55 protein-coding genes (2 of these 55 running past the window's edge) are annotated in these 56205 nt (G+C 59.6%); 25 read left to right on the forward strand and 30 right to left on the reverse strand.

The window, feature by feature from the left end:
• The 3 genes in view from RAS12_RS30645 to RAS12_RS30655 are tightly spaced (at most 45 nt apart) and all read right to left on the reverse strand, a layout consistent with a single transcriptional unit that may run on beyond the window.
• On the reverse strand, positions 1–1187 hold the 5' portion of the coding sequence (locus RAS12_RS30645) for a hypothetical protein (protein ID WP_306951965.1). It extends 235 nt beyond the left edge of the window; only the first 1187 of its 1422 coding nucleotides appear in the window; the start codon lies at positions 1185–1187; its stop codon lies off the left edge, out of view.
• Positions 1187–1543: a hypothetical protein gene (locus RAS12_RS30650; protein ID WP_306951967.1), complete on the reverse strand. Its 357-nt coding sequence runs from the start codon at positions 1541–1543 to the stop codon at positions 1187–1189. The genes RAS12_RS30645 and RAS12_RS30650 overlap by 1 nt, the downstream gene beginning before the upstream one ends.
• 45 nt (positions 1544–1588) lie before the next feature.
• Positions 1589–2212 carry a hypothetical protein gene (locus tag RAS12_RS30655; RefSeq protein ID WP_306951969.1) on the reverse strand — a complete coding sequence of 208 codons (624 nt, stop codon included), beginning with the start codon at positions 2210–2212 and terminating at the stop codon, positions 1589–1591.
• Between the two features lie 726 nt (positions 2213–2938).
• Between RAS12_RS30655 and RAS12_RS30660 the strand changes: the two genes are divergently transcribed.
• From RAS12_RS30660 to RAS12_RS30685, 6 genes are all read left to right on the forward strand, one after another.
• The gene (locus RAS12_RS30660; protein WP_306951971.1) at positions 2939–4666 is read left to right on the forward strand and encodes a hypothetical protein; all 1728 of its coding nucleotides are present in this window, start codon (positions 2939–2941) and stop codon (positions 4664–4666) included.
• Positions 4667–5475: 809 nt separating this feature from the next.
• Positions 5476–6207 carry an AAA family ATPase gene (locus RAS12_RS30665; RefSeq protein ID WP_306951973.1) on the forward strand — a complete coding sequence of 244 codons (732 nt, stop codon included), beginning with the start codon at positions 5476–5478 and terminating at the stop codon, positions 6205–6207.
• Positions 6207–7346, forward strand: a complete 1140-nt coding sequence (locus tag RAS12_RS30670; RefSeq protein ID WP_306951975.1) for a ParB/RepB/Spo0J family partition protein — start codon at positions 6207–6209, stop codon at positions 7344–7346. The genes RAS12_RS30665 and RAS12_RS30670 overlap by 1 nt, the downstream gene beginning before the upstream one ends.
• Before the next feature lie 989 nt (positions 7347–8335).
• Positions 8336–9760, forward strand: a complete 1425-nt coding sequence (locus RAS12_RS30675; RefSeq protein ID WP_306951977.1) for a replication initiation protein — start codon at positions 8336–8338, stop codon at positions 9758–9760.
• A 136-nt stretch (positions 9761–9896) separates the two neighbouring features.
• Entirely contained in the window at positions 9897–11177 is a 1281-nt protein-coding gene (locus RAS12_RS30680) for a hypothetical protein (protein WP_306951979.1), read from the forward strand.
• A gap of 14 nt (positions 11178–11191) precedes the next feature.
• Positions 11192–11629: a hypothetical protein gene (locus RAS12_RS30685; protein ID WP_306951981.1), complete on the forward strand. Its 438-nt coding sequence runs from the start codon at positions 11192–11194 to the stop codon at positions 11627–11629.
• A gap of 953 nt (positions 11630–12582) precedes the next feature.
• On the opposite strand, the gene RAS12_RS30690 is transcribed toward RAS12_RS30685, so the two are convergent.
• The 3 genes from RAS12_RS30690 to RAS12_RS30695 all read right to left on the reverse strand — a co-directional run bounded on the left by RAS12_RS30690 (position 12583) and on the right by RAS12_RS30695 (position 13919).
• A complete protein-coding gene (locus RAS12_RS30690; RefSeq protein WP_306952088.1) occupies positions 12583–12876 on the reverse strand; it encodes a hypothetical protein in 294 nt (97 codons plus the stop codon).
• A 73-nt stretch (positions 12877–12949) separates the two neighbouring features.
• Positions 12950–13153 carry a CrpP-related protein gene (locus RAS12_RS31125; RefSeq protein ID WP_371321327.1) on the reverse strand — a complete coding sequence of 68 codons (204 nt, stop codon included), beginning with the start codon at positions 13151–13153 and terminating at the stop codon, positions 12950–12952.
• Positions 13154–13253: 100 nt separating this feature from the next.
• A complete protein-coding gene (locus tag RAS12_RS30695; RefSeq protein WP_306951982.1) occupies positions 13254–13919 on the reverse strand; it encodes an SOS response-associated peptidase in 666 nt (221 codons plus the stop codon).
• Positions 13920–14083: 164 nt separating this feature from the next.
• Between RAS12_RS30695 and RAS12_RS30700 the strand changes: the two genes are divergently transcribed.
• Positions 14084–14341 (forward strand): hypothetical protein, encoded by a 258-nt coding sequence (locus RAS12_RS30700; protein ID WP_306951983.1) that lies wholly within the window; start codon positions 14084–14086, stop codon positions 14339–14341.
• Positions 14342–15206: 865 nt separating this feature from the next.
• On the opposite strand, the gene RAS12_RS30705 is transcribed toward RAS12_RS30700, so the two are convergent.
• Positions 15207–16007: a hypothetical protein gene (locus tag RAS12_RS30705; RefSeq protein ID WP_306951984.1), complete on the reverse strand. Its 801-nt coding sequence runs from the start codon at positions 16005–16007 to the stop codon at positions 15207–15209.
• Positions 16008–16024: 17 nt separating this feature from the next.
• Complete coding sequence (locus RAS12_RS30710; protein WP_306951986.1) at positions 16025–16876, reverse strand: hypothetical protein; 852 nt, start codon at positions 16874–16876, stop codon at positions 16025–16027.
• 978 nt (positions 16877–17854) lie between these two features.
• On the opposite strand from RAS12_RS30710, the gene RAS12_RS30715 reads away from it, so the two are divergent.
• Positions 17855–18442 (forward strand): hypothetical protein, encoded by a 588-nt coding sequence (locus tag RAS12_RS30715; protein WP_306951987.1) that lies wholly within the window; start codon positions 17855–17857, stop codon positions 18440–18442.
• A gap of 128 nt (positions 18443–18570) precedes the next feature.
• On the opposite strand, the gene RAS12_RS30720 is transcribed toward RAS12_RS30715, so the two are convergent.
• Positions 18571–18759 carry a hypothetical protein gene (locus RAS12_RS30720; RefSeq protein ID WP_306951989.1) on the reverse strand — a complete coding sequence of 63 codons (189 nt, stop codon included), beginning with the start codon at positions 18757–18759 and terminating at the stop codon, positions 18571–18573.
• 265 nt (positions 18760–19024) lie between these two features.
• On the opposite strand from RAS12_RS30720, the gene RAS12_RS30725 reads away from it, so the two are divergent.
• The 14 genes from RAS12_RS30725 (at position 19025) to RAS12_RS30790 (ending at position 31226) form a co-directional block, all read left to right on the forward strand.
• On the forward strand, positions 19025–19246 hold the full coding sequence (locus RAS12_RS30725; RefSeq protein WP_306951991.1) for a hypothetical protein: 222 nt from the start codon (positions 19025–19027) through the stop codon (positions 19244–19246).
• Positions 19243–19722, forward strand: coding sequence for a hypothetical protein (locus RAS12_RS30730; protein WP_306951993.1), 480 nt, complete (start codon positions 19243–19245; stop codon positions 19720–19722). Before RAS12_RS30725 ends, RAS12_RS30730 begins: the two co-directional genes overlap by 4 nt.
• 40 nt (positions 19723–19762) lie before the next feature.
• Positions 19763–20050, forward strand: coding sequence for a hypothetical protein (locus RAS12_RS30735; RefSeq protein ID WP_306951994.1), 288 nt, complete (start codon positions 19763–19765; stop codon positions 20048–20050).
• Between the two features lie 33 nt (positions 20051–20083).
• A complete protein-coding gene (locus tag RAS12_RS30740; RefSeq protein WP_306951995.1) occupies positions 20084–20677 on the forward strand; it encodes a hypothetical protein in 594 nt (197 codons plus the stop codon).
• Positions 20678–20750: 73 nt separating this feature from the next.
• Complete coding sequence (locus tag RAS12_RS30745; protein ID WP_306951997.1) at positions 20751–21881, forward strand: hypothetical protein; 1131 nt, start codon at positions 20751–20753, stop codon at positions 21879–21881.
• 52 nt (positions 21882–21933) lie between these two features.
• Entirely contained in the window at positions 21934–22293 is a 360-nt protein-coding gene (locus RAS12_RS30750) for a hypothetical protein (protein ID WP_306951998.1), read from the forward strand.
• A gap of 25 nt (positions 22294–22318) precedes the next feature.
• Positions 22319–22873, forward strand: coding sequence for a hypothetical protein (locus RAS12_RS30755; protein ID WP_306952000.1), 555 nt, complete (start codon positions 22319–22321; stop codon positions 22871–22873).
• 11 nt (positions 22874–22884) lie between these two features.
• Positions 22885–23322: a hypothetical protein gene (locus RAS12_RS30760; protein ID WP_306952002.1), complete on the forward strand. Its 438-nt coding sequence runs from the start codon at positions 22885–22887 to the stop codon at positions 23320–23322.
• Entirely contained in the window at positions 23319–23786 is a 468-nt protein-coding gene (locus tag RAS12_RS30765; protein ID WP_306952003.1) for a hypothetical protein, read from the forward strand. The genes RAS12_RS30760 and RAS12_RS30765 overlap by 4 nt, the downstream gene beginning before the upstream one ends.
• A 450-nt stretch (positions 23787–24236) precedes the next feature.
• Positions 24237–24968, forward strand: coding sequence for a hypothetical protein (locus RAS12_RS30770; RefSeq protein ID WP_306952006.1), 732 nt, complete (start codon positions 24237–24239; stop codon positions 24966–24968).
• Entirely contained in the window at positions 24961–26145 is a 1185-nt protein-coding gene (locus RAS12_RS30775) for a tyrosine-type recombinase/integrase (protein ID WP_306952009.1), read from the forward strand. Before RAS12_RS30770 ends, RAS12_RS30775 begins: the two co-directional genes overlap by 8 nt.
• Positions 26146–26438: 293 nt before the next feature.
• Positions 26439–28802 carry a KAP family P-loop NTPase fold protein gene (locus RAS12_RS30780; RefSeq protein ID WP_306952010.1) on the forward strand — a complete coding sequence of 788 codons (2364 nt, stop codon included), beginning with the start codon at positions 26439–26441 and terminating at the stop codon, positions 28800–28802.
• 180 nt (positions 28803–28982) lie between these two features.
• Positions 28983–30236 carry a hypothetical protein gene (locus RAS12_RS30785; protein WP_306952012.1) on the forward strand — a complete coding sequence of 418 codons (1254 nt, stop codon included), beginning with the start codon at positions 28983–28985 and terminating at the stop codon, positions 30234–30236.
• A 207-nt stretch (positions 30237–30443) separates the two neighbouring features.
• Positions 30444–31226: an HNH endonuclease gene (locus RAS12_RS30790; protein WP_306952014.1), complete on the forward strand. Its 783-nt coding sequence runs from the start codon at positions 30444–30446 to the stop codon at positions 31224–31226.
• Positions 31227–31317: 91 nt separating this feature from the next.
• Here the strand turns inward: RAS12_RS30790 and RAS12_RS30795 are convergent, their stop codons facing one another.
• From RAS12_RS30795 to RAS12_RS30805, 3 genes are all read right to left on the reverse strand, one after another.
• The gene (locus RAS12_RS30795; RefSeq protein ID WP_306952016.1) at positions 31318–32292 is read right to left on the reverse strand and encodes a restriction endonuclease; all 975 of its coding nucleotides are present in this window, start codon (positions 32290–32292) and stop codon (positions 31318–31320) included.
• Positions 32293–32469: 177 nt separating this feature from the next.
• Entirely contained in the window at positions 32470–33150 is a 681-nt protein-coding gene (locus tag RAS12_RS30800) for a hypothetical protein (RefSeq protein WP_306952018.1), read from the reverse strand.
• A 76-nt stretch (positions 33151–33226) separates the two neighbouring features.
• A complete protein-coding gene (locus RAS12_RS30805; protein WP_306952020.1) occupies positions 33227–34120 on the reverse strand; it encodes a hypothetical protein in 894 nt (297 codons plus the stop codon).
• 965 nt (positions 34121–35085) lie between these two features.
• Here RAS12_RS30805 and RAS12_RS30810 point away from each other — a divergent pair.
• A complete protein-coding gene (locus RAS12_RS30810; RefSeq protein WP_306952021.1) occupies positions 35086–40434 on the forward strand; it encodes an Ig-like domain-containing protein in 5349 nt (1782 codons plus the stop codon).
• Positions 40435–40614: 180 nt separating this feature from the next.
• A complete protein-coding gene (locus tag RAS12_RS30815; protein WP_306952023.1) occupies positions 40615–41349 on the forward strand; it encodes a hypothetical protein in 735 nt (244 codons plus the stop codon).
• A 98-nt stretch (positions 41350–41447) separates the two neighbouring features.
• Here the strand turns inward: RAS12_RS30815 and RAS12_RS30820 are convergent, their stop codons facing one another.
• Genes RAS12_RS30820 through RAS12_RS30840 form a run of 5 tightly spaced genes read right to left on the reverse strand, consistent with a single transcriptional unit; the run spans position 41448 to position 46160 of the window.
• Entirely contained in the window at positions 41448–42194 is a 747-nt protein-coding gene (locus RAS12_RS30820) for an ABC transporter substrate-binding protein (RefSeq protein WP_306952090.1), read from the reverse strand.
• 52 nt (positions 42195–42246) lie between these two features.
• The gene (locus tag RAS12_RS30825) at positions 42247–43017 is read right to left on the reverse strand and encodes an MBL fold metallo-hydrolase (protein WP_306952026.1); all 771 of its coding nucleotides are present in this window, start codon (positions 43015–43017) and stop codon (positions 42247–42249) included.
• A 4-nt stretch (positions 43018–43021) separates the two neighbouring features.
• Positions 43022–44005, reverse strand: a complete 984-nt coding sequence (locus RAS12_RS30830) for a Bug family tripartite tricarboxylate transporter substrate binding protein (RefSeq protein WP_306952028.1) — start codon at positions 44003–44005, stop codon at positions 43022–43024.
• Positions 44006–44035: 30 nt separating this feature from the next.
• A complete protein-coding gene (locus RAS12_RS30835; RefSeq protein WP_306952030.1) occupies positions 44036–45115 on the reverse strand; it encodes an Ldh family oxidoreductase in 1080 nt (359 codons plus the stop codon).
• Positions 45116–45164: 49 nt separating this feature from the next.
• Positions 45165–46160 (reverse strand): Bug family tripartite tricarboxylate transporter substrate binding protein, encoded by a 996-nt coding sequence (locus RAS12_RS30840; RefSeq protein WP_306952032.1) that lies wholly within the window; start codon positions 46158–46160, stop codon positions 45165–45167.
• A gap of 110 nt (positions 46161–46270) precedes the next feature.
• Between RAS12_RS30840 and RAS12_RS30845 the strand changes: the two genes are divergently transcribed.
• Positions 46271–47170: a LysR family transcriptional regulator gene (locus tag RAS12_RS30845; RefSeq protein ID WP_306952034.1), complete on the forward strand. Its 900-nt coding sequence runs from the start codon at positions 46271–46273 to the stop codon at positions 47168–47170.
• Between the two features lie 129 nt (positions 47171–47299).
• On the opposite strand, the gene RAS12_RS30850 is transcribed toward RAS12_RS30845, so the two are convergent.
• The 13 genes from RAS12_RS30850 to RAS12_RS30910 form a co-directional block, all read right to left on the reverse strand.
• A complete protein-coding gene (locus RAS12_RS30850) occupies positions 47300–48508 on the reverse strand; it encodes a hypothetical protein (protein ID WP_306952036.1) in 1209 nt (402 codons plus the stop codon).
• Between the two features lie 163 nt (positions 48509–48671).
• The gene (locus RAS12_RS30855; protein ID WP_306952038.1) at positions 48672–48830 is read right to left on the reverse strand and encodes a hypothetical protein; all 159 of its coding nucleotides are present in this window, start codon (positions 48828–48830) and stop codon (positions 48672–48674) included.
• 22 nt (positions 48831–48852) lie between these two features.
• Complete coding sequence (locus RAS12_RS30860) at positions 48853–49416, reverse strand: hypothetical protein (protein WP_306952040.1); 564 nt, start codon at positions 49414–49416, stop codon at positions 48853–48855.
• Positions 49413–49805: a hypothetical protein gene (locus RAS12_RS30865; protein ID WP_306952042.1), complete on the reverse strand. Its 393-nt coding sequence runs from the start codon at positions 49803–49805 to the stop codon at positions 49413–49415. Before RAS12_RS30865 ends, RAS12_RS30860 begins: the two co-directional genes overlap by 4 nt.
• A 123-nt stretch (positions 49806–49928) precedes the next feature.
• Positions 49929–50468, reverse strand: coding sequence for a hypothetical protein (locus RAS12_RS30870; protein WP_306952043.1), 540 nt, complete (start codon positions 50466–50468; stop codon positions 49929–49931).
• A gap of 144 nt (positions 50469–50612) precedes the next feature.
• Positions 50613–51281 carry a hypothetical protein gene (locus tag RAS12_RS30875; RefSeq protein ID WP_306952044.1) on the reverse strand — a complete coding sequence of 223 codons (669 nt, stop codon included), beginning with the start codon at positions 51279–51281 and terminating at the stop codon, positions 50613–50615.
• Positions 51282–51354: 73 nt separating this feature from the next.
• Complete coding sequence (locus RAS12_RS30880; RefSeq protein ID WP_306952045.1) at positions 51355–52404, reverse strand: hypothetical protein; 1050 nt, start codon at positions 52402–52404, stop codon at positions 51355–51357.
• 96 nt (positions 52405–52500) lie between these two features.
• Complete coding sequence (locus RAS12_RS30885) at positions 52501–53079, reverse strand: hypothetical protein (protein ID WP_306952046.1); 579 nt, start codon at positions 53077–53079, stop codon at positions 52501–52503.
• A gap of 361 nt (positions 53080–53440) precedes the next feature.
• Positions 53441–53662 (reverse strand): hypothetical protein, encoded by a 222-nt coding sequence (locus tag RAS12_RS30890; protein WP_306952048.1) that lies wholly within the window; start codon positions 53660–53662, stop codon positions 53441–53443.
• Between the two features lie 84 nt (positions 53663–53746).
• Positions 53747–54355, reverse strand: a complete 609-nt coding sequence (locus RAS12_RS30895; RefSeq protein WP_306952051.1) for a hypothetical protein — start codon at positions 54353–54355, stop codon at positions 53747–53749.
• A 540-nt stretch (positions 54356–54895) separates the two neighbouring features.
• Positions 54896–55315, reverse strand: a complete 420-nt coding sequence (locus RAS12_RS30900; protein ID WP_306952053.1) for a hypothetical protein — start codon at positions 55313–55315, stop codon at positions 54896–54898.
• A 383-nt stretch (positions 55316–55698) separates the two neighbouring features.
• Positions 55699–56073, reverse strand: coding sequence for a hypothetical protein (locus RAS12_RS30905; RefSeq protein ID WP_306952055.1), 375 nt, complete (start codon positions 56071–56073; stop codon positions 55699–55701).
• A 5-nt stretch (positions 56074–56078) separates the two neighbouring features.
• Positions 56079–56205 carry the 3' portion of a hypothetical protein gene (locus RAS12_RS30910; RefSeq protein WP_306952057.1) on the reverse strand. Its footprint extends 314 nt past the window's final position, so the window shows 127 of its 441 coding nt (coding positions 315–441); the start codon falls outside the window, past its right edge — the gene reads right to left on this strand; the stop codon is at positions 56079–56081.

A 56205-nucleotide genomic window follows, 5' to 3' on the forward strand; every position in this document is an offset into this window, starting at 1 on the left:
TTCGGAAGGGGCTCGCCCGTAAGAGGAGAAAGACTCACATGGAATCCCATCCGTTTCGCGGCTTCGGACACCGCACCAATAGACTTGACGTCCATCGATAACGCGCTAGGAGCCCGACTGGACGCAACCGGCGCGCGAAGTGTCGGTTCCTGCTTCTTCGGCGTGCCTCGTGCCTTGGACGCGCCCTCTAGCAGCCTATCCGCGCTGCGCCCAAGCCTAGCGATTTCTGATATCGACCTCCCTGCCAAATCCACACGGCGCTGGGCGCCTTGCACCTCGGTCACTCTCTCCATACCTCGAGCAGCACTCGCACTCGAAGAGGCCAAGCCCGTCACACCTCGCACCACGGCCCGGGTCTGAGGACCACCGGCAGCTTCCGCCACGCCCTGTGCGACCGAGCCAATCGCGGAGACCCAACCGCGGTAGTCACCTCGGATTTTCACCTGAAGACCCTGGTCCGCGAGACTACCGGCCAGATTCGCGTTGGCTTGGTACTCCCACTGCGCCTGAATGACATTGCTGTACACCCGCGCGCGGTACTCCAACACTACATCGCGATAGACGCCCCTAGGTTCCGCGTCACGAGCCGCAGTTTCGTCCCAGGCGGCCAATTGGCTGCGCCAGTCTTGCCCCTGCTGGCAGAAGGCGGCGATGGCCAGCTCGACACTTCTTCCAGAATCCGCAGCCCAAATGGAGAGCTCTGCGTAGTTCTGAGCCAGTTGGCGCAGTTCCCCGGCCATCTCGGCCGAAGTCGAACTCTGCCAGCCCATTGTGTAGCGGTAAGCGTTCAGCAGCAGGGTCGGATCAAGGGCCGCCAGTCCCGGCGAGCAGCGCGCAAGTTCCTGTATTAATTCCTTGCTCTGGCTCTGCATATCGCCATCAATAATGGTCTCTGCTGGTTCCGGGTGAAGAAGGCGCGCAAGGAAGGGATCCAACTTCACTTGGTTCCCGTTAATACTCACCTTGGGTGGTGCCAGCTCCGGTGCAGCATCCTGCGCTTCGTGGCCAGCCACCGATGCAACGGCTGCCGCAAGTCCCAGCACTGCCAGTCTTCTGCCCAACGCGTAAGGGTCTCGAACAACTGCCCCATTTCCTTCAACGCGAATTTCGTGACCGCCCTCAACGGCGCGCTGCAAGAATGCCCGGGTGCGGGAACCCATTCCGCTCACAATTTCTTCGATGGCCATCAGTTACCTCCCGCGGATTGCTGGGTCAACACACCTTCGCCGACGGGCGCATTTGCTTCCGGATCCAAGTAGACGACTAGGAGGCCTGCCCCCAAGTGCACGGCAATGCTCTCTTCGACCTCGACCGTCTTCTCGACACGACCGTCTTCGGCGATCCAATGCAAACAATGCCCGTCGAAGCCACCAGTCAGACGCGGCCCTCGGCCAGGTCGGTAAGCTACGGCGATGGCAACTTCGTCGCCGGCCCTCCATATCTGCACATCCAGCGGGCCTTCGCCCAAGACACTTCGCGCCGCGCGAAGGTCCGCAATTGCGCGTTCGAATTCAGGGGGAAGTCGACGCAATGATGAATCCATTTTTCGCCTCAAATAGCTCGGTTTGTATGCGGAAGGCCTCAGGTTTCAACCGGAGTGCGCTTCACGCGGGGCATGGTCGTTTGATAGACGATCAACCGTATCAACACGGAAAAATTCATGTGTGGCCAGGCGGTCGTGGTAGGTGGGAACGCCTTGCTCCCGCAACCGCTGGAGGTGTGCGGGATAGAGTTCGTTGAAACGCTCTACGAAGAGCTCGTACGACTCCTTGGGTGTCCAGAACTCAAACGAGGGCTCACTTCCGAAAATGGCCCCCTCTTCCAAGCTCTGCAACGCTGTGTCAACCACCTTCACTTCAGGAGAGTGGTGATCAAGCGGTAGGTCGAACCGTGTACGGATAGCGCGCGTTATCACGGCAGCAAAGGCCACATATTGAGGCAGGAGGTTTTTGATAGGAGAGGCAAGATCTCGAACGTAGGCTTCTTCCGCGTCATGAAGAAGTCCCTCAAACTGCAACTCGACAGGCAGCATGCGACTTGCCATCACGCAGTGCTGCGCGACGCTCAGAAACTGGTCGGGAGGCAGTTGACCGTTCCATCGACATTCCTTGGATAGGGCGAGCCCAATATCCACGATGTCAATATGCCGAGGATCTGGGTCCGCGAAGTCCAACGGGAATCGGCTTGTCGTTCTTGCGATCGCCTTCACCATGGTTGGTCTATCCAATGTGGATTGCGTAACGAGGAGACCTATCCGCGCGGCCGCTCTTGCGCGGGACGGACTGGGGTCTCGGTTGCTACGTGATCATTAAGGGCATGCTCTTGCAGCTGCTGCGCCAGTCGAATCGCGTCGACAAGGTGCTGTCGACCTCGCATAAATGGGCTCTCTGCTCGGATGAGCTCTGTCAACGGCGGACAAGATTCCGGGGCCGGCAGGTTGTCCAATGCGCCGCTGAGCGCCAATTCCTGGAACATTCGCGTTGTCGAGAACGGGCTGTCGACCAGAGGGGCCAGTTCCAAGCGGTCATGCAGCATGACCAGCTGTTCGGCTTGCTCGCGGGAAAACAGTACAGGGCTGGCGCCGGTACGCATCTATGTCGGTCCTCGTCCAGCAAGCGTGAGTGCAGACTTCGTGCGCCACCTGCAGATCATCACCACTGTCGAGAACCTGACTCTGTTTTGGCTGAGTCCGTTCCCGCCTGATCGTGTCGGTGCGCTAGCCAAGTACGGCACTTCCCCTTGCGTCATGTTCGCCGTTCCCGCCCCACCCATACGGCTCACAGGGGAGAAAGAACGAGCCTTAACGTTAAATATCAGTATGAATTGCAATTATAGTTCATCCTGAAAGCATGTTTGTAGTGCCGAGGTCCATAAACGGCGAAGGAGCTTTGCAGAAGTTCGCCCCGGCCAAGCGTCAACCCCTCTGGAGCAACAGGGAATGTCAGCCCCCCACTATCGATACCTAAATGAGAACGTCGACCCGCGGTTAGCTAGTCTATTGGCCGAAAAGGTCCGCGAGCTGCAAGCGCGCGCCCCGGCGAGCCAGTGGATTAATACGATCCGCGGCCTCACCCAGAAAGGCGTCAAACAACGCGAGATCGAAGAAGCCGGTGTTGTGGAGTGGCTGGAGGCACAGGGCAACCATCCTGTCACGCGGGAGAGCATTCTGTCCCAACTGTCCTTGCGCCCGACCATCAAGGAAATCGACCTCGCGGCCCCTCGATACGCACGCTTTGTCGTTCCTGGTCACGACAAATACACCGAGACCCTCTATTGTTTGAATTCCCCGCGGAACAACGTGGAAGATCGGCTGGAAGAAATCCGCTTCGAACTAGAAGACCTGGATTTCAATCCAGGGCGTCTGCTTCAGGAGCCCCAGCTAGTGTTCCAACTGGACGAAGAACGTCGCAAGCTGATGGCGAGCCGCGATACCGTGCCGGACTTCGACCGTCATCACTACACCAACGTTATCGATCCAACGACCGGCTCTAAGGTCAAGAACCTTTTCGCGCATACCCGTACCTCTCGCCGCGGTGACCTCTTTTTCATCGACGAGATTCAATCCGACTGGGCGCAAACTCGCCGGCGACAATCGTCGGTTCCCGACGGGCCGTTCATCAATCACACTGAGACCTGGGCAGGCTTGATCCTACGTCGCCTCATGCAGCGCGCCGCAGAAGATCCCCGGATCACAGGTCTTGCCTGGATCAATGCCGGATTGCGAAATGGTGGCGTAACTGGGGCGCCGGAGGATGGACTCAACGAGTTCTACCTTCGAATGCTCCCATCGCTCGCCAACAAGGCTCTGAAAGGGACTGGCGTCACAGTAAAGCCCATGGAAGTCACCTTGAATGGTGACGTAACGCACGCCCTCCCCTATGTGCCCATGACTGATGATGTGCGCACCAAGCTCCTATCCGCGCAGCCCCTATACAGCATGGACCTGCTACCGCGGTCCGCGATCGCAGTAGGCCAAGACATGGCTCTCGTTGATATGGTTCGCGAGGCCAGGGAGATGCTGGGAAACACTGTATCGGTACGCCTGGTGAATAAGATCATCCGGACAGCAAACGGGGAGGAGGAGGAAGCAGCCGCACGGCAGCTGGCTCATCTCATCGAGGTGTCTGTACGCTCGCGAAGCGCCGCTAGGGCTCTCAACCACGAAGCATTTCACTACGCAGAAAATGCGCTGATGTCTGAGTATGAGGTACAGAGTCTACGCGCTGCCTTTGTAGACGGCAGCTCGTTGAACGACCGTCTCCGGCGCGCGATGGTGGCGGCCCAGATGTCGCCCGACGCAATCGCTCAATGTTCGAATCCGGACGAGGCTGCCGCGCATGCATTCTCCCTGTGGCGGGAGAAGCGCTTCCACTTTGATGAGCGTGCCGGAGAATCGGCCGGCAACACCGGCCTTGACCGCACAGTTGGGCGCATCTTCCGAAAGGTCGAAGGAGCATTCCAAGCCTTAGGCCGATGGGCTCGACGTATTGTGGGAGAACGGGCGAACGAACAGGACGCCCGAGTCAGTGAACGTCTGTTCGAGGCGCTGCGCGATGGCACGTTGCAGCGCCGACGAGACGTGCAGAATTTCCCCATGCAGTATGCAGTAGCGCATCCTCCCGCGCGCGCCCGTGTTGATGTGCCCATACGAGGGCATCAGGGATAGAACTAGGGACACAACAGCACCCGGCGCCGCATGCGGCGCTTTTTTTTATTCCAACTCGTCAATAAACACCTTTGAATGTCATTCATTGACGGCGCTAATACAGCATCGATGGTATCGAATGACATTCACAGTCAGCGACTGGATTTTGAGGGAGAGGAGGAGTCAGAGGGATCTTTCACCGGTGAAAGATCGAAGCCTCGATGCCAGATAACTTTCTGCAGCCAGCATCCTGTTGTGCAGTTCGATCGACAGCTCAGGCCCATCTTTCACCGGTGAAAGTTATTGCCAGGACCAAAAATCAGTTCCGCTGCGTTCCAACCATCTAGCCTCGGTCTTTCACCGGTGAAAGACCAAGGCGCCCGTTGTGGTTGAGTACCGCGAATCTTTCATCCGAAGTCCCTGCGAGTTAGATAACCGGTTGCTCGCTCGGATCTTTCACCGGTGAAAGATCATCGACGGCTCGTTAGGCGTCAAGGAATGGGGGCCAACTTTCACCGGTGAAAGTTGGCGGCCGCCATGTTTCGCGATTAATAAATGACACGTAACTCTCGAACTGCAGGCGATTCATCTTTCACCGGTGAAAGATGGACTAGGGTGAGCCGTGGTGCGAGACCAACGGTTAGATCTGATTCGTAACGAAATCAGCAGTGTTTCGTAAAATTTCATGAGATTTTCTTGAACCCGAGGCGAGGCCTCAATATCATCCGTATATACGATTTATCTCATGTGGCGAGAGTGGCAGTTTCCTTTGCTCCCAGCCACTCACCCGCCCATGTCCACTAGGGCATCTTTCACCGGTGAAAGTCCATATGGCTACGAAACAACAGACGCAAACCCCGCCATCTGAAACGCGAATTATCGCGATCTACAACCAGAAAGGAGGGTGTGGGAAGACGACGTCGGCCATGGAGTTGGGCGGCACGATAGCCCTCCGCGGTTACAAGACCCTGATTGCCGACCTCGATCCGCAACAGACCGCCACCACTTGGAATGGTCAAGCTAGTGACGAGCAACCGTTCCCAGCCCGCGTGACCAACTTGCACGCAATGGGTCCCCGATTTACGAATGAAATTCAGAAGAATGTCGGAGATTTCGACGTGATTATTCTGGATTGCCCGCCTGCAATTGCATCTCCCATTCCCTGGGCAGCACTGCAGATTGCAGATTTGGGGATCATTCCCATCATCCCTGTCCTAGACAATGTGTGGGCATCAAAAGAAGCTAAGGAAATCGGCCTCCGGGCGCAACGCGAGTTCAACCCATCTCTGCAGCTACGGTATCTGCCGTCATTGGTGAGCCGTGGCAGGTTGTTCGACCACTGCATGAAGGTCATTTCAGATGACCCTGATATTTCGAAATTTAAGACCTCAATCTCGCGACGGAACGCATTCCCGGAGTCGCAAGCCTATGGCGCCACTGTTCATGCTCTGGCCTCGAAATCATTGGCTATCACCGAGATTGAAAACCTGGCCACCGAAGTCCTTGAACTTCTTGGCTTGCCGCAGCGTGCTGGCCAGGCTGCTACACGGAGGAAAAAGTAATGAGCCGTCGTCGAGATTTGGGCGCAGTTGTTCTAAAGGCTGCTGAAGCAAAAACTCCCACGCCTGTGGTTCCGGAACCGGAAACTCGTCCGTCTGTGCACGATCGCTTTCGCCGGGCAGAGGAGACGCTAAACCATGTGCCAACGGGGTATTCACCCGAAGCGGTCACCGCCTCGAGTTCCAGCGTTGCTGGCGAAGGCGTGTCCGCTGTTCCGCCATCTTCCAATTCGGATAGTTCGTCTGAAACCATCGCGTTAATGCTGACGAACAAGTATGGCTCGCCGCGACTCGTTCGTGTACCAACGTCGGAACTTGTCAGCAACCCGTATGGCGCGCGGAAGCTCTACACGCCGCAGGCGGTGGAGGAAATGTCCAGTTGGCTGCGCGAAGACGGTCAGTTGGCCTACTTGATCGGCACGGAGCGTGATGGTCGCTTTGTGGTGATCGATGGCGAAACACGCAAGCTCGGTGCGCCCGGTGCGGGCCTGACCACGATGGGGATGCAAGTCTTCGAGAATGTGAGCGACGAAGACCTCTACCTCTTGTCGTTCAAATCGAATGATCGGCGGAACGGGCAGACAGCGCTCGACAATGCGCTGGCATGGCGCCAGTTGTTGGATGCCAAGATTTTTGACAGCGAAGCTAGCCTGGCCGCGAAGTTGTCCCAAGCTGGGCAGGCAAAGGGCTATAACGCCTCTCAAATCAACAAGACCCTGGCCATCCTGGAACTTGACGAGCCTTGCCTCGCAGTCGTTCGTCAGCACCCCTCCGTGTTCAAGGTATCAGTGCTTTATGAGCTGGTGCAATTGCAGAAAGTGGCTCCGAGTCGCGTCGTCATGGAGCAGGTCGAGAAGGTATTGAGTGAACAGACCAGCCGGCAAGCGATCATTAATCTCCGTGAACGATACAACGCGAGCGGCGCAGCACCTAAAAAGCCACGGCACAACTCACGTCAGTACCCGCTGGAGGTAGGGCAGGGGGATCATGCCCGGTCCGTTGGCTTCATCAAGGAATGGGACGCCGGGCGCGTGCAACTGGATATCACCCTGCCGAACAAAGCGAATGCGGGCGTACTTGTGGCAGAGCTTCGTAAGCGTCTTGCAGAGCTTTTGGAAGGCGGGGTCGGTGAAGGAGCATAGGTTTGAGGCTTTAGGTGAGGTCTTCCAGGGACCGTGAGCTCCGGGGTCGCCTTTGCTCCAGGCTGGCGGCCATGGGCTTGCGGATCCATCCTATGGATACGGGGTTTGGGGTACGGTTTACGACCAGAGTACGCGCCAGGTCCCGTTGAGAGAAATTAAATATAAAACCCTAGTTAAAACCCTTAAAACAGTTAAGCAATGAATTTCTTGAATTAAATCAATTGCTTATCTGGCTTTAGGTGAGGCGTTACAGGGACAAAGGTGAGTACTTACAGGGTCTTTGGTGAGCAATGTCGGGGAGGTCTGGGCTTGGTCAGTGAGACATTGCGGGAAGCATGGTGAGTGGATACGGGAGTGTTCGCGCTATAGGTGAGGCAACGCAGGAACCTGAAAGGTGAGACGTTTCGGGGAATGACTTCCGGCAGCGCTGGATGGCAAAGGTGAGCTTCCACAGGGAGTCAATGTCATTCACGGGCAATTAATGTAAGTCATTGATATATAGAGGATTTTCCAATTCCCAACGCGAAAACAGGTGCTGTGATGGACATGGGTCCTTCCCTGAGGGTGACGCAAAGGTGAGTCATTACGGGAAGAGCTGCACGGGCACATACGCGCTTACGGTGAGACTCGACGGGGACCGTTATGCACATGGATGGCCGCTAGAGAGTTGATTTAGAAGAAAAAAGGCCGACAAGCCACTTCTTGATTTTCACCCTTGCCGCCCAAAGGTGAGGTGCTACGGGAAGGCGTCCTAGCTTACAGGGGACCCACCTCGCGGCCTTATTCAAAGGTGAGGGGAAGCAGGGACCGCACCATAGGTGAGTAAATCCGGGGACCGCGCTCTTCCAAAGGTGAGTCGTTACGGGAAAGGCCCCCATACGCCTGTCGAACCGCCTAACGAAAGGTGAAGCCTACAGTTGCAATGAGCTCACCTTTCTACGACACTATGCGGCAATTCCCCCATTTTTTTGAGCCAGGCTGCAGACCTCATGGCTTCTTCGAACAGCCGGGCGCGACGTGCCCCGAAGGCCCCGAAAGGCGGCGACCCGTCGCCGGTCGTGCAAGGGCAGATCGTGGTCTTCGAAGGCGAAGACGACGATAGGACACTGAAAAAGTCGAATGACACGATCGCTGTGCGCGTGGAGCGCGGCGGTCTGTCCTCCCTTGGGCGCAAGGTGTTCAACGTGCTGATCTATCATGCCCAGCAGTTGGGCGAGCCAGGGACGACGGGACCGACAGAAGTACGGAATCACTCCAAGTACTTCTGGATCCCCCTTCGGGACGTCGTGGCGGACACGCGATACAACAGCAATGACACTGACTTGCTGAAGCAGCAGATCGACGAACTGCAAGATGTACGCGTCAAGATTGAAGGTCAGAAGCAATACACGTCTGAGCGCCTTCTGTCGTCCGCGACGCTGTACAACCCCAACGGGTTGAACGCTCGTGGGGGCATTGTCTGGCTTGGATATGCATTCCCACCCGAGATCTCCTCCGAGATGTTGCGGCCGATGCAGTACACGAAGCTCTCGCTTTATTACTTGACCAGCTTGCGTACCAACGGTGGCATGGCTCTGTACGAGATCTGCCGCCGTTATTTGACTAATCCAAGCAAACTTACGAGTCGGCAGTCTGTCCAGTGGTGGTATCAAGTCCTGACGGGAAATCCTGCGTCCGCTGAGGTGCCCGAATACAAGTACTTTAAGCGCGACACGTTGCTGAAGGCTATTCGCGAAGTAAATGACGTCACTGACCTGATCGTTGAGCTGATCGAGTTCAAGGAGGGCAGGAGAGTTGCTGAACTGCAATTCTCTGTCGATAGGAAGGCTCAGGAGCCGTTGCAGTTGTCAGCCCCGGCGGTTGACTCCGCAGCCCACTTGGCGCGTCTGATGTCTCTTGGGATCACTCAGGCCGATGCTCTGGGATACATTGGAGATACAGACGAAGGCAAGCTGATTGCGACCCTGGAGCTCGTCGAGAAACGGATTGGGAACAAGCAGCTCGCGCCGGTGGGATCTCCGGCGGCTTACTTCCATCAAGCATTGCGTGGCTCGTACGCGCCGCCGCAGGACGTTGCCAAGGTGACACATCGGGATCGCGGCCGGACAGCGCCCCCAGAAGTAAATCTTCAAGAGTTGAAGCTTCGATTCCTGACTGCGCGTTCGCAAGAGGCAATCGGGTATGTTGGGGAAATCGACGCTGATCAACGTAACGAACTCCTCGAACGATTCAAGGAAAGTCGAGCGTTCCAATCCCTTCATCCTTCCGCAAAGAAGACCTTGGAGCCGGGGCGCGATCCGTCTCCGATGGTCAAAACTTCCTTTGGAATGTGGGTGGCGCACGAGCTTTGGGGTGAACCCGCTGAACAGGATCTGTACGCCTTCGGGTTGAGAGAAATGACGGGAGCCGCGTGAGCGGGCTTGGGCATTTTGGTCAGCTAGGTCCAAAGGTGAGCAGTTACAGGAACTCCGGGAGAGAGGTCGAATTTCAATTTGGCCAGGCTGCAAAGCGCTCGCAGGGGGGGGACATAGCCGGTAGGACGGTTTGGGAATGACGCTGATCGCAGACATCCACCGCGTGCTCGTTGACCACTGCACCCTTGTGGAAGACGAGAAGCAGTCTCGCGCGCTGCGGCAGCGTTACATCAGTCATGTCCAATCGGTGCTCGCGGACAGTCAATTGGGCCGCCGCACTCCTGCCGAGGTCTGGGCGCTTGGTTGGGACAAGCCCTTTTTTTCTAACGTACGGGCCGCGGTGGCGGAGCCAGCAGTGATTCTCGCCCGCCAATCTGGTCTGTTCGACAATGCGCGTGCGATCGCATCTCCAGAGTTTCTGGAAGACGGCGAGCTAGGCTCCCTGGCGCTGGACGGAATCAAGCGTGGCCAGCTCATTGGCGTGTGCAAGGCTGCACCTCGACTCCGCCGCGTTCAGTCCTATGCGCGTGCCGTTCCACAAATCACTGAAGCCGTTAACCTCTTCTACGAGGTCTGGGGATCTGGCTCCCATGGTGCTGAAGAGTTGCAGGCTCTTGCTGTGAGCGTCGCTGAGGACATTAGCGCTGGAGGGGGGGCCATTGGCAAAGTAGAGGGCTTCGGGTTCACTACCGCTTGCCACCTCTTGGCCGATCTCGGTCTTCCGGTGTTCAAACCCGACATATGGGTATGCCGTGTCGTTTCGGCTCTGCCAAGGGTGCGGGCAGAGATCCAGCGCGCCTGGAAGCTAGGAACTCGCCCGGTACCGTTTGACTTTCTTGAGAAGAAGATGGTCGGCCCTCGGGCTCCCGCAGCATACCGTCGTATTGTGCAGCCCGTATTGAATGCACTAGTTAGCGACGTGCAGCACTTGGAGATTGATGGCCTTCACCTGGCGCCGGCATTTCTTCGCGCGCGCTTCGTCGACTGGACGCTGGTGCATTTCGCCATATCGGCCAATGCAGAAATATCCGGCCTGGTGCGCCGGCCAGTAGATTTGCTGTGCGGCGCTGGTGAGGCGGCCGCACGGCCGCATCTGCATGCGCTTGCGCGCTGGCTTCGAGATGGTCAAGCTGCACACGAAGCGGGGAAAAAGCTCATTAGCGCAAAAAAAAGGCGGCGAGATGCCCAAGAATTTCCCGTTGCTTATAGCGCCCCCGCCGACCACGTTCTCATAGAACGCAGGGCACAAGAAGCATGGGCCGCATGGGACGAGGCGTCGATCTCTAGTGCGTGGGAGTTCAATGTGCGCTTCCCTGATGACTTCGTACGGAATGATGACGCGACGAAATGGAGGTATATCCACGCAGCCCGGTCAGCGCGTAACGCAACATCTCAATCCAAGGAGCCGGCCGCGTGAGCGGTTGTCGAAGAATGAGTCCTGAACAGCGCGTCGCTATCGCCAATTTTTTCGAAGCAGTCCAACAGTTAGAGGTACTCAAGGTAATTCGATCATCGAGATTTCTAGGCGACCTCGGCGAATTCTTGTGTGCGGACTCGCTTGGTATCGCGCTTGTTGACGAGCTCCGCTTGCCCGGCCATGACGGCACACACGAAGGTAAGCGGGTCCAGGTGAAGTTCAACAACTCAGTCGCGGGGAACAATATCAATGTTGGAAATCCCGAGCATTACGACGAGCTAATTGTCGTGTTGGGCCCAAAAAGCAAGCTGCGAGAAGCAGATCACAAGCCAGATGAGTTTCGGTTCTATCGGTTTTCTAGTGAAGCCGTAAAACAGTGGCGTGGGCCCAGCCAAGGCTACTACTGCGCGAAGCTGACGATTCGGAACTGTGCGAACAAGGCCGTGTTGTAAGGGTGAGGAGGGTGTCAGCGACGATTGCACGCCCGTTGGATGGTGCCAATGCGCTTGCGTACGCGCCAAAGATTTTTGATTTTGGAGGCTCTGTGAGTGCTGGCGTTGCGTGGTGGGAGAAAACCGTTGAGTACATGTTTGTGCTCAAACATTTGGGCAGTGGCGTCGCTCTGCCGTTCGCAGGTGTGCCGGAGAAGAACTGGGGTGATCTTTTGCTGGGGGGGTTGGGTGGTCTATGCCTCATTGAGTTCAAACGCACACGTGCCGAAATACCTTCCGAGTTCAATAAATATCCGATGTTTCTCGTTCCGAAGCATCCGCAAGTTCGTGGGGGAGTCGCTCGGCGGCCTGACTTAGAGAACAAGGACTTCCGTGAAGCGTTCCAAGGCGCCTTCCAAGAATTGGTGACTGCACACTCCGAGATGCTTCCTGAAGAGCAGCTCGGGCAGATCCGTGACTTTGCTGAGAAGGGACATCAGTTCGTTTTCGGCCAAGCGGATCGTGCGGGCTTCGTTTTGCGCTGCACGCCATACGCCTCAATCGCAGAGGAAAAGGATGTGCCTCAGTGCCCGCCGAGGGAATGGGGAACGGATTGCAAGACCATAGCCTACTATCTCCATTTCCTCGCGCAATTGCGGGCGTCGCCTCAGGTAGAGAACGAAGGCCGACAGTCCGGTAGCAGTGCGATGGGCGTGGTGATGGGTGTAACGTCGACTGGGGTGGTGGTGATACCGGCGCGCGCCTTCCTTCACCTGGCGAGGACACACAAACTTGTACCGGCTGTAGGACCGGCGCCGGCGTCAAGCCCCGCCCCCGTCCCAATCGGACCATCCCTAGGCCCAACGGGGACAAGTGCGCCCAGATCCCGTCCTAGATCCTAGAAGCGTCCAGCAGAGGGGAGGGGGACGAGCCATCAATGGGATGTACGCAGCTGCGGTGGTAGCGCCAGCCATTTAGCGAGGTGCCATCCCCTTCCTTAGTTTGTCGGGCGGTTCCATCATTTCCTGGACATCTCGGTCGCGCTCGATCACGCATGGCTCATCCCGGAGTCCGTTCATGAAATCATCGTAGAGGCAGCCCGTGATGCCGGCTGGACGCTTGAAGTCGTCTGATAGCTGATGGGCGCGCAGCAGGACCGAACGCATCCGCTTGACCTCCCATAACAGGGCGATCACGTCGGGATTCCAGGGCTGACGCTCGCGGATTGCCCGGAGGTCGGCGTGGGTGAGGGGGGCTTTGAACGGCATGGTCGAAAACACTGTACAGATATCCAGTGTAATGGACAACAAAAAGGGCCGGAAGCCCCGGCCCAATTGCGTGTCAATGCTGCGTGTCGCTGGGAGTGCGTCTGGTTTCCTGGAACGCGCGCCAACCCGCTTCCCACGCCTCCACTTTCACCCGCCAAGCGTGCACTGGCACCTTGCTATGCGCAGGAAGCTGATCAAGACGAAAGAACGGGCATTCAAGCAGGCTATGCCCCTGCGAAGCAGCCTGCGCGCCCTGTTTGCGGATCTCATCGAGCATTTCAATGACTCCGGACCGAACGGTGAGCTGCCAGTGTCGCGCTCGGCATTTCCGACGTCAAAAACCTTTACGGCGCGAAACACTGTTTCCGAATTTGTCGCTATTTCTGCGGAGTGGCAATTAGCCTGTCGGCTGGGTAGGGCACGAGAAAGTCTCGGGTAGCGTCGGCCGGCGCCGTCAGCCAGTCGCCGTAGGCGCCCTCTGGCAGGATGACGACCATTCGCTTTTCCTTTCCGGCCTGGTGGTAGTCGCGGAACAGCGGATCATCGTCCGCATTGATGGTTAGCATTGTGTAGCTCTCTTGGAGGTGGCCGGCTGAGTCGCGCCAGCGATCCCAGAGGCCGGCAATGCCCATCGGCGCACCGTCTACGCGGGTAAAGCGAGTGGCCACTGCGGCGCCAGATCGCCAGTCGGGCTCGAAAATGGCGTCAGCCGGGATGATGCAGTGCTGCGCCCGGCGCCAGGCATTGCCGAAAGTGAAGGACTTGGGCGCCGTCTCGCTTCGCGCGTTGAAGGTTGACAGCTTGCCCGCCTTGTCCAGGCCGTCGGGCTTCGTCATTGCGCTGATCAGGCCCCAGCGCCCCACACTGGCTTCGCGCTCCGGCACTGCCTCGTCGCCCGTGTCATGCTCCACCGGCCGACGCACGAACACGCCCTGGTAGCGCGGCCACATGTCGTACTTGCCGAGTGGGGCCGGCTTCTCGCGCACGCCGAACTTCTTGAGCAGCAAGTCGGCGTCCTTCAAGGTCTGGTAATGGCTACACATCGCAAATAATTCCCTGAGAGGCGCCAAAAGGGGGGAAGAGGCAACGCAAGCGATGTCCAGTGCCCCCTTTGAGTAGGCCGACGTGATATTTTGCACTAGCTGCAGGCGCGACAGCGTCCGTAGACACGCACTGTTAATTGATGAACGCTTTCACCGGAGCATGTATGCAGAGGATTGTCGATGTCTGGTCGAGTTTCAGCGACCATTGTGTCGGGGCACATTTCTGGCTGATGGAACGCACCTCCGCGCTCGTCTACCTGGCAATCGTGTTGGCTCCACTTATGGCCTTAAGACTGTACACGTCAGCTTGGATTTGGGCGCCGGCATTTTTCGTGGTCCTCGCGCCGCTGATAGTTTTTTTCGCCTTTGTCATTTCCGCGGGTATGCGCGATGTGGCCTTGCGTAAGCGTTCTCGCATCTAAGTTGCCTAGCGTCGGCATGTAGCGCCTGGTGGGCCCTTCACTGCCAGGTCGGTGATGCGACAACGGGCGCGGCCTAATCAGCGCGGATTCGCCCGGGCCTCGGTGTACCTATGCCTTTTGCTTGGGAAGAACTACCGAAGGTGACCAGCGGCGCGCGATGGCCTATTGCCAACATTCACCATCGTCTGGACATGACTAGGGTGCCTTGGCAAGATGCGGCGGCGCAGGCGCCTGCACGGCCGATAGAAGCGCAGGACCATCGTTAAAAGTTTGACGTCTAGTGAGTGACGCCCGGGTCCAATAGAAAGCACGAAAGCGGGGAGCGGTCTGCCACATGCGGAATGGTGGAATTGCAGCGCGCCGAAGACGAGCCAAGCCCCGCCACGGTTTCTCTCTCTCTCTCTACGCCACGCCTGTGTGATGAAGAACTCTCACGAGCACGTGCAAAGCCGGGCTTTTTCGGGGCCCGCTGCGCGACACCGGCCAGCTACTGCTGCCCAAGCGCCGGGTCACGTGTATGGGAGAAACTGCCTGTAGTTGACCATGAGCACGCAATGACCGATCGCATCCCGTGAGAGCAGCCTGCGTGATGAAGAACTCTCACGGTCCCACGAACCACTAAGCGTTTCTCTGGGGGCGCCGGCCCGCGACTGGTGCCCAAGCGCCGGTCAAGTGTCTGGGAACTGCGTCAAGCAGGCCGGAGCACGCAATGGCCGATCGCGCCCAGTCAGGGTAATCCTGCGTGATGAAGAACTCTCATAATCGCGATTAAGTTTGACGGCAGCTTAGGTACCGCAACTGCGCCCAGCAGCCGAGCGTTCATGTGCCAAGGAGATCAGGCCGGCGGCAATAAGCCTCCGAGCGTTTAGGGCGGGAGGATCAGTGTCGCTCTTCTCTCGTCTGGAAAGTTGTCGTCGCACATCCAAATCTCGCCGAAGGTGCTTTGGGGGAGACTGTTCTGGACTTGCCCGACAAGCGTCGCCCAGTCTTCAGGGCTATAAACGGTGTTCAACGTGCACTGGATGACTAGCGTGAAGCCCGCCGGGTATCCCTTACCCGCCTTACTCACGATCTCCCCGCGAATGAAGTCTGCCATGTGCTCGATGAAGCTGCCGTTTGTGAAGACGAAGGGCTCGGAGAGCACCCTTCGGTTCGGATCACGTTTCGTGGCGGTGGTGCTCAGGTTATGCACGCTGAACAAAATGCCCTCTTTTTCCAGGCGTTCGCGCGCCAGGTGATCATCGGGATGTTGCGCCGTCGTAATTTCAAAAAATCCGTCTTTCGGCAAACCCCGCTGCTCGACAGACTCGCCGCGTTGCCGAAATTCTGCGTCATAGCATTGATTCCCGCTGTGCCAGCAAACGTCAATGTATCTTCTGAGGGAATAATTGCTTTTGAGGTAGTGCGCCAGTGGCAAAATTTCTGTGATCAGCTTCCTTTCAAAGGAGGTGGGACGGAGGCGCAATCGCGTCACGCCATCGGGCGCTTCCAATAAACGCTCAAACAGGCGGTACGCTTGGCGGCAAAACTCCAAGCCGTCGAGCCACACGCCATCGACTGCGGTGTACTTAAGGTCTTCCATGAGCGATGTGAGGTCAAGTGAACGTGAAGAATAATCGCCAACCGGCACGCCAGTGTACCGGCCATGTTCACTGACCTGCGACAAGCCGAATCCCCCTTCTCCTAATCCGAAATCCCGTTGCCGCCGTCGTGGCTGGGCGCGCGAGCAGCCGCCTGCGCTTGGCGGAGACCCTGTCGAAGCCGTTTCACGTATGGACCGTCCACCGAGACGTCAGGGTCCAAATCCAAGGCGCAGTTAACCAGTGCAGCGAGCGTTGCGTCGCTGAGCTTGATACTTGGGGGCAGGAACCCCCCACGGGACATGCGATTCTGTTCGATGCCCGCGAACCATGCCTTAAAAAAGTCGACTAGCGAAGCCCGGCGTGCCGCGGTCGCAGCCGCCGTCACCGGGTCGGAAGGTTCGGCCGCCGTGTCTTGGGCATCGTGCGCGATTGCTTCTATGACGTCCGCAAGGTACGGCCAGTACTTCAAATCAAAATGACTCCGCAACGCGTCCAGGGATTCCTGCACATGTGATCGAAACAGATAGTTGTCCCGGGCTGCGGCCGCAATCACGTCAACAACGTGATAGTAGGTGTAGCTCTTGAAACCGGACGTGTTGTGTAGTTGCTCGCGCTGCCGTAGCAGTTTCGCCAGCTCGGCGGCTTTGAGCGCAATATCGGCATTGGTCGCAACCAACTCAGTCCTGCCAGCCCGAGCCCGGGCGATTCTCTCCGGATTCCAGAGCGCGGCGGCACCCAGGAGGACATCGAAGAATGCCCAAAGGGCCCTTGGGTGCGGGTCGAGTTTGCTATGCAACTCTTCGTAGGCCTCCAGCAATTCGAAGCGTCGGGCAAGAAGCCGGTCCACCACGATCACCTGACTCGGCCAAATGTTGTGTTCGGTGTTGTAGCGACGATCCTCGATCAGGATCTGTTCACAAGCATGTTGTGCGGTTTGCGACGGGTTGGCCATGGGGGTACTGGAAAGAGTTTCGATTTCGGCAGTCTAAGCAATTAACTTAGCCCTGCCGGTACCGCAATTGCCCTCCGTTTGCCAGCCTTCAGGTACCTGTGACGCGGCAATTCCGGCTGTCCCCAGCTCTGACTGGTCACGTCCGAGAGCAGGGGCTGCTGTCTTACGTCGGCCCCGCATGACGGCTGAAACAGTGGCGGGGCGCGTGGATGCGCCGACGCCACGGGTGCTCGGTCTATTGCCTGCTTCTTCGCGGCGGGCAGGGGGACTCACCCAGCTATCCGCGCAACTTGAAGTCCGGCTGCAGGGCGCGTCTGCGCTTGTATATCGAACATGTGCAATGTCCAAACTGGATGACGCAAATCCAAAGCTGAGTGGACTTTGCCACCTATTTAGGCTTGCACTCGTACGTTTTGATCTCCCATCCTTCGACATTCTTGCGGGGATTCTGGATCAGCCTGAAGGTGCATTGCGACTTGACGGAGTCTGTCACCACTGCCGCCCACTCCCCGTCGACGCTGCTGAGCGTCGTCATGACCTGGTCAACAGGTATCCCTTCTAGGAGGGATACCTGTTTTGCAGCAACCACACGAGCTCCGTCGCCAGACGTCTGTGCATGCGCGGCGCCTATCCAGGCAAGACACGACGTCGCGATATAGAACCCGATGCGAGGGAAGAGTCTCATGAGTTTCCTTAGGGTGTTCGTAACATTATGAAAGATCGACAAGCCTATCTGTCGACTTCACCGACGTCAACGTAGTCTGGCGCAGCTGATCGCGAATTAAACATTCGTACGTAGGTATGTATATATGAATCATATTCGTCGCTCATCGCGGCTGGGGTTCAAGCTGGGCTCAGTGCCGGCTCCTGCCACCTATCCCGAGCGCGCTGCGTGCTGAGCTTAAGCAGCTGCAGTATGTAATAAAAAGTAATCATCACTGATATACTGCTACATCGACGATCCACCTAGAGAACAGTATGACCTTGATTGCAAAACGTATACCTAATGGGTATTCATGGACGCTGGTAACCCGTCTTGGGGATATGTTGGCCAAAGCTGAGCACGCGTACGGTCGAAGAGACCAAAGCTACACATTGCTTGGAATTGAGTTCCGAGAGGAAGACCCCCAGATATGGTATCCAGGGAATTGCGGGCATATCGCGATACAGATCACAACTGACGTGATAAACGACATGCCGATGGCCTGCTATCAGTTGGCCCATGAGTGCGTCCATCTGCTTTCCCCTACTGGGGAGCGGGTCGTCAACGCCTTCGAGGAGGGTCTGGCGACTTACTTTGCCCATAAGTACGTGCAGGAGGAGTTTGGGCGGTACGTCCCGGATTCGTACGCCAGTTACGCGGCAGCGAAGAATCTCGTCGCCGAACTTCTTGCGTTGGATAGTGATGCAGTGAAGGTTCTGCGCCGAGTCGAACCTACTATCTCAAAGATTACGGCGGAGCAGATCACCGTGGCCTATCCTTCGCTCAATCCCGCTACCGCAGCCGCGCTGGCGGCCCCATTCGAACGCGAGGCGGGCGGAATCCAGTTGGCCCACGCCCAGTAGGTCTGCTGTTTGTTTCGATCGGCCCGTTTACTGACGTGACTACACAATTACGTATGTACGTATTGTTGAATGCCCCTTTAGAGGGGCATTTTCTTGGACGGGGTGGGCAGCGCCGCTGTCGGCAGGCGCTACCGAGCCGCGCGCGCCGCGCCCAGGCGGCACTCCAGTTTGTGGGGCATCGCGCCGACAGGCGCCACCAGCGGGGGCCGCGGGGCGGGCGTGCCGGCGGGCGCCATGGGCGTCAGCAGCACGCCAAACAACAACAGAGGCGCCGCCAGGGCGGGCAGACGGGGTAAGCGGAAAATGGGCTTGGACATCGGACAACTCCATGTGTGGGGATGTCCGGAATCTAGGTTTTGGGGTTTATCTGCCTGAAAAAAGCCCGTGGACGCCCTGGCGGCTGCGAAAATTGCCCCTGTGGGAGTCTGCTTTTCTGCGCGGTAGGTTAGGGCTATGAAATTTGACATATTGCGCCATATGTCAGGTTTCAGTTATTGACCCGGTATAACTATACCGATTAATATACCGATATCGCGCCGCCTCGTCGGTCGCGCCGCTCGCCAACCGCCCCGGAACTCCCGCATGCGCACCGCCTACGACCTGCTGATGACCGCGCCCGACGACCAAATCACCCGCTGCCAGCTCGCGCACCGCGCCATCGGCGCCGGCGACTGGGCAGATGCGGCGCACTTCCTGCGCAACGCCGCCCGCGAATGCGCCGGCCAGACCTGGGGGCAGGACGCCGCCGCGCTGGCCAGCTTCTGCCAGGCGCGCGTGGCCACCGGCGCGGCGCCGCGCGCATGAACCCCACCGCCAACGGTGGCGACGCCGGCGGACGCCATCCGGCCGGCCCGCGCTTCGCGGTGCTGGGCGTGACCGACGACCGGGATTTTTGCCGGTGTTGCGGCCGCCAGGGCCTGAAGCGCGTGGTCTGGATCGAGGACCGCGAGAGCGGGGCGGTGCAGCACTTCGGCACGACCTGCGCCACGGCGCCGGCCAAAAGCTTCGGCGTGGCGCTCGGCGTCAAGGCGGCGATCGCGCGCTTTGAGGACGCGCAGCGCCTGTTCTGGACTCGGGTCAACGCCGAATACCGGCGCCGCGGCGGGCGGCACGTGCCCGATAAAGGAAGGCGCGGGGTGTTTGTCGCGGCCGATCCGACGCTGAAAGACGCCATCACGACCGAGCTGCGCCTGGCGGGCGCCAACCAAGGGTCGCCCGACTCGGTGGCGCAGCGTAGTGAGCATGCCAAGCGTCAGTCAGTCCTGGGGACCGAAAGCTAGAATTACATGGCACGTCGCCAATGTAGCGTCTGGAGATTTTATGAGTCATAGCATCACTCTCTATTGCGTCGAGACAAAGCAAGCCGTGCATGCGGCAGAACAGTCGTCCAGCTGGTTCCGTGGCCCGGACTATGCGGTCGTCCTTGGCGCGTTCTGTCTGGCCCATGTCGGCCGTGAACTGAAGACCACGTACGATTTGGATAGCGTCGTGGACAATTCGTTGGACTACGACGTCTGGACGGCCGAGAACGCAGTAGAGCGATACGCAGCGATCGAGGGCGAGGAACTGGAGCACTTAGAAAGCCGTCTGGTCTTCCCGTACCTTTGATGGCACGTCGCCCATGTGCCTCAAGGAGATCCTATGAGTACGAGCACCTTTCTCTATTGCGTCGAGACAACGCAGGCCGTGCATGCGGCAGAATCGTCGTCAGGTTGGTTCCGTGGACCGACCTATGGGCGCGTACTGGGCGCGTTCTGTCTAGCCCATGTGGGATTTGACCTGAAGGTCGCGTTCGAATTGGACGAGACCGTGCAAAATTCGATGGACTACGACACCTGGACGGCCGAGAACGTAGGTGAGCTATACGCGGCGTTCCGGCACAAGGAGCTGGTGCCCTTTGAAATCACATGGCACGGCGCCAATGTTGCTCAAGAAGGTCTTACGAGTACGAGCATCTTTCTCTATTGCGTCGAGACTATGCAAGCCGTGCATGCGGCAGAAACGTCGTCAGGTGGGTTACTTGGACCGAACCGCGAGAGCGTACTGGGCGCGTTCTGCCGGGCCCATGGCGGCTATGACCTGAAGGTCGCGCGCGACTTGGAGGAGACCGTGGACAATTCGATGGACTACGACGTCTGGACGGCCGAGAACGCAGTCGAGCTGTACGGGGCGTTCCGGCACAAGGAGCTGGTGCCCTTTGAAAAGCTTCTTGTCGAAGCCCTCAAATATTCCTGATTGAGCCGGGCGGCATTGCCCGCCATTCAGAACAACCGCGATAAATAGCAATCTTGCCGACCCCGGAATGACGATGCCCTCAGAGACCCCTGATTCCACCCTCCAGCAACTGCCCGCGGGCTGGCGCAGCTTGTGGCGCGCCGAGGTAGTGTCGTTGCCCGCGCACATTGTCAGCGAGGCATTCACGATCTTCGTGCACGCGGGCGGCCGCGATGCCGCGCATTTGGCCATCCAACGCGCTTTGCACTCGATGTTCCCGGCCGCCTACCAGGAACTCGACGAGGCCTACTGCAACCTCAGCTCGGCGGGGGAATTGGTGGCCGAAGGGCTATCCGAGCGGCACGTCGACCGGCTGTTTGAAAGCGCCTGGATGGGCGAAAAGGTTGACGGCTGGGTCCGCGCGCCCGTGTTCGTGGTACCCGAGGCGGCCGCGCTGCACGCCGCCTGGATCACCGCCCAGCTCGATCACGCGTCGCAATACGCCTCGCTGGCGTTTGCGCCCGCTCCGGGCGTAGTACCGGATGCGCTCGTGCCGGCGGCGGCACAACGCAAAGCCCCGGCCCAAGCTATGGCCGAAGCCACGCCTTTGGTAAGCCCCATCCGCCACCACGACGGCTTTCTGATCGTGGGCGACCGCTTGGTCATCAACGTGCATCCCTCCGGTGGGCGCGACCAGATTGATATCCACGTATCGGCCACGGCGCGGGCCATCGCCCAGGCCACCGGTCAGGACCGCGACCGGGGCGCGACTCTGGGCGTGGACGTGGACGAGCGACTCAGCTTTGACCTGGACGAAATCCGCATCGAGGGCGACGTGCTCACCTGCGCCGCGCAATCGCCGTTTATGGCCAGGTACGCCCCGGGAGTGACGGACTACCGCGAAGGCTTCACGGTGACGCTGGAGCCTGGCCAGGCCGGCGCCGTGCGCCAAGCCCTGGCGCAGCTGCGCCGCGTGCTGGCCGGGTACCAGGCGGTGGCCGACCACCTGCGGCCCTGGCTCTCCGGCGAGCCTGACCCGTGGAACGTGCAGATTCCGGTGTTCCATCTGGTCGTGGCCCGAGTGCTGGATGGCGCCGACCAGGCTGCCGCGCTGGCGGCTCTGGACAAGGGCGCCCATTCGATGCCGGCCGATACCAGGCAGCGCATTGCAGATCCGGCGCTGTGGGCGGCGCTTGATCGCGCAGCGGGGTCGCCCTCGACCTGAGGTCGTCGGCGCAAATCACCAATCGATAGTTAGCCCCGATCTTGAGGAAAAAATGGAATCGTCGCAGCAAGAGGCATACATGCTGTTCAAGGAAAAGGTACGGGCTGATCGCGCGGCTTGGTGGCGGGAAGTGCGCCTCACCTACTTGGCGGGGGTAGCGTTGTTCGTCGTATTTCTTGGCGTGCTGGCATTGGTGGCTTGGCTGGCTATTCCCAATAGCACGACTAGATTTCACTTTTCGTCTCTGTACGTCGTTGTGCCCATGGTGGCAATGCTTGGGGCCATTCCTCCAGCCCTCATGCTCACGGGCAAGATGCCCAGCGAACATGGGGAAATGATGAACGAAGTGCTCGGGGAGATCGGCGCGCTAGCAGGGGCGCAGCGCGAAATCCCTGACTCTCCCACGCGATGACCTGCCCTTAACAGGATCAACATTCATGAAGAATTCTTGGACCTACAAGCAGCTAACCGCCGCCGCGGAGCGCGAGCTGCGGATGCTTGCCGCCAAGGCGGCAGATCCGGATCCAGCGGAGCAGTCCCGGCGCGCGGCGGTCGCTCATGGCGTCTTTATGCTGTGGCACAACGCGACGACGCAGTGCAACGTGATGCAGGATCGGGTCCGGTTTGAAGCGCTGATCAAGGAGATTGCATGTCATGCGCCGAGCAATGATGATCACACCAATTTTCTGGAAATCTGTCGACCAGATGGAGACACCTATCTCCTTCCGTTTGGCCCAATGAGCGGCGGAAAGCAGACTTTAGCGATAGGCGCTGAAGTCGACGGCAGGCATCGTCAAGACGATGCGCCTAAGGTGACCGCGACCTCTGAAATCGTTTCAACCGTGTTCTGCGAAGAACTTGGCCTGATCGCGGTACAACGAGACGCGAGCTACAGCAAAGCGGCCATTGTCCACCTGGATCACGAACCCAGCGATGAAGACCTGCGGCTGATCGAGGCCGCGCTGAAGCGTGCGCACTCGCCCACCAATTAGGAATTATCAGCATGAAAGAGCAATTGTGGACGATCGTCCGATTTCCGGACGGCAGCTGGAGCTATGGCGGCAAGCCGAACGATCCCGCCTATGAGTTCTGCGAAAAGTGGCAAATCCCGGCTGTCGAGGCGAAGCAGGCGGTCAAGCTTGCTCAAGCACGTCGCCGGCGCACGCTTCCGAAGCGTCTTCAGACCATTTACGAGACGCTGTGCCCCGACGACCGCTTGGATGCAGCGGATCCTCGCAGACCGACCATTGTGGAAGAGATGCGTCAGGTCGTCGAGGCGACTTCCGACGCTGATGCTGTGTCGGCGATTTCATGGTGGAACATCTGGCCAAATCCCCAGCACCTTAATGCGCAGGATTTTGTTCGCGCTGCGCGTGAGCTCTTCCGACGCGTGGATTCCCCGAGCGCTCATACGGCTCCCAAGGAAGCTCAAGCCCTATGATTTCGAGGATCGAAGCCAGCCTGGATGCTGATCGGCCTACCGCTATTATCTTTTCCTGCATACAGCGGGATGGCGATGGCTGGGAAGCGATACGCGGTTTTACCTGCGGCGGATTCAGCTGCGAAACGCTGGACGGATGGGGCTTTCTGTTGCCGCTCAACGAGACTGGATCACTGATCGCGGCAGGCATCGCGGATGAGGAATTCTGTGCTGGCTGCAAGAATCCAACTATGGACTATTTCGGCAGCAACGATGAATACCGCGAGCATCAATCCGCATATTCCGCGTACTTGGCCAAGCACGGCTTGACCGTCAACAGCGTGCACCTAAAGTCGTTGAGGCAAGCTACATATCCAATCGATGCGACTCGGCAAAACATGGATGTGTTGTTGGGTCCAGGTAGGGCGTCGAGGATGCCGATCGGTGACGATCTGGTACTAATTCTTGGCCACAATTGCGACTAGCGCGGGACGGACAAACGTGAATTCAGACTCCAATCAATCCGCCATTCTGCGCTTAGCGGTCGAGAATGCAGTCGCCTACCTGCAACGTCTCCCCAACGTGCCAACGACTACTGCCGTCATCAAGGAACTCGAAGGCGCCTTGGCACGCGCCTCCGATGCCGCAACACGGCGGTCGGCAGCCACGCACACACCGACCGGCGAACTGCTTGTGAACGTTGCGCTCCGTCATGATGACCTCCTGCTCACCACGGAGCTTAGGCGTAGCCGGTCGGATGTCTTATGGCAGGCGCTTTCGGGCTCCGGATTGCTCCTTCGATTGCAACCAGGCGCGGATTCGCTTCCCTCAAAACCGCGAGTCTTGGACCGCTAATGGCGCGCCCGAGCATCCTGCCTTTACCCGATGACCTAGCGCGTCCTATCGCGCGGGGCGTACAGGCCATAGAATCGGCCATGCCTGGTGCGAACAATCGGGAATTTCTTCGCGCGTTCATTCCCCTGGTCGTGGAAGTCACGGGCCAGGTCTATGGTGCGCAGACTTTCCAAAAGCTGCTGCGCCCATTGGCCCCTGACCGTGCACCGTCTTCAACGACCGTGCAGGCGGAGCTTTCTGCTTATCGTGCGCGGCAAGATGGACATCCCCAAGCCGAAAAGGGCGGCGCGCAGGCAATGCCTAGACTCCATCAGATCCAGTTGACGGCGCCAGACGCCGCCCCAGCGCGCGCTGGCGCTTCGCGCCGTAGCGAGGACGCGTTGAACTCGGCCGCCGAACTGGCTGCATTGCAGCAGTTGGAGGTAGAACGGCTTCGGCAACGTGCATCCGAAATTGAATCTCGTGCTGATGCAGCGTTTCGCGCGCGAGATGCTGCTGTGGCCGACGCCGTGGCCGCGCGCGGTGAGCTCGCAGGCATGCAGCAGGCCTTTCGTGAACTCCAAGAGACAGTCCGGCAGCTCACCGAGGGTATTCAGCTGACGCAGGAGCGCGCCGCGGCCGACAATCGTGCCAACCTGCTGCGAGTCGACGCGATCCGGAAGGAGACGCGCGACGTTGAGGACAAATTGAGGGCAGCCGAAAGGACGATAGCCGCGCGTGACCAGGCTCTACGCAATACGAATGCGCTGGTGGACAGCCATCGCCAGCAGTTGAACGCTATGCGGCGGCAGTTGGAGGACAAGAGTGAATGACCTCATCACCGGTGCGTCGAGTTCTGTAGCTCCCGCGCCCCCGACAGCGCATCTGCTCGGAAACGTGCAAGATGACTGGGAGGCGATTGAAGTGTGGCTTGCTATCTTGGCTGCCCGGCCTGTTTCGCCAGCGACGCTCGCCACGTATCGCCGAGAACAGCGTCGCCTCTACTGGTACTGCACACGGTTTGGCGTTGCGCCGCTTCGCCATTGGACCTATCAGGAAGTCGCAGCCTACCTTTCGTTTTTGCGGAAGCGCGTCAGCGAATTTGCTTGCCCTTCTGGCTTGCGGCCGGACCATGCCGATTGGACGCCGTTCAGAAAGGGAAAACTTGGCGAGAGCTCGATCGCGGCGACTGTGCGGATTCTGAACACACTGTTCAGTTTTTGGCAGGAGGCGGGTTACAGGGCTACCAATCCGTTCGCCGCCGCGACACGCTCCCCTCGAACCGCAGAGAATCGTGGCGGGCGCGCGGTGCCGCCAGATGCGCTTGAGCTGGTTCGCCAGCACATGGATACGCGGTCCCGCCGCACGGCACGAGACCATCTGACGTACTGGCGAAATGCGTTCGTGCTTTGCTTGTTGGAGCGCACGGGCCTGCGTGCTAACGAGCTTGCACAGGCGAACATGACAGATGTACATGTCGTGCCCGATCCCAAGACGGCGCGCCACTACTGGGCGCTGAAAATCTCCCACCAAAAAGGGGGGGGTACTGGAATCGTGCCCTTGGATTCGGACGTGATGCAGGCATTCTTCCGGTACCGCAAGGCGTTCGAACTTCCAGAGATCCCCGCCTACGATGAGGATTACGGCTTGGTGCTGTCGCCTCACACTGCTGCATCCCAAGACGCGATGGTGCACACCTCTGCGCGCGCACGACGCGGGCGGACAATGTGGAAGTCGGTGCGCACGCGGCAAAGCGTGTGGGCCATCGTCCGCCAGGAGTTCGATGAAGCAGCGAAGTGGGTTGGAGCAAAGTCGCCTGAAGCGGCAATTTTGCGGCGCGCTTCGACCCATTGGCTTCGTCACACCCGGGGTACTACGCTGACGCTTCAAGGAAATGAGCTGAGGCTCGTTGCCAAGGCGATGAGGCATAAGGACCCACGAACGACGATGCTCTATACGGATCTCGACTTCCTTGACGTCGTGCGCGCGCTGGATACTGGCTCGGGCTAGGCTCTGGCGGGCACAGACATACCTTTCGCACATGGAGAGGGGAAGACGCCTTCCTCCAAAACGGGAGGACATCATGCGCATCGCGAGTTCCTCGCTGCATCGGCATCCGAACGTGAACAGTTGTGGGACGCCGCCATTTGGTCCGTGGCGGTCGATGGCATCGAACATATGAACGGGAATGGTGAGCAGCAGCTTGAAGCGTTTCTACGGCGCATGGCTATTCCGCAACGATTCAAAGCAATGCAACTGGGCGTCTTTTCGGTTAACGAAGAAATTTAGGTGAACGGAGACAAATGATCGGACTCAGGAAATGGTGGGCGCGCCGCGCGGCCAAGATGAGCGCGAAGGCTATGAGAGCCGAACAACCGGACCCTGGAATGGGCGCAGATGCACCGATTAGGAGTGTGACCCAAGACCGGCTGAAGAGGGCCGACTTCGCTGGCCGTTTAGCGGGCGTGTTGTCGGAGCGCAATTCGCGCGAGGGCAGGGTGTTCGCCATTCGAGGGGGCTGGGGTTTTGGCAAGTCATCCCTTAAAAATCTAATCGCTGAGCGGCTCGATGAGAGACGGCAAGGTGCAGACTGGCTCGATTTCAATCCGTGGCAGTGGGGCGATAGCGATGCGATAGTCCGTGAACTCTTTGGACAGATCGCAGATCGCCTCGGGGGCGACCAGTCGAAGGCTGCACGAGGCCGCGCTGAAGCATTGCGGCGCTACGGGGCGATCGTAAGCGGCATCGCGAAGCCCATTAAGGCGGCGGGAGGGAATAGTCAAGGAATCTCGACTGTCCTGACTAGCGCGTCGGTGATTGCTGTGGCTTCGGCAGTAGGCTCTGATATGCCTGCGGTTACTACGGTGGCGGCTACCCTCGCTGGTTTAGCAATTTGCATGACCGTGGTCGGGCGCCTAATGGTTTACCACGGCCGTGATAGGTCTGGTGACCCGTTAGACAAGGTGCGCGGAGATCTGGAGACTCGTCTTCGTAAGCTGGATCGTCCGCTGGTTGTCTTTGTGGACGACATCGACAGGCTGGAGCCGGAGCAAATCAGACTGCTCCTGCGCCAAGTTAAGGCCAACGCTAACTTGCCTAACATCGTCTTCGTCCTGCTGTTTCAGCTCAACATCGTGGAGCGAGCACTTGATCCTGTTGCCGACAACGACGGTCGCGCCTTCCTGGAAAAGATAGTGCAGGCGAGTTTCGACCTGCCGGTAGTACCGGTCGCGGCTGTGCGTCGCATCTTTCTGGAGGAGCTGGCCGAGGTAGCAGGACTCTACGCGACAGAAGAAAATGGTTTTTCCGAGATTGAGTGGAGTACAGCCTTGGTCGACTGTATCCAGCCGCGGCTGCGCAACCTCCGAGACGCGCGCCGACTTATCTCGTCCGTTGCCGCGCATCTGCCATTGCATGGGGCCAATGATGCGTTCGAGGTGAATATATTGGATTTTCTGGTCCTAGAGACCCTCCGGGTGTTCGAACCTAGTCTCCACGGCTCGCTCTTTCGAGAGAGAGGACTTCTGTTGCAGGAGCTCGGCCGGAGGAGCCAAGAACAGCCGAAACAAGACGAGGCTGCAGAAGAGCGGCTGTTAGAGAACGTTCCGGATGAGCGCCGTGCTATCGCTCGAGTGACGATCCGCCATCTCTTTCCCCCTCTTGCAAATGCTGTTGGGGGTGTCATTACCACGCGCGAATCACGAGCACCATGGAGTGCAGGTAAGCGGATTTGCTCAATTCGGCACTTCTCGCGGTACTTCGAACTGCAGACGGCGGATGGCGAAATGTCCGAGCAGCGCTTCTCTGCATTCCTTGCCGCCACAGAGACGCAGGAGGGATTAGCCGGGTCAATCTTCGAACTTGAAAACGAAGGTTTGCTGCCTGCGCTCGCTGAGAGACTATACGAAGCTGCCGAGCGGCTCCCGACGGACAATGCCGCCGGGTTGATCTCGGTCATGTTTGGAATCGCAGAGAAGCTCCGGGATCAACATGCCGGCTCCCAATTCAGATCTCCGGTTTTTTCAATGGCGATGGCGGTGAACGCAGTGTTGGGACGCGTGCCGGAGGCCGGACGACGTAGCCTGGTGGTGGAGGCGCTTCGCACCAGCAAATCGTTGTCCGTCGCTGCGACCCTTATCCAGTTGAACACTAAGCGCAAAGAGCGATTCCGCAGTGATTTTGATCCCAAGTTGGACCATGATTCCGTCGAGGCTCTGAAGAGTGAGTGGTTGACCCTGGTGAGGGGGCGCGCTGCGGAGGGAGACGGAGCATTAATAGCCGACCCAGATCTTATTTTTCAGCTTTACAGGTGGCGAGACTATTCCGGGTCCCTCGATGAACCGAGAGACTGGGTCGCCAGGATGATCGAGACAGATGAAGGCTTCATGCGCATTGTTGTGCGCATGAAGCAGAGGGTCCTGAGCCATACTTCAGGCGACCGATTCACCACAGAAAGCAGCCGCTTCTATAGGGATGCAATTGAGGACTTCATCGGTATTGATGTCGCATGGGCTCGGTGTCAAGCTATCGACCCCTCAAAGTTCCCGGAGAGCGAGGAGGCACTACGCGGCTTGCGCAACTCCATGGCGGCTTGGACGGGACTAGGAGTTCGCAGAGATCGCCACACGACGCCTGAGGGAGGCATGTCCAGTGCCGATCTAAAATAGCGCGGCCTCTGCAGGCCATTGCGTACGTATGTCGAGGACGCCTAGGGCGACCTCGCTATTGAATGGCACGGTTTTAGTGCCGGACTTTACGAGCTGAGCGAAGAATTGGATCAGTATCTCCTCACATGCCTGCAAAGTCTCTGGACTGCGGTGCGCAGCCCTTACGATGACCTTTGGTCCATGCCAGAGTTCAAGCGCGTCATTGAAGCTTGTCAGCCGTATGTTCGGAGCGACAAGCGAGGATTCAGCGATGCGTTTGCTTTCAGCAATGCTCTGAAAACGCTGGGGCTTCCGCTTGGCGGCGCCCCGGATAGGGTGGACTTGGACCTGCGGACTGTGGCTTCACAGCTGATCGGTGCGTGCCAGAGTACAGTGCAACAGCGAACGCACTTTTGCCCTCTTGATCTGGCAGGTGAACTACCTCGGCTCGAATTTGGTACGGCGACCGTCCGCAGCTTTTCACGGGAGGAGCTTGCTATGGCCTTCGAAGTTGACCGTGTGGCGGCACATCACCCATCTGGCAAATTGGATCTCGAAAGTCTCTGCCAACTCCAATGGCTGGTAGTTCGCGAAGAGATACTCGTCCGAGACTCTCCTTCTGGTCGCGCTTCGCCGTTCTTTGAGGAACCATTCAATCCTGACTGGGGGGCAGTGCATCCCCATGAGAATGGTTGGCCAGAAGCAGTTGCCGACGCCGTGTTTTTCCTCCTATTGGCTCCGTGGGAACGATGGACCGCGATGCCCAGGACGAACATCTTCGGATTTCAGATTCCTTGGATTTACACAGTCGATTCGGACCCGTTCAAGCTCCCAGCTGAGCCACCATCGGCCGACAATCTCACTTTTTCTCCCGAATTCTGGACCGATCGGTGGGGTGGCGAGCATGAGGTTGAGGCGCCTGCTCGAGTTGGCTTTTACGAAGCAGTCTTCGAGGAATTGCCGCTCATGAACCAATCGGCGTGGGCGAGCGTGCAACTAGCGCAGACTTCTCCCCTCTTTGACACGCCAGTTCAACACTTCTTGGTACGTGCCTTTCAGGCAAACGGTGTAGATGAGTTCCTCGCTCACATAACTGCAATTGAGGCGGCCGTGGGGCATGTTGATGATCACCGTCCAAGGAAAGACCGCGCCAATCCGAGAGCTCGCATGAAATCGACAGAGCGTGTAGCGGTCCGGCTTGCGGCCCTCGTCGGCGACGGTGACGCTGCTGCGCAGTTTCGCCAAATTTTCGATCTTAGAAGTGCCTTTATCCACGGTCGGGCCGACCTCAACCCGATCTCGACCAAAGAGCGGCTTACGGCTCGCAGCTTAGCGCGCCGCGCTGCCCGGGGTCTCGTTGACTTGGCTGTAGGTCAACCCTTGACAAGAGAGGTCGCCCTCGAGCAGCTGCTGGAAGATGGAATTCAACTTACTGCTCGACCTACCTCAGCATAGCTCTGCTCTTGAAGTCCTATTCGAGGTGTCGAAGTTTATTCTGGGGGGGACGTCCATGTGGCAGCTGCCACATGCACAGATCGGCGGCTTTGGTGCGAGAAAATCACCACCTGACCCTATGCCCCAGCGGCGTCTGCCTCCCCCATGGGGGAGCACAACGAGAGTCACGTCCTTGCGCGCCTGCTCATGTGAGATTTGAGCGCTAACATGTTCCAAACTCACCTGAGGGGGGCTATGACATCGATAACCATCTTCTACCGAGCCGTGCATACGAAGACGCGGTGGCGAAAAGCGCGTGGTCACACTTCACTAAATAACGCGCTGTATGGACGCAATGACGGCGCGCCTGGCTTGTTCGCGCATCGCGCACGTATTAATTACACGAAGCACGGTGAGCCGCTTTACGCAGTCATTTGGGAAGATGGGGCAACCGTCGGCTTTGTAGTGAAGCCGGATACCTCGACCAGTGAGGGGACAGCTTACGTACGAGTTCCGGTCGACGTGCTTCTTGCATACGAGGCCCGAAAATGTGCCTCTCCAACTGAATTAGAGGCTCACTTCCTGGCGCCAGCCGATGATGATTCGATTCGCGGGCTGCATATGTTTAAAGAGCTACCGCACCACTCACACGGTGAGGAAGGGGGCACTCATTTAACTGAGCATCTTGTCCGCGAACGCGACTCGGCACTCGCCGAAGCAAAAAAAAGGGACATTCTGGAGGCTACGGGCCGGCTTGCTTGCGAAGCTTGCCGGTTCGACTTTCGAGTTGCGTACGGCGAACTAGGTACAGGATTTTGCGAGGTGCATCACTTAAAGCCTTTGGCCGGTCGTAGCGAAAGCGAAACGACGTCTTTCGAGCATCTTGCGATCCTTTGTTCCAATTGCCACAGCATCATCCATAGGACCTTACCGATGTGGTCGGTGACTGAGCTTGCCGCGCACCTCTCAAGTAGAAGGGCGGTGGATGATACTCAAGCCCCCCTTGACTGACTGCCGTGATAGCGGATGTCTCGCCAATGCACAGGAGCGCCGGCGGCGCCAACGCGTTCGGCCTCTTCGACCTCGCCACGCAAGCGCTTGGTCAGGATAGTTGAACGCCCAGAAGGGCGAGAGCGTCAGCGGCCTGCCGAAGCGCCTCGGCTCGCTCCTGCTCGAGCCGTTCGTGGTAAGGCGGGTCGATCTCGTGGGTCGTGCAAAGCGGGTTGTTGCATTGACAGGGCCGGATGGCGTTCGTCCTGATGCCTTCGTCGAGCGTCATGCGCAGCGTGTTGAGCTTCTTCGAGCAACTCGTGAGCCCCGCCGAGACACGCGCGTCCGGGAAGACGTGGCTTGGCGGCACGCGCGAAATGATCGCCCCCTCGCGGTCGCGCCAAATGCCGGTGTTAAGGGCCCCTATGGTGTCCGCGATGGCCTGCCTGAATGCCGGCATTGAGCTCTCACAGTAGATAGGCGTTTGAAAAGCAGGCCGGTTGAACAGCCGCGCGACAAGCAAACCAGCCTCTTTCGCGGTCGCAGGATCGAGCTCCAGCATGAACTTGCGAAGCTCCGCCTCGTCGTCGGGCAACTCTTCCCCGTAGAAGAAGCGGTTAAGTACTGACGGCGCGTGAAAGCGCAGGTGCTCCTCGAAATCCGGGCCAGACCACACCTGGCAAATCGTGATCTTCTTGGAGTCCGCATGGGTCTTGCAGTTGTCTTTGGTCTCGGCACTCACGTTCCCCCCGGCTATCACGATGACCTCATGGGGCGGCTTGGCTTGCGTGCTCGTCAGTCGGTTGATGTCTTTCTTGGCTTTGGCCAGCGTGAACTTCTGCCAGTTCGCGCACGCGATCACGACAGTGGTCTCATTGCCAAGTTCATCCTCGCAGACGCCGATGATGTCGCGTCCTTCGTCGCCGCCGGTTTGCCCGTGCCAGTTCAGCCGCCGCCATGGCCGCATGCGCAAGAGCGTTGCGAAGACCATGCGCTCGAAGTTGTGACCCGACAAATCTTTGAAGTGGATGGGGTGAACCGTGCTCGTGAAGATGAGTTTGGAGCTTTTAGGCTTTGATGTCGACATGGCTTAGATTGGACCCGCTGGGCTTTTCCCACCGGTTTGCGCGTTGTAGGAGACTACATTGTTAATTAAATCGACCCGATATCCTAGACACCTGCGAGCCGTTGGCAATGGAGTCGTTCGAACTCGCCCGGTCAAGTTTTGCTTGCCACGGGGTGGTGGGGTGACACCGCCGCAGGGTTAGGGACCATCCATCCCTGATGATCTATCAAGGTTGTTGCGATGCTCGTCGAGTAAGTCGTATACCAACGCCAATGATGGCAGGGTGACGGCCATGGCATCACCGTCCGCATCGTACGTTCGTCCCACAAGCTCGACTTCAGACGAATCGCCCGCAGTGACCGTCGTCACCAGCCAGCGGACGTACTCCTCGAAGTCAGATCGATGTATCGCGAACGTCGGAGGAGGCGGCATATGGAAGAACCCGTCAGAAAATTTTCTTAGCTTAAAGGGTTCGGCCGTGCTTGAGTCCGGCGGTGGCAATGGGCATTTAGTGCCGAGCATTGCTGTCGTGCAGATCTGTTTGCGATAAACGTCGAGTTCTAGCTTGGTCGACTTTGAGTTTCTCCATGCGATGAAGTGGCAGGCATCATGGAGCGCTAACATCGCAGGGTTGGCAGCGAGGCCACTGCAGAGCCGGCTAACGCGTTCTGCCTTCCTTCTCTCAGTGCCAAGCTCCTTCTCAGAGTTTTTGCCTTCCACCAGCACGAAGTAATCGTAGTTTGTGAAGATCAAGTCAGCGAGAACTTTGTAATCCTGGCCATCCAAGTCGAATCGTTCGAAGTTGGCTCCTCGCTGGTTCGCCTGGTCGCGTAGGTGGTCGCCGAAATGCTGGAGATATGATTTTTCGTGATTTGCCACTTTTGCTCCTGTGTCGATGGGCTTGCTAGACGCCGCCCGCCTCATTGTTTTTGGGTAATAGAATTCTTGCCGCCCCCTACGACCACCTTGGAGAGACGTCGGCGGTGGGGTTAGAGGCTGCGTCTCGCTCCTCGAAGCGAGTCATCTCCATGTCTGTCGTGGGCCAACGGTCGCCTTGGCGAGGAGTCACGGACAACCGCGCTTGGACGTGCAGCAGGAAGGCGACCGCCGTCTGCACGCTCCACTCAGCGACGGCGTGCCCGATCACACGGTCTGGAAAATAGGAGTTGTGCTCGCCGGTCATCGGATTGTGAATGGGCTGGTCATGGTCAACGAAATATTGCTGCAACTCCTCTTCGAGCTTAGACAGCGCGCTTCGCTCGCCCTGCTCGCCCGCGGTGTGAGCGGCCAACTTGTAGTGTGCGAGGGCGTGGCGCAACTCCATCAGCGTTCGCATTGCCATAACCGGCTTCGCGCTTTTGTCGAGTGCCGGCAGGTTTAAAGCGGTCAGGACTCGGTCGTACTTGCGGAGCGCAGATTCGCGTTCGAAGTCGGCATACTTCTTCCGAGAGCTACCGTGCTCGCTGCTGAGCTGTGGTGGGCTCCAAACAAGAGCCAACTTCTCGGCCTGATCGCCGCTCAACCCAAACAAGTTGCCTGCTCCTGCTGCCTCACAATCTGCAAATAGTTCGTTCACGAACGCTTCGAGGCCCAGCGCGCTCATGACGATCGCGGAGCTGGCGTAGGCATGGTGTTCGGTGCGCTGCAGAACTCCAATTCTTTCCACAATCTCCATTTCATCGACGAGGATTGGGGCGCTCTCAGGCAGTCGCACGGCGACGACTTCGATCGCGTAGGCCTTTCTGGCCAGCAGCGCGGCACTAGTCAGATAGGACGTGGAGAGGTAGGTCCGCACAATAAGGCTCGACGACCCGTCGTACGGATATGCAGGGGCAATTATGGTGTTCAAAGTTTATTCCCAGAGATGGTCAAAGGGCCTCGATGGAGAAATGCGACGTCGCGTCTGACGGCCGCTCGATAACAACGTCGTTTAGCAAAGCCTGTCACACAGACGCTCCTGTTCTGACTCATTCGGCGTGCGGCCGCAGGCGAGTCCACTGAGGCTCCATGGGGGGCCTGAACGAGCACATCAAGAGCGTGACGTTGTCGAACTTTGAGCGACATTGGTGTTATTTGCACTGCGCGGCTGGTCAAAGCCTGATTATGTAACTCAGTTTACAACCCGTAGCGTTCAGTTAACTGGGTTGGCATGCTCGACGCGCCGATCAAGCTCGCGTCGCGTGCCGCTCTGAGTCGATATTTCGAACCACCAAATATCGTGCCTCGTGCCTCAGATGTAAGTATGAAGTAACCATACAATTCATCATTGAAATTCAGTTGATGACCAGGTGATTGCGTGCGTTGCTCGACTGACTCGTCCCACATCAGGCGACTGTCTTCGGTGGTCAGCCGTGACACCCCGGTCCGCGCCACTCGCGCAAACGCACCCGTCACCAAAGAACAGACCAATTTTCCCGGTCGGAACGCATGCGAGCCGGCTCGACGCCAGCGTGCAGGCCACCGGTCACGTAAACCTCGGAACTTCCAATGAAACGGATCATTTGCAGCATCGTGGCTGCCGCACTCTTGGCGAGCTGCGCGACCCCGCCTCGCACCTTAGGACCGTCAACAGAGCTGGTCTCACGGGCACCACGAACCGATCGCATTCCCTCGGCGCCGGAGAGTCAGAATCGCGGAGGGCCGCAGGGCGCCCCCACTTTGCCGTGGACCCCTTCCGCCCAGGGCGGCTCGGACGCGGCTGACCGGACAATTGACAGATTCCGAATGGCCGAGTCGCGCGACGTCATGGCAGGCGCCCAAGCAGGGCAGGACAGCGGACGGACGGAGCCCCCCGGTTCGAGCGCTGACTTCTCGATGTGGGCCGAAGGGCGTGCGACTGGCCTGGCCACGTCGTCGGCGCAGGCGTGGCTGCAGCGGTTCGGCACCGCCAAAATCACCCTGCAACGGCAGGGGGGCGCGCTGGACTTTCTGTATCCCTTCGTGGACAGGGAGCAGGATCTGCTGTTTGGCCAGCTGGGTGTCCGGCGTACCAACTTGCTGACGGACTCGTACCGCACCACGATAAACCTTGGGATTGGCTATCGAAGGTTCATGGATGGGCTGATGGTCGGCGGTAATGCGTTCCTCGACACCAATCCGGAACGCGGACATCGGCGCCTGGGCGTTGGGGCGGAGGTGTGGACGGACTATCTCAAGTTCAGCGCTAACGGCTATTTACGTCAAAGCGGGTGGAAATCTTCCCCGGATCTCGATGCTTACAAGGAACGCCCTGCGTCCGGCTTTGATTTTCGGCTGGAGGGGGCGCTGCCTCAGATTCCGCAGCTGGGCGCCAAGGTAATGTACGAAAAATTCTACGGCGATGAGGTTGGGCTCTTTGGCCAGAACGATCGTCAGCGCAATCCCAGCGCATGGACCTTGGGTGCGTCCTATACGCCCGTGCCCGCAGTGTCGCTGCTCGTCGAACGTCGGTTCGGCCAGGGCGGGCTCTCTGATACGGCCATCAAAGTAGGGCTGAAGTACGCTCTGGGTGTGCCGTTGGCGCGTCAACTTGAGGCTGTAGCAGTCGGGGCCACCAGAAAGCTGAGTGCCATGCGGTACGACCTGGTCGAACGCAACAACGAGATCGTGCTGGAGTACCAAAAGGAAGTCGGTGCCTCCATCAAGCTGCCCGACAACTTGAGCGGCTATCCCGATGTCACGGTGCCTTTCCCGGTCACGGTCGAGGGCGCAACCGCGGGCACGTACCAGGTGCAGTGGAGTGGGAGCGCCGCGCCTTTCGTCGCGCCGTACAGTGGAAGCACCTCGGCTCAGCTGACGATGCCGAAGTACGTGGTGGGCGGTCAGAACAGCTATCAGCTCTTTGCAAGCCTGGTCGACCGCAAAGGCCAGAAAGCCACCTCCAATGTGATGAACGTGAGCGTCAACCCGTTCACTGTTCGTGTGCAGGGGGCGAAGCCCCATGCGAAGTCGGATGGTGTGGACAGTATCCGGTTCACGACATCTGTCAAAGGAGTCCAGGCGGAGGGCATTTCGGGACAACCAGTCGAATGGACATTGGGGGGCGCAGGGATGTTTCGCGAGAAGTCGGACACGACTGATGCAAATGGCGAGGCATATGCGGTGGTGACCAGCCTGACTGCTGGGCAGGCCGCGGTGGAGGCCTTGATCGGACAGACCTTTACTGCGGGCGCGACGGGCATGTTTGCGACCAACCTTCTTGCCATCACGAGCTTGGTGTCGAATCCTCCGACCTTGATTGCTGACGGAGCCTCGAAGGCGCAGATAACCGCGGTGGTCTTGGATAGTGCGGGCATGCCCGTGCCCGAGGGGACAGAGGTTATTTGGCGTGCGGACTTCGGCAATCTGTCCGGGACGTCGTCAAAGACGGATGCTCGCGGTGTGGCAACGGCTGGCTATACCGCCCCCACGGCCGCAGGTGTAGCAATGTTGACTGCGAGTGCGCCTGGGGCTGCTGATCGCACCCTTGAAGTTCCCCTCATCGCGAATTCGGCCGGGGCCCGTGTCGGAGTGGTGGTCGCAAGCAAACTTGAGGGCCTGGCCGACGGTAACGACACCGTGACGTTCACGGCAACTGTCAGCGATACGAACGGAAATCTTGTCGGGTCGGGTGTGAACGTCGCTTGGTCAACCGACCTGGGGACATTGTCCACCGCCACCAGCAAGACGAACGCCAGCAGCAAAGCGTCTACTGTAGTAACGGCACCTCGCGCGGCCGGCATCGCGAGAGTTATGGCCAAGGCGTCGCCCGTCGATCCGGGTGAATCGTCCACGGTGTCGTTCAAGGTCGACCCGGCGGTGGCCCGCGTCGCGCAGGTTACCTCCAGTGTGACCGAAGCAGCCGCAAATGGAATGGATACCGTCATCCTGACGGCCACGGTGCAGGATTCGAATGGCAACTCCGCGGGAGCCGGTGCTCAAGTCACCTGGGTCACAGACCTGGGCAGCTTCAACGGAGCGTCCACGGCCACATCGGTCTCAAATCCCTCGGGTCAGGCCTCAATCGTCCTGATGGCGCCTACGGTGCCCGGCACTGCTCATGTGAGCGCGAAGGCGTCCGTGAACGATCCGGGGAAGGGCGGGAATGTGCTGTTCAAGGCCGACGCCAGCACGTTCCGGATTAAAGGGCTGAACGCCAGCAAGCCTGAAGGTGTGGCCGACGGTGTCGAGACGATTATCTTGACGGCAAGGGTCGAAGACGCACATGGAAACGCGGCAGGCGCGGGAGCCCCGGTCAACTGGTCGACGGATCTGGGGAGCTTTGGGGGCGTGCGGTCTGCTACGTCGAACTCCGACGCCAGTGGCATTGCGACGATCGCACTGACGGCGCCCACGACGCAGGGAACGGCGCACGTAAGTGCGAAAGCGTCCGCGACCGATCCAGGGGTGGTCAGGGCCGTGCCCTTCAAAGCTGACGCGTCGACTTTTAAGGTGATGGTCCTGGATGCCAGCAAGGTCGTAGGGACGGCGGATGGGGTCGACACGATAACGTTGACGGCGACCGTCGAAGATGCGAACGGCAATTCGGCCGGCGCCGGCGCGAAGGTAAGCTGGTCGACAACCCTGGGTACTTTCAACGGGGCTTCTGCTGCCACTTCGATGTCGAGCGCCAACGGCACCGCGACAATTGTCCTGAAGGCGCCGACTGCGGCGGGAACGGCAAATGTAGGCGCGAAGGCGTCGATAAATGATCCTGGCCTGGTGCGGGCGTTAACGTTTACGGCTGACTCGAATAGTTATCGTGTCAGCGTTCTGGACGTGAGCAAGACCGAGGCAGTGGCGGATGGCGGCGACTTGGTGACGCTCACGGCGACCGTGAAGGATGCCCATGGGAACTTGGCTGGCGCCGGCGCGCAGATCTCTTGGGCGACCAATCTGGGCACGTTCAATGGCGCCACAGCTGGTGCCTCAACATCGGATGCCAGCGGAAAGGCGTCGATTGTCCTCAAGGCACCGACGACATCGGGCTTGGCCACCATCCGTGCATATGCGGGCGGCGGCGACGCCGGCAAGACGCAAACGGTTTTCTTCAAGCCCGACGCCAGCACCTATCAGGTCACAGTACTTGGCGCCAGCAAGACTGAAGGACTGGCGGATGGCCAAGACACCATTACCTTGACGGCGACAGTGGCGGATGCGAACGGAAACTCGGCAGGCGCCGCAGCACAGGTGACCTGGACTACGGACGTGGGAAGCTTCAACGGTGCGTCGAGTGCGGTTTCGTTGTCCGATGCAAATGGTGTCGCCACGGTGGTGCTGCGGGCTCCTACGGCGTCCGGCACTGCTCACGTGGGTGCCAAGGCTTCTTCGAGCGATCCTGGAAAAGTGAGACTTCTGCAATTTAAGGCAGACGCCAGCACGTACCAAATTTCGGTTTTGTCCGCGAATAAGCTCGAAGCGGTGGCCGATGGACTCGACGTGGTCACTCTCACGGCCTCTGTTGTAGACGCTTTCGGCAATGCTGCCGGCGCCGGCGCGCAGGTCTCGTGGGGCACTGACCTTGGTACGCTCAACGGCTCTCGCGCTACCACGTCCGCTACGGATGCAAGCGGTGTGGCCACGGTCATCCTGGTGGCCTCTATCTCGTCCGGTGCCGCCCATGTCGTTGCGAAAGCATCCCTGAGCGATCCAGGGAAGTCGAAGACCGTACAGTTCAAGGCGAACACGGCAACCCTAAGGGTCAGCTTCCTGGGAGCAAGCAAACCCGAGGCGGTGGCGGACGGCGTCGATACGGTCACGCTTTCGGCAGCTGTCGAGGACGCAAACGGCAATGCAGCCGGCGCCGGCGTGGCGGTCGCCTGGTCCACAGACTTGGGCGGCTTCAATGGAGCGGCATCTGCTTCGTCGCTTACTGACTCGAACGGCGAGGCGACTATTGTCTTGAAGACGTCGACCTCGGTTGGCATCGCTCATATCAGAGCGAAGGCTTCGTCTGCCGACTCGGGAGAAGCGAAGATGATTCCCTTCAGAGCCGACGTCCGGTCGTTCAGGGTCACGGGCGTGAGCACCAGCAAAACCGAAGGTGTGGCGAACGGGATCGACACGGTGACGCTGTCGGCTTACGTTGAAGATGCACACGGCAACCCGGCCGGGTCTGGTACGCAGGTCACGTGGAGTACAGACCTGGGTACCGTCAATGGCGCTGGCGCAACGACCTCTTCGACAGATTCCAACGGTGAAGCAAGTGTGGTCCTGCAAGCTCCAACTAGCGCAGGTACCGCGCACATTTCCGCAAAAGCGGGTGCGACTGATCCGGGCGAGTCTGCGACGGTGACATTCAAGTCTGACCCTAGCACTTACCGCGTGAACGTCCTGAGCACGAACAAGGCGACAGGCGCCGCGAATTCGACGGATATTGTCACCATGCTTGCGGCGGTGACCGATTCCCAGGGCGTGCCGGTAGGCGCTGGCGTGCAGGTAAATTGGGTGAGCACTGGCGGTTATTTGGGCAGCGCGCGAAGCGTTACTGACGCCAACGGCGTGGCGGCCAACAGCTTGCGCTCCGCGTGGATTACGGACTTCAGGGTTACCGCGAAGACCAGCGCTGCAGATCCCGGCAAAGCAGTCGACGTCACGTTTGTAGGCCCCGTCCTGAATCTGACGATCGACAAGCCATCCATAGCGAGCAGCGGCGTCGATTTTGGCACTGCCAACGTACGTGTCCAATGGACCGACGGTAAGCCCTTCACTGGCAACATAAATGTCTCCATCGGCCCCACGCTTACCGACGAAATTGGGCGGTCATACTTCTCGTTGCGCACGGATGGTTCCGGGTTGGCCTCGTTCAAGTATCGAAGTGATGATACCGACGGGTCACGGGTCTCGATCCGGATGACTTTGACTGACTACCCGGATGTTGGGGCCGACGTACCCGTGGAGGTCCTGCCGCCAAGAGTGACGTCCGTGACCGCCAGTTCGATGAGCGGGAATCCGGCAGATGGCACGCCAGTTTTGCTGCGTGCGACCCTGTTGCACGCGGACGGTACACCAGTGGCCAACGATGTTGTGCACTGGAACACTAATCTCGGTGTGATCGGGGGACTGTCGCCATTCACCGATGCCGCAGGTGTGTCTACGAGGGAACTGTCGAGTTGGTCTGACGGGACGGCGCAAGTGACGGCCTTTGGCGCGCGCGGCGGCGATCGCGGTCAGTCTCTGACGATTGAGTTTGTGTCTGTGCCCTAACGTTCGTTCCCGCTGAAACCGGCCGCTTTTGTGGCCTTCAAAAAGCGCCGTGGCATCGCAGCCGCGGCGCTTTTATTTTGGGTGTGTGGCTTTTTCAATTGGCTGACACCTTTTATGTGTGTATATAATTAATCTAGCGTTATGAGTTAGGCCCACCATGCTACCCGGGAGCACACAATAATGAGTCACGTCTTAGGCAGGGTTGATTACGACGACGGCGTTACCCCAAGTCGATTCTTCGTCCACGACAACACGAGCGGTTGGTCGATTCCCACCCTTTTCAGCGACCCGGACGAGGCATGGCGGATCTATGACCATGGCAAGAGCCGGGCGATGCAATCGGTCGTTCCTGCGCACAGCACACACGTCCGCGCAGTGCGGAAAGTTCTGACAAATGGCCGCGGCTTTGACTCAGAGGAGTCAACTACCCGGGAGCCACAATTCGGGCTTGCTACGGAAGACAGGCTGTTATTGCCCTTGACTGAGGGGGGCAACGAGGACAAGTATTTGCTTCTGCAGGTCGAGGGCGTGTTGCATGTCGCGCAGGAGACGGATGGTGGCTTTTCTGGCGCGTACGCCCATCCCCTTTGCAAAGACCGTTGGGAATATAGCGCGCAGAACCAGGAATTTGCTTTCGATGACGTGTTAGGTCGGACTCTGGTGCTGTGCCCACTCTGCCTAAAAAGGCTGTTCGACGCATCGACACGCACGTCTAGTGCTAAGAAGCCAGATTCAGCCGCCATGAAGCGCCCCGTAGGCCGCCCTGCTGCCGTGGGCGGGAAGCGCGTGCAGGTCTATTTGGACGATGACAGCCTATTTATCGCAGGCTGGATTGGGAAGGATGGCAATGTTAGCGATGGTATTCGCAAGGCCCTCAGACAAGCATTGGAGAAGCGCGATTCTCGTGAACGCTGATCGTCGCCTTCGGCAGCAGCAGACGCACTTTTGGGGGCGCGCCTGACGGCGCCTTCTTAGGACCCTGACTTCGGCACTTCCAACATCAGGCAGTCCCTTTACCGATTTGGCATTGCCGTTGGCGCGACGGTGGCCCCCGCGATGCCATGACGGGCCAAGGCTTGCTCGACGAATCCGCTGCGTTTCATGTCTTCGACGAAGGCGCTCAGCAGCTGCTGCGCGGCCTCGCCGCGCCGGTGGGGCAGGCCCAAGGCCTGGCGGATGGTCATGAAGCTGCCGGGCAACAGGCGCAGCCCGCCTAGGCGGGCTGCGTCGGCTTCGAGCTGCTGGCGCACGCCGGCGGCGACTTCTGTGCCGTCTTGCAGGAAGGTGTCGACGACGGTGGGCGAGGTGGCGGCGCGGGTGATGGCGGCGTGGCGAAGTTCACGCGTCAGATGCAGGTCGTAGGCGCTGCCTTGACCGACGGTGACGCGATGGCGCGGGTCGTCGACCTGGGCCATGTCGTGCAGGGGAGAGTCGTGGCGCACCAGGTAGGCGCCTTCGATCAGCACGTAGGCGTCGGTGAAGGCGATGTCGGTGGCGCGCTTGGGGTCGATCGCGAAAAAGCCGATGTCGGCGTCGTTCTGGCTGACGGTGTCGACGGCCTTGCCGGCGCTGTCCAGCACGACCAGGGTCAGCGGCACGCCCAGGCGGTCGGCGAAGGCCCGGGCCAGGTCGACGGAGACGCCCGCGGCATGGCCTGCGGCATCGCGCCGGGCCAGGATGGGGTTGCCCAGGTTGATGGTGGCGCGCAGGGTGCCGGTGGGGGTGAAGGCTTGCAGGATGTGGGGGGCGATGGCGGTCATGGTGAATGGAAAAAAGGAATTCGAAAAGAGAGCGTCAGGGGGATAACAGGCGTCAGACCTCGTGCCGCCCCGCCATTGCCGCGCAACAAAGATCAATCCGCGTGGGTTGAAGATCTTCGCCAAGCCAGGCATTGATCGCGGCGCGGCGCTCGCCGACGTAGCGGGGCGCGCCGGTGTCATCGAGCGTCATGCCCAGGTCATGCCCCGGCACCAGCAAGGTGCCGGGCCGCTTGCGCCACCACGCCCAGATGCGTTGCAGGCTGGCGTGGCTGGCTGCCGCATCGGCGGTGTCGGCGACTTGTCCGGAAAGCAGTTCGGCGCGGTTCTTGGCCGCGTCGCCGGTGAACAGCACCGCCTGGCGGGGATCGTCGACGTAGAACAGCAGATGGCCGGGCGTGTGGCCCGGCGAGGCGAGGGCGGTGATGCCGGGCAGGAAGGTGTCGCCGTCCCCGATACGGCGAACGCGCGCCTGGCGGTTCAGTTCCTGCACGTACAGCTCGGGCAGGGGGTTAAAACCTGGCGGTTGCGCGGCGGCCCATTCCAGTTCGTGTTGGCCGATCCACACGGTGGCGTTGGGAAACAGGGTGAAGTTGACAGCGTGGTCGTAGTGGGCGTGGGTGAGCACGACGTCCGTGATGTCGGCGGGCGCGACGCCACAGGCGTCCAGGTGCCTGGCCAATTGGTGCCGCACGCCAAAGGCGCCGACGTCGACCAGGATCTTGTGGTTGGCCGAGCGCAGCAAGGTGCTGGTGCTCCAGCCCAGGCCGCCGTGGCAGACGGCGCGCCCCGGATAGCCCTGGATCAGGATGTCGATCTGGTACATGGCGTCATTCCGCGGTGATGTGGGCGTGGGTGATCAGCGTGCGGTAGCGTTGCAGGTCGTCGCGCAGCTGGCGCGAGAAATCGTCGGGCGTGCCGGCGACGATTTCGTTGCCGCCTTCGGTGGCCAGTTTACGTATCACCTCTGGGTCTTGCACGGCCTGCATCACGGCCTGGTGCAGCGTGGCGAGGATGCCGGGATCGGTGCCAGCCGGGGCCAGCAGGCCCTGGAACTGGGTTACGACGAAGTCGCGGTAGCCCAGTTCCTGCATGGTGGGCACGTCGGGCAGGCTGGACGCCCGCCGCGGGCCGGTGACGGCATAGGCGCGCAGCTTGCCGGACTGGATGTGCGGGGTGGCGGTCACCGTCGTGTCGAACGTGAAGGTCAGCTGGCCGCCCAGCACATCGGTCAGGGCCTGGGCGTTGCCCTTGTAGGGCACGTGTGTCATCTGGGTGCCGGTCTGCAATGCCAGCAGTTCGCCGGCCAGGTGGCCGCCTGCACCCAGGCCGGCCGAGCCGTAGGTGACGGCGCCGGGCTTCTTGCGGGCAGCGGCGATCAGGTCGTCAAGGCTGTGCACGGGCGATTGCTGCGGCACGACCAGGGCGTACTGGTAGCTGGTGATCTGGCTGATGGGCGCGAAGTCTTTCAGCGGGTCATAGGGCGTTTTCTTGTACAGCGACGGGTTGACGACCAGCGGGCCGCTGGCGTCCAGCAGCAGCGTGTAGCCATCTGGCGCGGCCTTGGCGACGAAGTCGGTGCCGATCATGCCGTTGGCGCCCGGTTTGTTCTCGATGACCAGGGTGCCCTTCAGCGTCTTGCCCATGTGCGCGGCGATGACGCGCGCGGTGATGTCGGCGGCGCCGCCGGCCACGTAGGGCACGATCAGGCGGATGGGCTGCTTGGGGTAGCCCGCGGCCGCTTCCGCGGCGTGGGACGCGGGGGCGGCCAGGACGGCCAGCAGCCCCAGCGCAAAGAAGGCTGAGCCTTTCATGATGTGTCTCCTCCGGGATGCGGGGGCGCGTCAGCCGTGGGGCTGGCCGGCGTGGCGGCGCAGCAGCGCCAGCACGTCGGGGGCGATGTCGATGCCGTGCTGGCGTTGGCGGGCCAGCTTGGCCAGTTCGATTTCGCCGGGCTGGATCACGGGGCGTTGCGGGTCGGCCGGCGGGCTGTCGTGCAGGATGGCGGCGAAGTCGTTCATGCGTTCGGCCAGCCATTGCGTCGAGCCCAGGCGGCGGGTGTCGATGACGAGGAAGAAATGCCCCAGGTTCTGCGGTTCGTCGGGGGCGTCGACCCAGGATTTGACGTGGGTCAGGTAGGCCGCGTTGGACAAGAGGCCGGCGAACAGGTCCACCATCAGCGCCAGGCCGTAGCCCTTGTGGCCGCCGATCGGCAGCAGGAAGCCGTCCAGGGCCGCCTTGGGATCGGTGGTGGCCTGGCCCTGGGCGTCGGTGGCCCAGGTGTCGGGGATGGCTTGGCCGGCCTTCAGCGCGTTGCGGATCTTGGCGCGGGCCACCACGCTCATGGCCATGTCCAGCAGGAAGTGCTGGCCGCCCGGGTTGGGCACGGCAAAGCCGATGGGGCTGTTGCCCACGCGGGCGTCGGTGCCGCCCCACGGGGCGATGGTGGTGGTGGCGTTGCTGCCGATGATGCTGGCGTAGCCGGCTTCGGCGGCGATCAGGCCGTAGGGCGAGATGGGGCCGAAGTGGTTGCTTTGGCGGGCGAAGGCGATGCCGACGCCGCATTCGCTGGCGGCCTGCATGGCGGCGCGCAGCGCATGCATGCCGACCAGCGGGCCGACGCCGTTATCGCCGTCCACCAGGCGCAGGGCGGGCGCGGGGCGGGTGACCTGAATATGGGCCTGGGCATTGATGCCGCCGACCTGCAGGCGTTCGCCATACGATTCGATGCGCGACAGGCCGTGGGTGGACAGGCCGAACAGGTCGGCCAGCACCAGCACGTCGACGACGTCGGCGGCATCCTGGGGCGGCAGGCCCAGGGCCTGGAAGGCGCGTACGCCCAGGTCACGCAAGTCGGCTTCCGCAATGACGGCGGGGGCAGGGGAACGGGCAGGGGCGGTCGTGACGCCGGTGGGGGCAGCCATGGTCAAAGTCCTTGTGCAAACAAAAGAGGGGGGGGCGATGGGGGCGGAGCTATTGCGCGGAAATGTGCGCGTCGCGCACGACTTTGCTCCAGCGGCGCTCTTCGGCGTCGATGAAGGCGGCGAACTCGGCGTGGCCGGCGCCGGACGGCTCGGCGGCGTCGTGGGCCAGGCGCTGTTGCACGGCCTCGCTTTTCAGGGCGGTGTTGGCGGCGGCCTGCAGGCGCGCGACGACGGCATCCGGGGTGCCGGCCGGGGCCAGCAGGCCGAACCATTGCGAGCTTTCAAACCCGGCAAAGCCTTGTTCGGCCACGGTGGGCACGTCGGGCAGGATGGGCAGCCGGTGTTCCGAGCCCACCGCCAGGATCTTGATCTTGCCGGCTTGGGCGTGCGGCAGCAGGCCCGGAATGCCGGCGGCGGCCGCGTCGATGTTGCCGGCCAAGAGGTCGGTGACCTGGGCGCCGGTGCCCTTGTAGGGCACGTGCACCACATCGATGGCCGCGGCAGTCTTGAGCATTTCGAAGGCCAGGTGGCCGGCGCTGCCGTTGCCGGCCGAACCGTAGTTCAAGACGCCGGGCTTGGCGCGGGCCAGGGCGACGAATTGCGGCAACGTGGTGGCCGGCACCTTGTCGCCCACGGCAAACACCATGGGCAGCTTGGCCAGCAGCACGATGGGGGCGAAGTCGCGGCGCGGGTCGTACGACAGATTGGGCATCATGGTCGGGTTTACCGCCAGTGTGCCCACATGGCCCAGGATCAGCGTGTAGCCGTCGGGCCGGGCCCGCGCGACTTCCTGGGTGGCGATGGTGCCCTGGCCGCCGCCCTTGTTTTCGACGATGACCTGCTGGCCCAGGTCGCGCGACATTTCCACGGCCACGGCGCGGGCCACGACGTCGGAACTGCCGCCGGGGCCGTAGGGCACGAGCAGGCGAATGGGGCGCTGCGGCCAGGCGTCGACGGCGTGGGCGGACGGCATGGCGGACAGCAGCAAGGGGACGGTCGCAAGGGCCAGCGCGGTGCGCAGGCAGGCTCTCCGTAACGGCTTCATGGGGGGGGTCTCCTGGTCTGGGCCGCTATTGGTTGCGGCTGGAAGACATCGTGCCCGGCGCCCGGAATCGAGTAAAGTGCAAAAATTAGTTCAATTCTTGATGAAAACGCATGAATTTCGATCTCGCGGATCTACGAGCCTTTCTGGCGGTGGCCGACCTGGGCAGTTTTCGGGCGGCGTCCGAGGCGCTTCATCTGTCGCAGTCCGCGCTGTCGCGGCGGGTGGACAAGCTTGAGGCGGCATTGGGCGTGCAGCTGATGACGCGCACGACCCGCAAGGTGGAACTGACGACCATCGGCCGGGGCTTCGTGCCCAAGGCCCGCAGCGTGTTGAACGAACTGGAAAGCGCGTTGATCGGCATTCGCGATGTGGCCGAGCGGCTGTCGGGCATGGTGACGATTGCTTGCGTGCCGTCGGCGGTGGCGTATTTCCTGCCGGATGTGATCCGGGAGTATCACGCGCAATACCCGCGCATCCGCATCCGCATCATCGACGAGTCGTCGTCGCAGGTGCTGACGGCGGTGGCGCGGGGCGATGCTGATTTCGGCCTGACCTACATCGGCGCCAACGATGCCGAGATCGAATTCAAGCCCTTGCTGGAAGAGGCCTTCGTGGCGGCCGTGAGCCGCAAGCATCCGCTGGCGCGGCGCAACTGGGTGGGCTGGGCCGACCTAGAAGACCACCCCTACATCACGCTGGCCCAGGGCAGCGGCAACCGCTTCCTGATGGACCAGGCGCTGGTGCACAGCGGCTGCCGACCGCGCCATTTCTGCGAGGTGCAGCACGTGCCGGCGCTGGTCAGCATGATCGAGGCGGGGCTGGGCGTTGGCGTGGTGCCGCGCCTGGCCATGCCAGGGGAGGGCCACGGAACTTTGGTGAGTGTGCCCCTGCGCAACCCCGAAGTGACGCGAACCATCGGGCTAATACACCCGCGGGGCAGGGCGCTTAATCCAGTCGCGCGGCTGTTCTACGACCTGCTGGCGCAGCGAGTAGAAGCGCGCCAAAAATAACAGGCCGCCCGGAGACGGCCGGCGTGCGAGATGAGTGCATTGTCGGTGCCCGACGTGAACCTCCGAGAAGCGGGCATTGCCGGCGATGCCGCCCCCCCTGAAGTGGTCCCCGCTGGCGAGTAGGCGGGGCTAAGCTTCGAGGCCCAGAAGCTGCAGGCTGACTGGTTTGTTGCCAATTTCTGCGTGCAGAAATGTAGCGACGCGTTCCGCCTGTGCCTGCTGAGCGGCAGCAAACACATTGATACCGACATGGTCGTCGCCCGGCGGCGCCGGCGTTGGCCAAGCTTCTACGCCATCCATCGCGAAACATCGGTCATGCACCAAGCAGCTGGTGCTGAGATATGGCCAGATTCGATCCCGCAGAAAGTCCTGGTCCACGTGCGCTGCGGCGTACAGGCCGGGGGTGTACTTGTCGCGCAGCTTCCGAACAGAAGGCAAGACGCCAGCGATGCCCCCCCACATCCCCGCGAGGACGAGTTCAGCATGCACCCACCAATCGCGCATCACGTGGAACCAGCGATCGGAAGCAATCCAGGCATCGACCGCAGCTCTTTCCCGCGGGGTAAGGACGGAATCAACGTCGCGAACAAGGAAGCGCGCGACATCTGCATCGTCTGCTACCTCGAAGCGCCAGGTGAGCTTGTTTTGAAGCGTCTGACCTGAAGGCTTCGTGACGACCTGGGCACCCAGCTGCTTGAGGTCCGCAAGAACCGGCGCCGGCACGCTGGAGTCCGCGTAGAAGCGCACCTGCCAAGTGGGGTACAGAGCTCGAGCCGCTTCGATATTGTCGAAGGCGCCGCGGAGATAGCGCGGCTCCTTTCCCCACAGCGAAAACGCAATGACGTCTCGCTTGGATGTTCCCGCAAGCCAACGAGAGGGAGCCTCCTTGGGCAAGGACCAGCCCCGATTTATTGCTGCTCCGACCATGGCCTTCTGCTGCAGCGAGGCGGTACCCGAAGCCGCCGCGTCCTCATATCGCTTTTGCGAGTATTGGATCATCGTCAGGATGTCCAAGGCGACATGGTCGTGCGGGGTGATGGCCAGGCACTCATGAATCGCCGTGACGGCGCGGGCGGAGTCGCCAGTTTTGAAGGCCGAGAGGGCGATGTTGCGCTTGACCATTGCCTGGTCTGGCCATTGCCTGCCGAGGTCTTCAAGCACGGCAAGGGAGACGTCCCACTCATGGAGCAACGTGAGGTAGTGCACAAATTGCATCGCCAGGCCAAGGGGCTTTTTCCCTGGCGTTTTGCTTAGCTTGGCGCTAATCTCCGACATCGCACGAGACCGATTTCCGCTTTGCCACAGCGTGTGTATGGATGGGTTCCAGTTTTGAGTCACAAGGAGACCTGTCGGCAGTGGGGCATTAAGCGCCTGGATTCCTGAAATCGAGGTACTAATGCCATTGCGACCTGGTGTCGCGGGAGCGCGAATTATGCCAGAGGCCTTATGTGGTCCCGATGAGCAGTGGGCTTGCCGGCCGGCTGCCCATCAGGGGGCAGGGCTACCGGAAGACGCGCTTGGCGCGCACTCCGAAGGTGCCGCCGGCAATGGCGATCAGGGCCATTACCGGAAAGGTCAGAGATTCAGGAGCGAAGGTAGCCACCACCGTCATGAGGGCCATAGGCGGGGTCGCAATAATCAGAACATGCGTCAATTTCATAACTGCTAAATCTCAGCCAAATTTAGATCGGGCCGCTCCAGGATTTTGCAACACGAAGGACAAGCACTTCACCGTCCCGGAGAGGAAGCTCAAAAGGGCTTCCGTCGAGAGGTAGTGCAATGCGCCCTTCGTAGTTTGCCCCGACCGTTACGGGCGCAGAGATGGCACACATTTCCGACTGAATCGGTTTGAGCTCCTTCAGGTCGACTACGCCGGTGCGGATGTCCATAACCGCGGTCGTCGGGGTTATCGAGCGGACCGTCGCTTCGAAGCTCAGGCCGGCTCTTAGCTCGCGGGCTTCTTCCTCTGGCCCCTGGCCATTCCCTTCCTCCAACGTGCACGCAGCAAGGTAGCGGGTAGCCCTGGTGTCCGAAAACGAACCAGGTACCCCCTCTCGCAAGCTGGTGGCGTACTTGCCGGGAGTGGCGGATACGCCGTCGAGATTTGACGGCTTTGAGTCGGAACGTCTGTACTCGACTTCTAGTCCAATGATCGGGTCCGGCGACGCCAGAGCTGCCCCTGCGAACAGAGCGCCCGCCGCGATCGCAGCCTTGAGGACGAGTTTCATGCTGTCGTGATATTTCATTCTGTACCTGCGGTGGATAAGGGTAGAGGAGATTGGCCCGTGCCTCGCATGCCTAAGCGCGCTGTTGCCCCGAGCTCGTTTATGACCATCGTGGCCAGGTGCAACGCGTCCGCGAAGTCGGGTACCGTGGGCTCGTCCAGGTGTGTCAGGTTCGGTTCCTCTCCAAGGCAAAACGTGATGGCGAACAGGCGATTTGTATGCTCAACATAGAAGTCGCAAACCAGGTACGAATGGTGGCCCAGGCGATATGGCCAGATACCGGCCATGAGCGGCGAGGCTCCGTTCATAACGTCGCGCACCGCAAGGACTGTCCGATCGCGCCAGTTGAGGGCGAGTTCAGATGATTCGTGGTAACCGTCCGGGGATAGTTCGCAGAGGGGAGCGGTCATGAGTGATCCAAGAGAATCGGAGGTTTGGTGGTGACGCGAATCGTCATCGCTATCTCTACGGAGAAATGGAAGGAGAAAAGGGGAAGGTGCTTTTCGGATTGCGGTCCGGTCCCCACTACATGCTCACCGTGAGAGTGGCTTTGCACGAACGCTCCACGTCTTCGTCAGCTGGACTGGCGTGTCGTTGAGCGGGAGGTGCGTCGTCATGGAGAAGTAGTCGGTAGTGACGCGAGGCAGTTTGATCAGGCAGTCATCCGGCCCTCGGAGATCGTCCATCGCAACTACGGTCGTTTCAATTCCCTGGATCTTCACAATCGTGCCAGAAGGGTTGGACTCGATTACGGAAACTCCCAAAGTCAGGCCAGTCTCCAAAGGCCTTACGTCCACGCTAACCGGCTTCGTGCACTCGCTGACATAGCCGGAGGTCATTGTCGTCGTGTCACGGAAGGGCGTTTCAGCCCCGTCGACGGGAACAGCCAGACTGACCCGAGCGGGCTTTCCTGGATCTCTCAGCGGATTGGTGAGCTGATCGTTTGACGGCGATACCCGCTCGAACACAAGGGAAATTTGGCTTGCCTCGGGCGCTGCCGACACGGCCATAGGCGCCGCCAGGATCACGATGGCGGCGCCGGCGAAGCCGCAGAAATTACGGTCAATTTTCAAGTGTCGTTCCTTTGGATATCCTGGCGGGTTGAGACTGATCGCCCCATTACTGAGGACTCGATATCTGAGCCATGGAGGAGGGCGGCCGCGGGACTGGCGTACTGAAAAAGTGGAGATTGGGAAGTCATGGTGCTCTGAGAAAAGTCAGGATCGCAATGCGAGAGGTTCAGTAAAGGTGTTGGCCTCCCCAAATTGATCGTGCAGGGCGTTGTGGTATTGGATGTACCTATTGAGTTGGCGGGAGCACAAAACCAGTTCATCCATGAGGGTCAGGCTATATCCACTATCCGCATCCAACTGCACGTCTTTAGCGATTTCTGCGGCGGAAAGCCGGGGGAAAAGCCAAGACTTCCTTTCGCGCATGATGTGGTCCGCAACAATAAGGCGGACCTCCAGTGGCAAGGCGACTTCCTCATCGATGCTTTCGCCAAATTGATACCCATGCTTTGCCAGCGCATGCTCCATGGCGGCGATCTGGACGGCCCAATACCGGCGGTTCAGTTCATTACTCAGTGCGTCGGCATGAGATAAAGGAAGGCAGGAGGAATCAGACTTGGCCACGGGGTCTGCGACCTTTACCGGCGGTTGTACGACGCTGCGCCGGAGAAACTGCACGACTGTAATTGCGGCCAGCGCTATCGTGATAAGAGCCAAGCCGCCAGTGATCCAGACAAGCGACGTCAGGTCAACGGCGGAAATCTGCTGAATTGCACCGTCATAGAGCTCGATTGGGGGCCGCGGTCTTGTCTCTTCTGGGCCGCTTATCGCAGACAGAAGATGCTTAGGTAATGCAATTGGCTCGAAGGTTTTCATGGACTAACTCTCACGGTGGGGCTGTGTTGTTGCTGAATGACTGTATGTTTGCGGCATCGGTTTGCTTCCGCGCTTAGCGGCCGTTACTGCTTAGGTTGGCCCCAGGCGGGCTTTCAGAGAATTGGCTGTAGTCACGTTCGACGTAGCGATTGGCGCGGCGTGAAGCCTGCAGAGCATCCTCAACAAGTCGATGACCAAGGCCGGTGTCCGCTGCTTGCTCGAGCAGGAGTTCGACATCTCGCACATTCGAACTAGGGAAGAGGAAGCCCTGGCAGTCCCGGATGATTTGGTCGGCCGCTATCCTTCGAATTTCCAGGGGCAGACTCACTTCGTGATCCCCGTTCACACCAAAGCGAAATCCGTGCTCGATGATGGTGCGTTCGACCGACGCGACAAGATCGGCCATTCGCTCGCGCGGGTCAGCAACTGTTGTTGGCTGGCGCTCAACTTTCTGAAGTTCGACGTAGCGGTTTTGGAGGCGCATGGTCCAAATGACTTCGTCAACGAGTTTCAAACTCTGCCCAGAGTGCCAAGCGTGCCGGACCAAATCGAGATCCTTGGGCTCGCCAAATATGAAATCGTCTCTGCATTCGCGCACAAGCTCATCTGCTGCAAGCATGAGGAGCATATGCGGCAAGATGGTCTCGCGACCTCTGTTGCCGCCAAAGCTATATCCGTAAGCAGCAATGGTTCGTTCCACGATTGCTGTGTGACGTTCCACGCGCTTTTGCTCGTCCACGATCGCCGTATGGAAACGGGTCCAGTCCTCTCCACTGCCGGGAGCATCTAGGCTTGAAGTCACAGAGCGCCATAGGCAATAAAGCGCCTCTGCACTCTGGATGTGCCCTCGCCGAAGCTGACCTCCTATCTGGATTCCGATTTCCGAAGTCAGCGTGGAGTAGGAGATGGTCGCTAAATGGGGGGCGACAGGGGAGTCACGGTGCTCCTCAGGGGGCAACTCAGCGTCCGTTCCGCTGACGGCCTGCGGTCGCAAATTCCGATACGTCCGCACCAGAATCGGTCGAGAGACTATCGCGAGCAGACCCAGGGCCGACATGAAGCCAGCAATCAGCACGACCCGATCTGACGAAAAGAAGGCGAGCAAATCATTGAGAGGAGCCATCAGTTTTTAGCTTTATGGTTGATGTGAAATCGTGTGCGCTTGAACCAGCTCGCCGACATCGGAAAGCACCGCCACGCGGCCGGGTAGCGGCCTCGTCTAGCGGCTCATCGAGCACTTATCGGCGCTAACGAACCAGACACCTAGCGTCTCAGAGCCCGGCACAAGCATCTTTGAAGCGAGCACATCGCATCCGATATCGCTGGTGTCCCAGTTCCGGTGTACGGAGACGACCGCGGACCTGGCCGAGACCATGGTGGGCTCTCCCAATTGCACGGAGTGGCTTGCCACGTACAGCGCTACGGCAGTGCGAATCTGGTGCCTGTCGGTGGTTTGAAGTACCGGCTGCGCACTCTCGATGCGGCCGACCATCAAGCCCGTGTAGTAGGCGGCAAAGACCGCGGCCGCCAAGAGGCTCGATTTCCCGACATAAGCCCATGTGCGGCGTTTGAGGCCGAACGTCATGCCCGATGTGGTCGCGGTCGAATGGGGGGCGGTGATAGCCTCCACTGGCCACGCCTCTCGGAGGTGTCGCTCTTTGCGCGCAGGGCGGCTCGTCCATCCGTAATGGGTGATGAAGCCGAAGAGGCCGATCACCCCGAGGACGATTACACCGCCGGCAATGGATGGGGTATTCTGCAAGTGGTAATGCAAAATAGCTATCAAGGTGTCAAGCATAATAGTTTTTACTTAACATAAGAAGGATTATGCGAAATGAAAGGACAATAGGAAGGTACGTTCTATGCACGAGACAATCTGGCCGCAGATCGGTGCTAAGAGGGCGCGATTCACGAGCCTTCCGGCACTTCAACAAAACCGGGGCATTCATCGACGTACCGATGCAAGCTCTTTTCGCCAAAATCAAGGCAGGCCGTGCATCGAAATAGAGGCCGTGTGAAGTCATAGCAACCGCTTGGTACGTCGGAGAGCTGCGTGTGATCCACGGGCTCCGGCAACGCGTTATTCCAACGTTCATTCATCTTGCTTACCGTCCATGTCTTTCCGGCACTGACCGATTCCGCGCAACAGAAGGTGGCCATCACTCATGCGACACCGACGCTGGGTTGACACCACATCGGGCGTACCAAAAAGCTCGGACCCGGGCGCTCATGAACAGAGCGGCCGTTACCGTACCGCCGATCGCACTCGCCACTGGCGCAGGCAGCCCTACGCCGTCTAACGACAGACCGCCCGCCAGCGAACCAGCGCCCAGCGCCGAGACCAATCGGCAGGCTTGTGCCTTGAATGCTCGTGTCTTCATGAGTTTCCTTTCGTGTAATCCGGCGCAATACCGGACCGTATGTGCCAAGAATGCACAGACGTGGTGTTAATAGATTGATACGTTCTACAGATGGGACAAATCGTCCGAATCTCGAATAGGCGGAGGGTTCATGATCCAGTCAGCGTGCAGGAGGTTAATCACATACTGAGCGTCGGCACCCACAAGCCAACTTCCCCGGATTAATTCCCGGTATTCGCTCATCATGTCCTCGATAATTTCCACTGGGCAGGAATGTCCATTTTCGAGGCCACAAGCCACTAGCTGCCTGTACTCGACAAGAGTGATCCGCCGCAGATCACTAAGCCGTGCCGCCGTTTCAGCATCTTGAACCGCCTGGATTTCTTCCTGAGTGACGACCACGGTTTGCTGTGTGCCTTTGATGGGAATCACCCACCGACCTACGCGCAGGCCCGATCGCGCCTGGCGAAACTCACACCCGATCAGTTTCAGGTTCGTCACGCCCTTCTGACCGGTCTTGATCAGTTCGCCTGTATGAAAATAAAAATTGGGGGGCAGCGACTTCAATAGCGTCCGCTCGATCTTTGCCCTGCCAGCGGCTCCACTGGGCAACCGCTCATAGATCACTTCGGACGGAAGTCCTGCGAGCGGGCAATCGAGTGGCGGCAACGTGTCGCCGTTGATGCCTGTGTTTCCCTCGAATTTATCGTCCACGCCCTGCTCCTTGTTCATTGATATAAAGACGGACCTCCGCTTCCCGCAGCTTCGCCCTGGCCGCATCTAGAGCGCTAACGATACTCAGCGTCTTTTGCCCATTCTTTAGGGCGATCATCCCGCCGAGGGCGGAAGCAACGAGCACCAACCAAATGACAATTTGAACGACCATTTTTTTATTCTCCAAGCAGGTTGATGCTTAAGTTGCAGCGTTGAACTAGCGAGGTCCGGCCCATGATTCATACTTCGCTTCGAGCCAACCGGCATCCGGCGAAGACTGGTCGTTCGCGAGTGCAGCGTTTCTTACGGGCTCGCCCCAGCAGGCGCTATCCAACGGTTTCGGAAGCACGGCCCACGACCGAATCGCCTTTGAGTTCAAACGACCGCCCGGATCCTCGAATCGTGCGGCAGAGGCGTTCCACGTCGCCAGCCGGCACGAACAATCCCACATACTCAATAGGAAGCTGTTGTTCAAAGGCTCGTTGTCCGTTGGTAAATCCGGAAGCTCCACAAACTCAAGTTCGACCACGGTGACAGTCGTCATTTTTCGACCTTGCCAGATCTCTCATTGCGTTGGCGATGTTCCTGAGCCACGCGGCCAAGATCAGAAAGCGCTTCATTGAGAATGAGCGTGTCCGCGGTCGGCATCCCAGGCAGTTGAACCAAGGCATATGGGATGGACGCGAGCAGGATCGAACAAGGACCAACTACCGTCAAAAGGATCATGTGTTGGTAGATGATCTCTGGCTTTATCAGCCAAATTGCGACCACAATCCCGCCCCAAGCTAGAGCTCCCATGAGCACGCCCAGCAGCATCGCCGTGCGGAACTCCTTCCACCATTCAATGCGCTGGGCCTTCAGTTGGACGATAAAGGCGTCCGACGCGTTGCGCCAACGTTCAGCTTGAGGGTCGTTGCTAACTGCTGGCGCGGCTTTCAACTTGTTTGCGATTGCTTTCATTCTCATTTCCAGGAGCTACCGGCCGCGAAGCGGCTTGCTGTGCAGTTGATCAGAGGCATTCAAGATGGCCTCCACAGTCAGATAACGAAGTTTCCAACCGCGCTCTCATTTCTTTCTCGATCCCTAACCAGCGCCTTGCGTCGCGCGCGCGCGGCCTGCGTGGGCCAGATTGACGAATGGTGGTTCCATTGGCGGACTGCCTTTTCGGCCGAATACGGCCGAAGGTAGTTCCACGCATTAAGGTACACACTGCATCCCAAGCACCGAAATACCCAGCCAGGGAAAACGTCTACGAATTCGATTGCTGGCGGCTTGTCGTAGGGCACCATGCGTACGCCGCCGCCGCACTCGGGGCACTCATTCATCTTGGTTTGAGGCACGTCCTACCTCCCCAGCGGCGCCGACACTAGCCCCTTTTCGAGCTTTGCCCTGGCCAGTCGACGACCTGCATTCGCGTATACGATGAGCGCGCCTCCGCTGTACGCCAGGAGCACGATCAGAGGAATGGATTCGGGTGCGCGCTCCCAGATCCAAAGAAACGGCAATGCGAGATCACTGATTGTCCTGGTTGCAGTCACGGTCAAACCAAAGCCGAGAATGGCGAAGGACAGCACAAGGGCGCCGACGACAAAGTACAGGCACACACACGCCGTGCCGTAAGCGCGGCCCCGGGATTCGCAGTATTCCGTCCACACAATTCTGTCGATGGCGCGGTTGCGATCGCGAGTCTTGCGTACCCACGTCCAGACGTTGTTCATGGCTTTCATCCAACGGCCTTGAGTGAAAAATAGTGGATCGCTATGTTGGCGCGGTACTGGAGTTGCTGTGAGCAAACAGCATTTTGGTCGCGGCCACGGGTTTTGTCGTAGCCAGGCAACGAGCGCTCCAAG

This window comes from Achromobacter seleniivolatilans (assembly GCF_030864005.1).
In the GTDB taxonomy this organism is placed as follows: Bacteria; Pseudomonadota; Gammaproteobacteria; order Burkholderiales; family Burkholderiaceae_B; genus Achromobacter; species Achromobacter seleniivolatilans.

Excerpts from the sequence above, each read along its gene's own strand:
- RAS12_RS30865 (WP_306952042.1), bottom strand. The coding sequence starts at position 49,805 with ATGACCGCTCCCCTCTGCGAACTATCCCCGGACGGTTACCACGAATCA.
- RAS12_RS30860 (WP_306952040.1), bottom strand. The coding sequence starts at position 49,416 with ATGAAATATCACGACAGCATGAAACTCGTCCTCAAGGCTGCGATCGCG.
- RAS12_RS30710 (WP_306951986.1), bottom strand. The coding sequence starts at position 16,876 with ATGGCCAACCCGTCGCAAACCGCACAACATGCTTGTGAACAGATCCTG.
- RAS12_RS30730 (WP_306951993.1), top strand. The coding sequence starts at position 19,243 with ATGAACCCCACCGCCAACGGTGGCGACGCCGGCGGACGCCATCCGGCC.
- RAS12_RS30835 (WP_306952030.1), bottom strand. The coding sequence starts at position 45,115 with ATGGCTGCCCCCACCGGCGTCACGACCGCCCCTGCCCGTTCCCCTGCC.
- RAS12_RS30675 (WP_306951977.1), top strand. The coding sequence starts at position 8,336 with ATGGCTTCTTCGAACAGCCGGGCGCGACGTGCCCCGAAGGCCCCGAAA.
- RAS12_RS30795 (WP_306952016.1), bottom strand. The coding sequence starts at position 32,292 with ATGTCGACATCAAAGCCTAAAAGCTCCAAACTCATCTTCACGAGCACG.
- RAS12_RS30825 (WP_306952026.1), bottom strand. The coding sequence starts at position 43,017 with ATGTACCAGATCGACATCCTGATCCAGGGCTATCCGGGGCGCGCCGTC.
- RAS12_RS30650 (WP_306951967.1), bottom strand. The coding sequence starts at position 1,543 with ATGGATTCATCATTGCGTCGACTTCCCCCTGAATTCGAACGCGCAATT.
- RAS12_RS30880 (WP_306952045.1), bottom strand. The coding sequence starts at position 52,404 with ATGGCTCCTCTCAATGATTTGCTCGCCTTCTTTTCGTCAGATCGGGTC.
- RAS12_RS30815 (WP_306952023.1), top strand. The coding sequence starts at position 40,615 with ATGAGTCACGTCTTAGGCAGGGTTGATTACGACGACGGCGTTACCCCA.
- RAS12_RS30725 (WP_306951991.1), top strand. The coding sequence starts at position 19,025 with ATGCGCACCGCCTACGACCTGCTGATGACCGCGCCCGACGACCAAATC.
- RAS12_RS30745 (WP_306951997.1), top strand. The coding sequence starts at position 20,751 with ATGCCCTCAGAGACCCCTGATTCCACCCTCCAGCAACTGCCCGCGGGC.
- RAS12_RS30715 (WP_306951987.1), top strand. The coding sequence starts at position 17,855 with ATGACCTTGATTGCAAAACGTATACCTAATGGGTATTCATGGACGCTG.
- RAS12_RS30690 (WP_306952088.1), bottom strand. The coding sequence starts at position 12,876 with ATGCCGTTCAAAGCCCCCCTCACCCACGCCGACCTCCGGGCAATCCGC.
- RAS12_RS30845 (WP_306952034.1), top strand. The coding sequence starts at position 46,271 with ATGAATTTCGATCTCGCGGATCTACGAGCCTTTCTGGCGGTGGCCGAC.
- RAS12_RS30830 (WP_306952028.1), bottom strand. The coding sequence starts at position 44,005 with ATGAAAGGCTCAGCCTTCTTTGCGCTGGGGCTGCTGGCCGTCCTGGCC.
- RAS12_RS30700 (WP_306951983.1), top strand. The coding sequence starts at position 14,084 with ATGCAGAGGATTGTCGATGTCTGGTCGAGTTTCAGCGACCATTGTGTC.
- RAS12_RS30885 (WP_306952046.1), bottom strand. The coding sequence starts at position 53,079 with ATGCTTGACACCTTGATAGCTATTTTGCATTACCACTTGCAGAATACC.
- RAS12_RS30685 (WP_306951981.1), top strand. The coding sequence starts at position 11,192 with ATGAGTCCTGAACAGCGCGTCGCTATCGCCAATTTTTTCGAAGCAGTC.
- RAS12_RS30740 (WP_306951995.1), top strand. The coding sequence starts at position 20,084 with ATGAGTACGAGCACCTTTCTCTATTGCGTCGAGACAACGCAGGCCGTG.
- RAS12_RS30900 (WP_306952053.1), bottom strand. The coding sequence starts at position 55,315 with ATGAAAGCAATCGCAAACAAGTTGAAAGCCGCGCCAGCAGTTAGCAAC.
- RAS12_RS30755 (WP_306952000.1), top strand. The coding sequence starts at position 22,319 with ATGAAGAATTCTTGGACCTACAAGCAGCTAACCGCCGCCGCGGAGCGC.
- RAS12_RS30720 (WP_306951989.1), bottom strand. The coding sequence starts at position 18,759 with ATGTCCAAGCCCATTTTCCGCTTACCCCGTCTGCCCGCCCTGGCGGCG.
- RAS12_RS30810 (WP_306952021.1), top strand. The coding sequence starts at position 35,086 with ATGTGGGCCGAAGGGCGTGCGACTGGCCTGGCCACGTCGTCGGCGCAG.
- RAS12_RS30665 (WP_306951973.1), top strand. The coding sequence starts at position 5,476 with ATGGCTACGAAACAACAGACGCAAACCCCGCCATCTGAAACGCGAATT.
- RAS12_RS30660 (WP_306951971.1), top strand. The coding sequence starts at position 2,939 with ATGTCAGCCCCCCACTATCGATACCTAAATGAGAACGTCGACCCGCGG.
- RAS12_RS31125 (WP_371321327.1), bottom strand. The coding sequence starts at position 13,153 with ATGCTCGATGAGATCCGCAAACAGGGCGCGCAGGCTGCTTCGCAGGGG.
- RAS12_RS30760 (WP_306952002.1), top strand. The coding sequence starts at position 22,885 with ATGAAAGAGCAATTGTGGACGATCGTCCGATTTCCGGACGGCAGCTGG.
- RAS12_RS30765 (WP_306952003.1), top strand. The coding sequence starts at position 23,319 with ATGATTTCGAGGATCGAAGCCAGCCTGGATGCTGATCGGCCTACCGCT.
- RAS12_RS30840 (WP_306952032.1), bottom strand. The coding sequence starts at position 46,160 with ATGAAGCCGTTACGGAGAGCCTGCCTGCGCACCGCGCTGGCCCTTGCG.
- RAS12_RS30750 (WP_306951998.1), top strand. The coding sequence starts at position 21,934 with ATGGAATCGTCGCAGCAAGAGGCATACATGCTGTTCAAGGAAAAGGTA.
- RAS12_RS30890 (WP_306952048.1), bottom strand. The coding sequence starts at position 53,662 with ATGAAGACACGAGCATTCAAGGCACAAGCCTGCCGATTGGTCTCGGCG.
- RAS12_RS30780 (WP_306952010.1), top strand. The coding sequence starts at position 26,439 with ATGATCGGACTCAGGAAATGGTGGGCGCGCCGCGCGGCCAAGATGAGC.
- RAS12_RS30735 (WP_306951994.1), top strand. The coding sequence starts at position 19,763 with ATGAGTCATAGCATCACTCTCTATTGCGTCGAGACAAAGCAAGCCGTG.
- RAS12_RS30875 (WP_306952044.1), bottom strand. The coding sequence starts at position 51,281 with ATGAAAACCTTCGAGCCAATTGCATTACCTAAGCATCTTCTGTCTGCG.
- RAS12_RS30820 (WP_306952090.1), bottom strand. The coding sequence starts at position 42,194 with ATGACCGCCATCGCCCCCCACATCCTGCAAGCCTTCACCCCCACCGGC.
- RAS12_RS30655 (WP_306951969.1), bottom strand. The coding sequence starts at position 2,212 with ATGGTGAAGGCGATCGCAAGAACGACAAGCCGATTCCCGTTGGACTTC.
- RAS12_RS30905 (WP_306952055.1), bottom strand. The coding sequence starts at position 56,073 with ATGAACAACGTCTGGACGTGGGTACGCAAGACTCGCGATCGCAACCGC.
- RAS12_RS30670 (WP_306951975.1), top strand. The coding sequence starts at position 6,207 with ATGAGCCGTCGTCGAGATTTGGGCGCAGTTGTTCTAAAGGCTGCTGAA.
- RAS12_RS30770 (WP_306952006.1), top strand. The coding sequence starts at position 24,237 with ATGCCTGGTGCGAACAATCGGGAATTTCTTCGCGCGTTCATTCCCCTG.
- RAS12_RS30785 (WP_306952012.1), top strand. The coding sequence starts at position 28,983 with ATGCCAGAGTTCAAGCGCGTCATTGAAGCTTGTCAGCCGTATGTTCGG.
- RAS12_RS30680 (WP_306951979.1), top strand. The coding sequence starts at position 9,897 with ATGACGCTGATCGCAGACATCCACCGCGTGCTCGTTGACCACTGCACC.
- RAS12_RS30855 (WP_306952038.1), bottom strand. The coding sequence starts at position 48,830 with ATGAAATTGACGCATGTTCTGATTATTGCGACCCCGCCTATGGCCCTC.
- RAS12_RS30790 (WP_306952014.1), top strand. The coding sequence starts at position 30,444 with ATGTTCCAAACTCACCTGAGGGGGGCTATGACATCGATAACCATCTTC.
- RAS12_RS30695 (WP_306951982.1), bottom strand. The coding sequence starts at position 13,919 with ATGTGTAGCCATTACCAGACCTTGAAGGACGCCGACTTGCTGCTCAAG.